Here is a 57,671-nt window from a genome sequence, read left to right as displayed (position 1 = left end):
CACAACACCAACCTTCTGGAACTCGGCAAGGTGCTGATCGAAAAATACGGCAGCCGCTACCCGGTGCCGCGCAAGTCGCTGCCGAAATGGGTGGTCTGGCTAGCCGGACCGGTCATGACCGGCATTTCGCGCAAGTTCGTCACAAACAATGTCGACGTGACATGGCGCGCGGACAATTCCAGAAGCAAACGCGCGCTCGGGGTGACCTACCGGCCGATGAAGGCCTCCATGGAGGACATGTTCCAGCAGATGATCGATGCGGGCGCATTCGGGAAATAGGCGCAGCGTGACAGCTGTGCTTGTCCATTGATCCAAACGCTGCCGGACAAACGTTTAAAGCGCGGTGCGCACGTGCCACAGCTCCGGGAACAGCTCGACCTCAAGCATGCGTTTGAGGTAGGAAACGCCGCCCGTGCCGCCGGTGCCGCGCTTGAACCCGATCACCCGTTCGACCGTGGTCACGTGATTGAAGCGCCATCGGCGGAAATAGTCTTCCAGATCAACCAGTTTTTCACCGACTTCGTAAAGCGCCCAATGGGCGGACGGGTCGCGGTAGACGGTCTGCCACAGGGCCATGATTTCAGGCACCTCTCCATGGGGTGCGGCGGACGGCGTGGCGGTGACGGCGTCCGGAACAGACAGGCCCTGCCGGCGGGCGAAGTCGAGCACCACCTGATAGAGGCTCTGTCTTGAAAGCTCCGCGTTCAGGAGCGCGACGGCTCCAGCATCGTGGGCATGCGGCTTGACCATGGCCGGATTGCGGTTGCCGAGCGTATATTCGATCAGGCGGTATTGCAGCGACTGGAAACCGGAGGACATGCCCAGCGCGTCGCGGAACTGCGTGTAGTCGCTCGGTGTCATCGTCCTGAGCACATCCCAGGCTGAATTCAGTTGCTCCATGATGCGGCTGACGCGGGCAAGCAACTTCATCGCCTGAGGCATGTGGTCCTGCCCGATCGCGTCACGGGCGCCATTCAGTTCATGAAGCATGAGCTTCATCCAAAGTTCCGAAGTCTGGTGCTGGATGATGAAGAGCAGTTCGTCCGGAGCACCGGACAGCGGCGCCTGCGCCGTCAATATCCTGTCCAGACCCAGATAGTCGCCATAGGACATCCGCTCCGAAAACTGCATTTCCGCACCTTCGGTTTCCGGATTGTAGGCACCGTCCCGACCGGACGCATCATCGCCGCTCATTGCGCGCTCCCTTAAGACCAATCGATGTTGACAGGGCACAAGCCCTGTCCGGGCTTCGCCGCGATCTATAGCGCCTTGGCACCGGATTCGGACAGGAGAGAATTCACGCCGTCAAACCGTCGTCCACTCGTTACCGGCATGCGCTGCCGGCATTACCTGCCGGCGGCACGCAGAATGGCACGGGCGGAAAAATCGTAGTGACTGCTGCCGGATTCGGACTTGCAGAAACTGCGATAGTCGATTTTGTCCCAGTTTCCGTCGCCCAGACGGCTGCGATAGATCCCGACATTCGCCGGCGTGATCGGTGACATCTTGAACAGGACATCGACGGTCACCTCGCCTTCGGCGTGCCGGAAATAATGGTCCCGCAGCATGACCATCGACCAGGCACCGGCAAAATAGTGCCCGCCGTGGGACATGGTCATTGCCGATTTCCCGACGGCGCTCATGCCGCGGCGCGACCAGTTCAGGCCCGCGAAGTAGATATCCTCACCGGCTGTCAGGTCCGCTTCGGCCGCGGCCCGGCTCGCGCCGATCGCAATGTCGTCATTCGCGGCCCAGACGGCATCGATCCGGGTTCGCGCAAGCACATTTCCAGTTTGCGCGTAAGCGATGTCCTCGCTCCAGGACACCGGGATCGCATGCAGCAGCCTCACGTCGGGATTGTCCGCGACCGCCCGCTGCATGCCCAGTTCCCGCTCCAGCCCCGCCGGCGTGCTGGCGTCACCGGTCAGAGCCAGCAGCCGGATGTCGCCGCCACCGGACCTGGACCGCCTGGCCTGATCGAACAGGCTGCTGGCCATTTCGTAGCCTGCGCTCTCGTTGTCCGGCACGATCGTGGCGATGACATTATGCAGGTCGATGTTCCGGCGTTCCAGAATGACCTTCTGCTTCGGTGTCAGCTTGTTCAGAAGAAACAGCACCTTGCTCGGTCGGCCTTCCAGCAGTTGCATCAGCCTGGCACCGGACTGGTTCTCGTTCACGAGAATAAAATAGTCCGGCAGATCCCCCTTCTCGAGGCGAAGGCTCAGGAGCTCCGCCATGGCGTAGGGTTCGCGATTCGCATAGAGGATTTCCAGATCGGCATTCAGGTCCCCGGCCGCCGCGGTCATCGTTTTAGAGACCTCGCCCCAGAAACCGGTGTCACTGCCCGGATTGATGAAAGTGACGCGAAAATCTGCTGCGTGAACCGCGTGAGAGGCAACGCAGAGCCATACCAGACAAACAATTCTGAAGATCATCGCGTTCCTTCGCCGCCAGGCCTCGTTACACCGGAACAAACCGCGGTTCCAGTTGCAGGCTCCAATGCCGGTGATCATAGCCGTTCCAAGGTATACAGTCTGTTGCCGCTGGAGGTTCATTAGTATTTTTAACGATACGAATTCGAGCCACCGACCCATTGGCGTGAATGACTTCCGCCGGCGGCGTGGTGGTCCGGGCCTTGAATCCAGCTCCTCGGCTGCTTCAGCCGGGGAGCACGTCAGCCCGCGCGAGACCAAGCCAGGTTGCATCGCCGCCTAACCCTGAAATACCAGAAATCCGTCTTTCTCCCTACCGAATGAACAAATAGATGGCAGGGTGCTTAACCGACCTCCACCGGGATCGGGAGGCTTTGTTTCTTTTTTTAGTTTGTGGCCGCGCCCGGAAGGACAAATTGCGGGCGCCTGTTGAGGCAAGGCTGCCTATAGAAAGACGTGGTGCAGCCCAGCATTTTATGAAAGCCTGATCCCGCGTTCAGGAACGGCAGTCGATCAGGATCCAGAAATGTCCATTCAGGCAAGCATTTACCACCTCACACACTACCGCTACGACCGGCCGGTAACCCTGAGCCCACAGATCATTCGCCTTCGACCGGCGCCCCACAGCCGCACACGGGTGCTGTCGCACTCGCTGAAGGTTTCGCCGTCCGGCCACTTCGTCAACCATCAGCAGGACCCTTACGGCAATTGGCTGGCCCGCTTTGTCTTCCACGAGCCGGTCCGCGAGTTCAAGATCGAGGTGGATCTGGTCGCCGACATGACCGTCTACAATCCCTTCGATTTCTTCGTCGAGGAAAGCGCCGAGGAATGGCCCTTCGACTATCCCGACGAACTGCGCGAGGACCTGCAGATCTACCGGCGCCTTGACCCGACCGGGCCGCGCATGAAGGCTTTCCTGGAGACCGTTCCGAAAGACAGAAAGCGGACCATCGACTTCATCGTCGAACTGAATGCTCTCGTGTCGCGGGCGGTCGGCTATGTCATCCGCATGGAACCGGGTGTCCAGACCCCCGAGGAGACATTCGAGAAGGGCACCGGCTCGTGCCGCGATTCAAGCTGGTTGCTGGTCCAGGCACTGCGGCACCTGGGCTTTGCCTCCCGGTTCGTCTCCGGGTATCTCATTCAGTTGAAACCGGACCTGGAGGCGCTCGACGGTCCGTCCGGCACCGACCACGACTTCACCGACCTGCACGCCTGGGCGGAGGTCTATCTTCCCGGTGCGGGCTGGATCGGACTGGACCCGACCTCCGGCCTTCTCACCGGGGAAAGCCACATTCCGCTGGCCGCAACACCCCATTACATGAACGCCGCGCCGATTGCGGGCATGGCCAGCCACGCCGAAGTCGAATTCTCTTTCGACATGAAGATCGACCGCGTCGCCGAACACCCGCGCATCACCAAGCCGTTTTCCGACGAGGCCTGGACAGCGCTCAACCAGATGGGCGCGAAGGTGGACAGGATCCTGGCCCAGGAGGATGTCCGCCTGACTATGGGCGGCGAACCGACGTTCGTCTCCATCGATGACTTCGAGGCAGAGGAATGGAACACGGATGCCGTCGGCCCGACCAAGCGCGACAAGGCGGACGCCCTCATCCGCCGGCTGCGCAAGCGCTTTGCGCCGGGCGGTTTTCTCCACTATGGCCAGGGCAAATGGTATCCCGGAGAAACCCTGCCGCGCTGGACCTTCTCGCTGTTCTGGCGGCGGGATGAAAAGCCGATCTGGAATGACCCGGACCTGATCGCCGAGGAAGGCGGGGACACGGGGGCGGACGCGGCAAAGTCGGAAGCGTTGCTGCAGCAGATCGCCCGGAAGCTGGATGTCGACCCGCAATATGTGGTTCCGGCCTTCGAGGATCCGGCCGTCTGGTTGGTCAAGGAGGCCAGCCTGCCGGAGAATGTCACCCCGGACAATTCCGAACTGGAAGATGCCGAGGCCCGTCACAGGATCGCGCGGGTGTTCGATCGCGGGCTGACCAAACCATCGGGCCACGTCCTGCCTATTCAGCGCTGGCAGGCCAGGGCCTCCGGCCCGAACTGGCGCTCCGAAAACTGGAAACTGCGGCGCGAGGCGCTGTTTCTGGTTCCCGGCGACAGTCCCGTCGGATACCGCATCCCGCTGGAATCGCTGCCGCATGTGCCTCCGGCGCAATATCCCTACACGAATATCGCCGACCCGACGGTTCCCAGGCAGCCGCTGCCGGAGTTCCCCGCAGGGCAGCCCACCGAACGCCCCGCACCCGAACACCCAGGACCCGGGCGCCCCCAGGGCGTTGCCAGCTTCACCGCGAGCGGGCCTCAGCAGGACCGGCGCGAACAGACGCTGCCGGACGGGGAAATCGGTGACGCCACCGTGCGCACCGCCCTGTCCGTGGAACCCCGGGACGGGCGCCTGTGCATTTTCATGCCGCCGGTGGAGGCAATCGAGGACTACCTGGAACTCATCGCCGCAGCGGAGGCCGCCGCCGCCGACCTCGGGCTTCCGGTGCATATCGAGGGCTACCCGCCCCCGCCCGACCCGCGCATGAATGTCATCCGGGTGGCGCCTGATCCCGGTGTCATCGAGGTCAACATCCACCCTGCGGCGAGCTGGAAGGAGTGTGCGGCGATCACCGAAGGCGTCTATGAGGACGCCCGCAACACCCGCCTCGGCGCCGAAAAATTCATGATCGACGGCAAGCACACCGGCACCGGCGGCGGCAACCACGTGGTCGTCGGCGGCGCAACCCCGCTCGACAGCCCGTTCCTGCGCCGCCCGGATCTGCTCCGCAGCCTGGTTCTGCAATGGCAGCGGCATCCCAGCCTGTCCTATCTGTTCTCGGGCCTGTTCATCGGCCCGACCTCCCAGGCCCCGCGCGTCGACGAGGCGCGGCATGACGGGCTTTATGAGCTTGAGGTCGCCCTGTCGCAGATCCCGCGGCCGGACGAGGGACCGCCCCCCTTTCCCTGGCTGGTCGACAGGCTGCTCCGCAACCTTCTGGTCAACGTCACCGGCAACACCCACCGCGCCGAGATCTGCATCGACAAGCTCTATTCGCCGGACGGGCCGACCGGCCGGCTGGGCCTCGTGGAATTCCGCGGCTTCGAGATGCCGCCCGACCCGCGCATGAGCCTTGCCCAGCAACTGCTGCTGCGCACGCTGGTCGCCCGGTTGTGGCAGCAGCCCCTGTCCGGCAACCTGACCCGCTGGGGCACTGCGCTGCATGACCGGTTCATGCTGCCCCATTATGTCTGGGCCGATTTTCTCGATGTCCTGCGCGATCTGGACCATCACGGTTTTTCCATGCGTCCGGACTGGTTCGAGGCCCAGGCTGAATTCCGCTTTCCGTTCTGCGGCGAAATCGAGGTCGAAGGCATTCACCTGGAATTGCGGCAGGCGCTGGAACCCTGGCATGTGCTGGGCGAAACCGGCGCCATCGGCGGCACGGTCCGTTACACCGACAGCTCCACCGAACGCCTGCAGGTCAAGCTCACCACCAGCGACCCGGAGCGATATGCCGTCACCTGCAACCGGCGGATGATGCCCTTGCAGAAGACCGAGACCAATGGCGTTGCCGTTGCCGGCGTCCGCTACAAGGCCTGGCAGCCCTCCATGGCCCTGCATCCGGTGCACCCGGTTGACGCCCCGTTGACTTTCGACATATTCGACCGCTGGAGCAATCGCGCCATCGGCGGCTGCGTCTATCATGTCGCCCATCCGGGCGGACGCAACTACGATACGTTCCCGGTCAACGGCAACGAAGCCGAGGCACGGCGCCTGTCGCGGTTCGAGCCGCACGGACACACGCCTGGTCTCTATGTGCCCGCACAAGAGCGGCCGCACCCGGAGTTCCCGTTGACCTTGGACCTGCGAAGGCCGCACAATGTCTGACGGTCCTCCGGGGACCTGTCATTTGAAAGCGGACGCATGAGTTTGAACGAAGACGCAGGCAAGGGATCGCGGGGCTACAGCCTGCTCAGGGACTATCGCCCCTTTCCCGGTGTTTCGGACGAACTTCTGGATCCCGCCCACCGGGTGCGGCCGGTCTGGCGGCCGTTTCTCGAGCACCTGTCCCGTCTGGCTCCGGACGAGATCACCGAACGTTTTTCCCGGGGCAACCAGTATCTGAATGATGCCGGTGTCTATTTTCGCCAATACGGCCAGGACGGCGCCAATGAGCGCGAATGGCCTCTCAGCCACATTCCGGTGATCATCGGCCAGGACGACTGGCAGGTGATTTCGGACGGACTGATCCAGCGCGCGGAGCTTCTGGAACAGGTGGTCGCGGATCTTTACGGCGGCAACCGGCTGGTCGCGGACGGGTATCTGCCCGCAAGCCTGATCGCGCGCAGCCCGGAATGGCAACGGCCATTGGTCGGGGTCACGCCGAAGAACGAGCGCTTCCTGCATTTTCTGGCTTTTGAGATCGGCCGCGGTCCGGACGGAACCTGGTGGGTCCTGTCGGATCGCGCTCAGGCGCCGTCCGGCGCGGGGTTCGCGCTGGAGAACCGGGTCGCCACCGGCCGTGTCTTCAACGAATTCTTCGCCAGGGCCAATGTCCACCGCCTGGCCGGCTTCTTCCGCCGGTTTCGCGACCATCTGGTGGATCTGCGCGGCGAAACCGACAGCCGGGTCTCGATCCTGACCCCCGGCCCCATGAACGACACCTATTTCGAACATGCCTATATCGCCCGCTATCTGGGCTTCATGCTGCTTGAAGGCGAGGACCTGACGGTGGAAGGCGGCAAGCTGATGGTCCGCACCGTTTCGGGGCTGAAACCGGTCAGCGTTCTGTGGCGGCGCCTGGACTCCGCCTGGTCCGACCCCGTCGAACTGGAAGAAACCTCGCGAATCGGCACGCCCGGCCTCGTACAGGCGGTCCGCCATGGCGCCGTCACCATGATCAACGCGCTTGGCACCGGCATCCTGGAAACACGGGCCCTGCTCGCTTTCCTGCCGCGCATCAGCGAGCATCTGCTTGGCGAACGCCTGAAATTGCCGAATGTCGCCACCTGGTGGTGCGGCGAGGCCGCCGCGAGAAGCTACGTCAAGGACCACGCCGAGGCCATGATGTTCAGCCCGGCGCTGAGCACCGCGCTGCCGTTCTCTTCCGGCCAGCCGGACTTCATCGGCAAGGATTTTCACAAACAGAAGCAGGGGCCCCTGCCATCCTGGATCGACAGCGAGGCTGCCGGCCTCGTCGGGCAGGAAGCGATCACCCTGTCCACGACGCCCGCCTATCATGACGGCCTGCTGCGGCCCCGGCCGATGAGCCTGCGGGTCTTTCTGGCACGCACCGGCAAAGGCTGGGAGGTCATGTCGGGCGGTTTCGCCCGTATCGGCCGGACGGATGATGCCAGCGCCATCGCCATGCAGGAAGGCGGCTCGGCGGCGGACGTTCTGGGTCGTCGGCGGCCCCAGACACGCCAGGGAATCCCTGCTGCATCAGACGGAATCGCCGTTTTACAAATCCCAGTCGGGCGTGCTGCCGTCGCGGGCCGCCGACAATCTTTTCTGGCTGGGCCGCTATGTGGAGCGGGTGGAGGGCGCCGTCCGGCTCCTGCGCGCCTATCATGCGCGCCTCATGGAAACAGCCGATCCGGATAGCGCCCTGGTCGCGCAGACGAGCGCATTCCTCGACAAGGTCGGCGTCGCACCGGTGGAACCGATCCCCGAGGGTCTGTGCGACACGCTTCAGTTCGCGGTCGCCAGCGCGGGCAAGGTGCGGGACCGCTTTTCCGTCGACGGATGGCTTGCGCTGAACGAACTTGCGCGGGCGGCGATCCACGCCAGGCGGACCCTGCGCGCGAATGCGGATGTCACCCCTGCCATGAGTCTGCTCCTGCGCAAGATCACCGGGTTTTCCGGTCTTGTGCATGAGAACATGTACCGCTTCACCGGTTGGCGGTTCCTGAGCATCGGACGGGCCCTGGAGCGCGCGCACCGCATGAGCGACCTTCTGGCGGAGTTCACTGAGCCGGATGCGCCCGAGGGCGCGCTGGAACTGCTGCTGGAAGTCGGCGACAGCGCGATGTCCATGAGCCGGCGCTACGCGGTGTCGCTCAGCCATGAAACGGTGCTGGACCTGCTGGCAATGGACACGCAGAACCCGCGGTCCGTCCTTTACCAGCTCACCGACATGAAGCAGCATGTCAGTGTCCTGCCGGGCGCGACGGAACACGGCCATCTGTCCGAGCTTGCCCGCTCCGTCCTGCAGGTTCACACCAGTCTGGCAATTGCGACCCCGGACACCCTGACACCGAAGATGCTCGGCGGGCTCAGAGACCGGATCGCCCGCCTGTCCCTGGAGCTGACCGATGCCTATATCCGCTGACACCGCGGGATCCCGCAGCTGTCCACCAGAAATCGACGCCCCCGCATGAGGCGACCGTGCTTTACGACCTGAACCTGGAAATCACATATGAATACGCCAGTCCGGCCAATGCCGGGCTTCACGCCCTGCGCCTTATGCCCGGCACCCTTCCCGGCCAACAGAAGCTGTTGAGCGGACAGATCAGGCTCGTGCCCGACCCCTCGGAGCTTTACGAGCGGATCGATTTTTTCGGCAATGCGGTCACCGATGTGGCTTACCGCAAGCCCCACAGCGAGCTCTGTTTCAAGCTGACCGCCAGGGTCGACAGGGTGGCGGCTGCCGAAGAGTTCGACATCTCTCCGCCCCTGACGGCCCTGCCGAGAGAACTCGGCAGCATTCAGTCGCTCGGGCCCCTGGCACCGGTGCATTTTCTGGGACCGTCACCGCGCCTTCCCATCGACCCGGCCTTCGCGGTCTATGCACGCGAACAGGTCACGCCGGACAGGAGTGCGGTATCGGCGGTCGAGGCACTCGGCAGGGCCCTGAACGGCGACATGCGCTTCGATGCCGACGCGACCACGGTCGACACCCCGGTGCTGGAAGCCTTCGAGCGCCGGCACGGGGTCTGCCAGGACTTTTCCCACATCATGATCGCCTGTCTCAGAAGCATCGGAATTCCGGCAGGCTATGTCAGCGGCTTCCTGCGCACGCTGCCCCCCGAAGGGCAGCCGAGACTGGAGGGCGCGGATGCGATGCATGCCTGGGTGCGGGCCTGGTGCGGCATTGAGGTCGGCTGGATCGAATACGACCCCACCAACGCCGTGCGCGCCGGTCAGGACCACATCGTGGTTGCGAGAGGCCGCGACTATGGCGACGTGGCGCCGGTCAAGGGGACCCTGCGCACCGCCGGCGGCCAGACCACCAGCCACAGGGTGGACGTCGTGCCGCACTGATCTGGCCGATTGATCCTGCGGCCCCGCCCGGGAGACGGCCGCCCGGGCTCATTGCAAGATATCCCCCGCTGGCCGGCTGCTCCCTGTTTTCAACTGCGCGTATTTGCTAAAGTGTCGGGAGCGACTACAGTTTTGGGAGCTGGTGATGCGTTCGGTGCTGATTGCAGTCCTTGTTTTTCTCGTCACGGCCGGATCATGCCTGGCCGATTACGACCGGTCCAAGGACTGGTTCAACGGCATGACCTACCGGGAACGCATCCGGACCCAGTTTCTGCTGGTCTTCACCGGCGACTACACCGCGCTTGTCGACGGCGCCTTCGGCCGGCTCACCTACGCTGGCCTGACATCGTTTCAAAAACATCGGGACTTCTTTCCCGACGGGGTTCTGAAACCCGGGCAGAAGCTGGTCCTGCAACGCGACGGTCTTGATCTGGTCAAGCGGGTCGGCTTCGAAACATCGCACGAGACCGCAAGCGGGCTGACGCTCGGCGTCCCGGTCAAGCTTTTCGAGACATCCTCCCCGACAGAGCGGGGCCACCTCCGGCGAACCCATGACGGCAGTATCGAGCTGGAAACCTGGCGCGTGGCCCGGCACGAATCCGGTTATGAAACGTTATACAGGCGCCTGACCGGGCCGCAGAGCGGACGTGTCATCAGGTACAGGACGTTTCGCAATGATTTTTTCGTGGTCTCGGGGCGGCAGGACGGTCGTGATTTTTACCTGAGGGTGATGAAGACACTGCGGGACAGCCGGGGATTCTCGCTTTTCTGGGAACCGAAACACACCGTTTTCATGAAGCGGCTGGCGCTCGCCATGTCGAGCAGCATGTCCGCAAGCAGGGCCGGCGGCAACGGCGGTCCGGACAACGCCGGTGAACCGGCGCCGGCACCACGGCAGAACAGCCTGAACAGGACAATCCCGCTGCCCGGAACCGCACCATCGCGGTCCGCCGGCAGCGGGACAGGTTCCTGAGACAGGGCGCCCCCTGAGGGAGCGGACCGCCGGTTCCGGGACCCGATCACACGGCTGCGGAACCGGACTTTCAGGCCTTGGCCTTATGCGGCTTCCAGCTTGGCCAGGAAGCTGTCGACCTCGATCTTGAGCTTCGACGCCTGACCGGAGAGTTCGCTGGCCGCCATGGTCACCTGGCTCGCCGCCGCACCCGTTTCCTGAGAGGACTGGGTGACGCTGACGATGTTTTCGGAGACGGCCTGAGTGCCGTTGGCAGCTTCGGTCACGTTCTGCGCAATCTCTCTTGTGGCGGTATCCTGCTGGTCCATGGCTGCCGCGATATCGGTCGTGGTCTCGTTGATCCGGGCGATGATACCCCCGATCTCGCCGATCGACGTGACCGATGTCTGGGTCTGCTCCTGGATCTCCTTGATCAAAGTGGAAATATTATCCGTCGCCTTCGCCGTTTCACTGGCCAGCGCCTTGACCTCGCTGGCAACAACCGCGAAGCCCTTGCCCGCCTCACCGGCTCTGGCGGATTCGATGGTGGCGTTCAGGGCCAGCAGGTTCGTCTGTTCAGCGATGTCGGAAATCATCGAGATCACTTCGCCGATCTTTTCAGCGGTCTGGGAGAGCTGGTCCATCTGGCCCTCCGTCTTGGCAACCTCGTCAACCGCTTGCCTGGAAATCGTCGAGGCCTGCGAGACACGTGAGTTGATCTCGCCGATGGAACTGGAGAGTTCCTCTGTGGCGGAGGAAACCGTCGCGACATTCGTGGTGGCTTCTTCCGTTGCCGCCGCGACGGAGGTCGCCTGATTGCTGGTTTCTTCCGCAATCCCGGACATGGACTGCGCTGTCGACTGCAGTTCGGTGGACGCTGAGGAGACCGTCTCGACGATCGCGCCGATGCTGGACACGAACTCTCTCGAGGCTTCGGCCATCATTTGTGCGCGTTCCTCTTCGATCCGGTTTTTCTCCCGCTGCTCTTCCTCAAGCTGCCTGGAGCGGATCATGGAGTCCCGGAAGGTCTGGTAAGCCGTCGCCACCGCACCGATTTCATCGCGGGCGTGAACCTTCACGTCGGTGCTGAAGTCCCCGGAGGTCAGAGCATTGATGCCCGTGACCACTTCGCTCAAGGGGCGCGTGATGGCCTTGCGGATGAGGATCCCGGCGAACGTGAGAGACGTTGCGAACACGATCACCGAAATCACCAGGATGCTCAACAGGGCGAATTGTTCGGCACTCAGCGCAGTCCGCGCCGCATCGAGTGTGAAGGCTTCGAGCTCATCCACGAGAACCTCGAGTTCGTGATTGAGCTTTTCCTCTTCCGCCTTGATCCCCGGCTGCATTTCGAACGCTTCGTTCAAGTCGCCTGCTTCGACCAGGTCGAAGGCTTCGATGGCGTGTTCGTCAAAGCTCTTGTGCTCGGCAGCGATCGACTTGAAAGCATCGTAGACCTTCTGGAACTCCGCTTTCATTTCCTCGGAAGTGGATCCGGCGGCGGCCTTCTTGGCAAGATCTCTCGCGTCAACGATTTCCTGGTCGACTTCCTTGGCGTATTTTTCAAAAATATGGCGCGCCTCGACAAATTCGTCACGCGCCTCGCTGTGGTCCGACATCATGACGCCGGCCTTGAAGGCTCTCTCGAGATTGATGGATTGTTCGAGCTGGTGGACCGTGATCTGGCTGACCGCATTGGTCAGCGGAATGTCCTTGTTGGCGATGCCGTCGATCAGGACACCAATCTTGTTCAACTGAAACAGACCGATCACGGCCACGACCACCAGACCCAGAAGACAGGTCCCGACGACAGCCATGATCTTGACACCAATACTGCCCGACCGCATGGCCTTGGCTTTACCGGGAGCTTCGTTTTGTTCCGTCACTTGCATCATTATTCCCCCAACAATGCTCTCAACTAAAAGACGCAACCCGGCACCAATGACTTGGCAGAATCTGGCAGACAGGAGCAGCGCATCTCTGGCCGATGCGGAGGGAAAGATTTCCCCGACGTCATGACCCTGCGGTAGAGCGAGAAAACTCCCTCCGCGTAAACTAAAGATTAAAAGCAAACGCACGTAATGATTGAGAAAATCAGGTCTTCGGAGGCAATGAAACCGGTGAGTGCAATTTGCAATCTGTGAGCCCCTAAAAACAACCCCAGAGAACAGGAGCAGCCGCAAAACAAGGCAGTTTCAGTGAAATTTATTTCAGTTTTTTTAGAACCGATCGGTACGACGCTCTTGCTTACTAGGTAAAAAACACAAGGTAAATTCACCTAGGGTTAATTCGAACGAATCAGGAAATACCGACCGAGGCACCTCTTCGGGAAAGATTTCGTCCGGACCAATTCGATCTTTCCGTGAGACCGTGTGCTCATACCAACCGCAACAAACAAGACCCTGTCGGTTGGCTTGTCCACAATCGTCGGCAAGGCGCGGCACACGGACCGGCCCGGTTGGCCGGCAACGGGACACAACGCAGTTCGGCGGTCCTGAACAAGCCACCGCAGGCCATGACAAAAAACCGCTCCGCAGCGTCGCACGGAACGGTCTCATGTCATGGTCAAACAGGTTCCTGTTTGTTGCGGCTGGATTAACGCACGGCCTTGTCGCCGGCATCGAAGAAGTGCATGCGCGCTTCGTCGAACCGCAATCCGATCCGCGCGCCCTCCTCGACCGTCTCGGCGCCACTGATGCGCACGAGCACGGTGTCCAGCCCGTCCAGGGCGACATAGACAAATGTGTCCGCACCGAGATATTCGGCCACCTCGATCGTACCGGTGCAATGGCCTTCATCGATGCCGACGATGCTCATGTGTTCCGGCCGGATGCCGAGCCTGACCGGCTTCTGCGCGGATCCCGCGTGCGGGTAGTGTCCCTCGCCGTGTCCGTCCAGGGAAAACCTGTCACCGGCCACCGAGCAGGGCAGCACGTTCATCTTGGGCGACCCTATGAACTGGGCGACGAACAGATTGTCCGGATGTTCGTAAAGCTCACGCGGGGAGCCGACCTGCTCGATCACGCCGCCCTGCAGCACCACGATCTTGTCGGCAAGCGTCATCGCCTCCACCTGATCGTGGGTGACATAGACCATGGTCGTGCCGAGGCTCTTGTGCAGACGGGCGATCTCGAAACGCATTTCGACGCGCAGCGCCGCATCCAGGTTGGACAGCGGCTCGTCGAACAGGAAAGCGCCTGGCTCCCGCACGATGGCCCGGCCGATGGCGACCCGCTGGCGTTGCCCTCCCGACAGGGCCTTCGGACGCCGGTCGAGATAGTCGTCCAGCTTGAGCACGTCGGCAGCGGCGTTGACCTTGCTGTCGATCTCCGCCTTGGCGATGCCCGCCGTCTTGAGGCCGAAGCCGACGTTTTCACGCACCGTCATGTGCGGATAGAGCGCATAGGACTGGAACACCATCGACAGACCACGGCCCGACGGCGGCAACGCGGTGACATCCTTGCCGTCGATCTCGATCGCGCCCCGGCTGGTCTCCTCCAGACCCGATATCAATCGCAGCAATGTCGACTTGCCGCAGCCGGAGGGGCCGACGAAAATCACGAACTCGCCGTCCTTGATATCCAGGTCGATGCCCTTGATGACCTGCAGGTCCCCGAACCACTTTTCAACCTTGTTGAGCCGGATCGCTCCCATGACCTGTTCCCCTTTCAGGCTGCCTGTTCGACGTGCGAGGGCGAAGCCCATGTGAGCCAGATGGCGGCGGTCCACGAAAACGTCCCGCCGCCGGCACCCACCCCCGATTCCGGACTGAAATATTCGGCAAAGCCGCTTGTCTCGATCAGCGCCGCCGTATCGTTTCGCAGCCGTTCGGCCCGGGCGGGATCTCCCGCCTCGGCAAACCCTCTTGCGATCATGTAGTTGATCATGGCCCAGACCGGTCCGCGCCAGTAGCGCAGCGCCTCGTAACAGCCATGCTCCGGATCGTAGGACGGCATCATGTATCGAACCTTCGAGGCCATCCGGTCGAAATGCGCCCGTTGCGCCGCCATCGTTGCCGTGTCCGTCAATCCGGCATAGGGCGCCAGGAATGACGCGCAGGAAATGCCGTCGGTCTGTTTGCCCGTCCTCAGGTCCAGCGCCACATGCGCCTGGATGTCCGGGTTCCACAGCGCCTTCGCCCCACTTTCCATCCGGGCGATCCAGCCGCGGATCTCGTCTGCCTCTTTGCCCATCCCGAGTTGCTGGGCCAGGACCAGCAGATCCCGGTTGGCGCGCAGGAAGATGAAGGTCACGCCCGGATCGGCGACGAAGAACGGACAGGTTTCGGCGACCTTCGCCGGGTCCCAGCCAACTTTCCGGCAGGCGGCCACGATGCTCAGGTAGCGGTCGTAATCCTCCTTGTGCGGCCGCATCGCCGGATCGACATGGGAGGTGTCCTTGCGCTCATAGGGTTCGATGTCCCTGACCTCGACGGCGCGCAGCGCATCGTCCCAGTCCGGCAGATTGTCGCGGCCCGATTCCCAGGGATGGATGACGGCGATCACCCCCAGCCCGTCCGGATCCCTGTAGGTCATGTACCAGCGGTGCCAGGCCATCAGCTTCGGGAACAAGGCGGCCGCACGCTCAAGAGCCTGTCCCGTGCGGTCGCCCCTGACCAGATCGAGAACGACGGAGGCGGCCACCGGCGGCTGCGAATGACCGGAACTCGGGATCGGTCCGCCGTTCGTGCCCCAGACACTCGGACCCGGAAAATAGCTCGGGTCGTCCTTGCGGAACAGGATGTGCGGCACCATGCCGTCGCGCCACTGGCCTTCGAACAGCATTTCGATTTCCCGCCAGGCCCGGTCCTGGTCGAAGGTGGCGAACCCCAGCGCGACGAAGACGGAATCCCAGTTCCACTGATAGGGATAGAGCCCCATGGTCGGAATGGTATAGCCGCCCTGATCGTTGTCCGTCAGGATGGACTTGGCGGTTTGATCCAGATCTGCGTGTGACACAGGTAACTCCCCGGGCCTCTCTAAAAGGGCCCTTTTCATAGATTGCTCAACCCTTGACACTGCCGGCCGTCAGGCCCTGCACAAGGAAGCGTTCGAACCACAGGAAAATGAACAGGACAGGCACGGTCGCAATCACCGCCCCCGCCATGAGGTGCTGACGCGGCACCTCGGAGGAATTCAGGGACACCACGCCGCGCGACAGCGTGAAGATGTCCGGATCGTCCAGGAACATGAAGGCGAACAGGAACTCGTTCCAGGCGATCATGAACACGTAGAGCGAGACCGACGCCAGCGCCGGCAGCGACAGCGGCAGTGTGATCTTCAGGATGACGCCGATCCGGCTGAGCCCATCCATCAGGCCCGCTTCCTCAAGCTCCGCCGGCAGCCCGCGGAAATAGCCCTGCAGCATGTAGAGCGCGACCGGAATGGTGGTCGCCGGATAGACGATCAGGAGCCCGGTCAGACTGTTGCGCAAGCCAAGCTGCGAGAACACCGCGTAAAGGGGGATCACCAGGACGATCGCCGGCACCATGTAGATCAGCAGTACCGACCGCGCCAGCAGCGCCTGCCCAGGAAAGCGCAGACGCGAGACCGCGTAGGCTCCGGGCACGGACAAAAGCAGCGTCAGCACGACGGTCGCCACCGAGACAAAGGCGGACACCATCAGGTAGCGGCCGAAATTGAACTGGGTGAACAGTTCCACGTAGGAGCGAAACAGGGACGTGACGCCCTGGCTGAGGTCGATCGACAGGTCCAGCGGATTGGCGAGCAAGGCCTGCTGGCTCTTCAGCGAGGTCATCACCATCACGTAGAACGGCAGCGCCACCATGATGGTGAAGACGACAAAGCCGACCCCCTTGGCAATCCGGATATAGACGACCTCGCGCTCGTAGCGGGACATGGCCCCGAGCCGACTCCCCGACAGCGTGATGCGGTTCGCGGCGGTCACGGAGGCGACAAACGTGATCAGGGCCAGAGCCTGCCAGACCGGGACCGTGCCCAGCGAAAGACCGAACGGCGCGGCAAAGGTCATCACCATCAGCACCAGGAACAGGATCGCCGCGGACAAGACCCACGCAGGCAGTGCGCCGGTGCCGTCGGCGGGCTGGCGCCAGACCAGCACCAGCGCGCTCAGCACGCCGGCGAGCGCCGCGCTGGAAACCTGCGGCAGGGCGAGCTCGCCCGTGATCAGGGTGAGCGTGACGCCGAGGACCACCATGGCGGTAACACCCCAGATCAGCCCGGCAAAAGCGGTCAGAAGGACACTGCCCGGTTTCATAGCCCCTCCTCCTTCGGTGAGAAGCGGATGAACAGGGTGGCGAATGTGACCAGCACGACGAAGACCACCACGGCAACGGCCGCGCCGGCGCCCAGGTTGGACAGGGCAAAGCCCTGTTCATAGACGTCGACGGTGAGCGTGCGCGTGCCCGCATTGCCGCCGGTCAACAGGAAGATGTCGTCGAACTTGTTGAAGGTCCAGATGAAGCGCAGCAGGAACAGCACCGACAGGATGCCCATGAGCTGCGGCAGGGACAGGTACCAGAACTGCTGCAACGGCGTCGCCCCGTCCATTTCCGCGGCCTCGTACATGTCTGTGTTGATCGACTGCATCCGGGCCAGGATGAACAGGAACGACAGGGGAAAATAGCGCCAGGCCTCGAACGCGATCACCGTGGTCAGCGCCAGCGGAAACTCCATTGGAATGCCCAGGAAGGAAAACTCGATCGCGCGCTGGCCGAAGAAATTGATCGGGTCCGTGACGACACCCATCTTGGTCAGGAGCGCATTCAGGGTTCCGGAGAACGGATCGAACAGCACCACCCATGTGAAGGCGACCGCGATCACCGGAGAGACATAGGGAAACAGGAACAGGCCGCGCAGGAACCCGCGCCCGCGGAAGGACGTGTGCAGCAACTGCGCCGCGAACAGTCCGAGCACGAGCGCGCCGCCGGTTCCGAAGATCGTGTAGTAGAATGTCACCCGCAGCACGGACCAGAATTCGTCGGCGTTGAAGATCCTGCGGAAATTGTCGAGCGAAAAGTCGAAATTGGTCAGGACGTTGTTGGCTTCACCGGAAATCCGGGGCTCGCTTGCCCGCTCCGGACGGTTGGCGTCCAGAAACGCCTGTGTGACGGTGCCTTCAAGCCGAAGCCGGTCTTTCCAGCCCGGCTCGACCGTACCGATGGCACAGGTCAGCGCGGCTCCCTCCAGCGCACAGGGCGCCGGAAGTTCGGTGACCTCGAAGCCGTCCGGCACCACGTCGCTCAGAACGACATTGCGGATCTCCTCGTCCCGGGAGGAATTGCGCAGCCGGTATTCCAGGGTGGCACTGTCGCCGGCAGCTTCAGGTCCGCCGCGCACTCTTTCGTTGACGAGCACGGTCGGCGGCCGCAGATCGGCGAGCTGTACCGGTTTCACACTGATCCAGAAATTGGCCAGCAGCGGACCGGCGACGATCAGCAGGATGATGGCGAAGGTCGGCGCCAGCATCATGTAGGCCAGCCACATTTCGCGCCGCTGCATCGGGCCGATGCCTTTCGGCGGGCCTGAAGTGTTTTCCTGGGATGTCGTGTTCATGTGTCCGGCTCTGTTTCATTGCCTTCAGCGTCGGATGGGGCCACGGCTGTCGGGCGATATCGACCCTGCCGCCCGCTTGTATCGCAGGTCTGGGAGGGTGTCGGACCGGGCACCCGAATGGCGGGGTGCCCGGTCTGTTCGTCGCAGGTCAGGTCCTTTGCGCCCCGCTCGCGGAGGCTGAAGGGCCGGATCCTGTTACTGGATCTTTGCCAGTTCCTCGTTGAGTTTCGCCACCGTGGCGGATGCGTCCCGCTCACCGTCGATGTACTCGCGCACATACCTGTTGATGACCTGGCTGTTGATCATCTTGGAGGCGAGCGAAAGCTGGCCGTCCGTAACGCCCCAGCGGCTGGCCGTATCCAGGCCGGCAACGATCGTGTTGACGGTGTCCGCGTCGTAGAGATCCGTGAGCGGCGCCTTGCGGTCGACACCGACCGGCAGCTTGGCCCAGCCGTCGACGAACATGGTCGCGTTGTCCTTGTTGCCGCGGCGGATCGGAAACTTGCCTTCCGGCGCGATCGACAGCGTCGACATGTAGCCCTCATCCATGGAGAACTCGACGAATTGCATCGCGGCCTCCGTGTCCGCATCGTTGGTGATGCCGAAATAGCGGATATCTGCCCAGGCCGCGCCATCCGGGTTGGACGGACCGCTCAGCGTGGTGACGACGCCGGTCCGGGATGCAAGTTCCTTGGAGGTCGGATCGTCGGTGAGGGTCGGCGGTGCGCTGTCCCTGAGACCGGCTAGTTCGTCCAGGATGAACGGCGACCAGATGATCATCGCCGCCTTGCCGGCGAAATAAAGCTCGCGGGACTGTTTCCAGTAGAGGTCGCCGGGAGGCGACGCCTTCGAGATGGCCTTGTAGAAGTCGAGCGCCTCGATGGTCTTCTTCTCGTCCAGCGCCTTGAAGCCGTTTGCGTCCACCGGGCTGACCCCGTTGGCCAGAAGCACATGCTCCAGGACCTGGCTCATGAAGTTCTCGTCGATCTTGGTCGCGGCGACGAAACCGAACATTTCCGGCGGATTGTGCAGCTTTTCAACCGCCGCCAGAATGTTCTCGTAGCTGTTCGGCGCGGCAAGACCGTTCTCCTCGAACAGGTCCTTGCGGTAGACCACCATCTGGGTCCAGCCGTCGACCGGAACCGAGGCGACGCCGCCGTCAACGGCGGCCATGGCGGCAGCTCCCGGCGCGAAGGTGCCGGCACCCAGGCTTTCGAAAACCTCGGTTGCCGCTTCGGTGTCGAGAATGCCGGCTTCCGCCCAGGGCAGCGCGAACTGGAGGGTGTGATAGATGACATCCGGCAGATCGCCCGCGGCGTAGGCCGCAGTCGTCCGGGTTCCCAGATCGGATTCGCTTACCGGAATGACATCGACCTCGATACCGGTCTTGTCCTTGAATGCAGCGGCCAATTCCTCCTGCTTGGCCAGGCGCTCGGGCTGTTCTTCCGTTGTCCACAGTCGCAGCGTGTCAGCGTGCGCGGCGGTCAGACCAAACGCAAGCGCGCCTGCGATGGTCGTTGCAAGGAACGTCGTCCTCCCAATCATTCTATTCTCCCTTGGTGCCAGAATGTGGCTGGTTGTTCAGCCGGGTCCGAATCAGCTTTGAAAGGCTGTCCGGTGTCATGGATGGCGCCCCATCGGATGAGCGCCGGATCAGGACCGCTTTGACAAGCGCCTGCAAACTCTTCGGATCCTTGCCGTCCAGAACGTCGATCAGCTTGCGGGCGACCCGCCCGCCTGCTTCCTGCGCGCTCTGGGAAAAAGTCGTCAGCGGCGGGTCGAGATATTCGCCGACGGGCAGGCCGTCATAGCCGATGACCGTGACGTTGGAGCCGACCTTCAGACCGAACTTGCGGCAGAACTGGACCGCGCCGATGGCAAGCGCGTCGGTCGCGCACAAAAGCGCGGTCGGCGGCCGGGGCAGGCTGAGCAGCGCCTCGGCTGCCTCGAAACCGCCCTTTCCGCTCAGGTCGCGCAGGCATTCCAGATCCGGATCGTGGGTCACGCCCAGATCCTCAAGTCCCTGGCGGTAGCCGTCCCGGCGCTGCAGGGCGAAATTGAGATCCAGCTTCGCGCCGATAAATCCGATCCGCTCATGGCCGAGACTGTAGATATGCCGGACCCCTTCGGCGAAGGCCGCCACGTTGTCGATGTCGAACCAGGCGAAGTCGGACGGATCGCGCGTGCGGCCGTGAGCGACGAAGGGAAAGTTGTGCTCCCGCAGGCAGGCGATCCGGGGATCGTCGACCTCGGTCCGGGTGACAATGAAACCGTCGACCTTCCGCCGTGCGATCAGGCGCTGAAGCGTCTCTATCATGTGACCGGGCGAATGGGCCGTGGTCACCAGCAGGTCCAGGCCCAATTCGTCCAGAGCCCGGGCGATCCCGTCGATGAATTCGGACAGGAACGGATCCGCGCCGCTGCCGTGGCCGACCGGGATCACGATCCCGAGCGTGTCCTGGCGCCCCCGTTTGAGATTTCGGGCATTGGCTGAAGGCTGGTACCCCAGTTCCTTGACGGCCTTGAGGATACGATTGCGGGTTGGTTCGGAAATGTCGGTATAGTTGTTGAGGACGCGCGAAACGGTTCCCTTGGCCACACCGACATGGCGGGCGACGTTGTCAATCGTGACGGAACCGCGTGCGCGCGACATTGAACCTCCCGGTATGTTTCCAACCTGTGTGCCCAGCTCTGACCCTGTCCGTTCTGCCAACGGACCAGGCGGCTGATGCTTGCAAAAAGTTTCACAAAACCGATTTCGGAAGTCAACAAAATCGGTTTCGGTGCTTTGAGATAATTCTTTCGCAAAGCGGGAAGTCGCTGTCTCTGCAACGAAACCTGCCGCATCTTGTTTCGGAACAGCCAGGCGCGGCGCGCCGGTTTTCCATCAGGAAGTTTCAAGAAGAGGGTGCCGGCGCAGCCACGGCGTCTCGACGCGGTGGCAGTTGCAGGGGGCACTTATTGGGGCACTTGCAGGGGCCTGCCGATCAGAACGGCACTCCGGACACGAGAATGAGATTGGCGTAAGGGGTGCATTCGCCGGTCCGGATGACCGCACGGGCACGGGCCGTCCGTTCCTTGAACGCTTCATGCGGCAGGCGTTCGTCCTCGATGGGCTTGCCTGTTTCGGCCGCCCAATGGGCCAGCCTCACCTCGATCTCCGTGGCGAGTTCCGGCGAGGCCTCGTCGGCGAACACGGCCTGCTCGATGATCATCTCGTCGGCCAGAGCGTCGAGGACATCGAACAGCCCCGGCACGCCGGGGCTGACCGCCAGGTCGATGACGCCGACATTCTGCGGCACCGGCAGCCCGGCGTCGGCCAGGACGATTTCATCGAGATGGCCGAGCGAGGCCACAAGCTTGCTCAGATGGCGATTCAAAAGCTTCGTACGTTTCATGGCCTGTTCCTTCCTGAAACAGCCGTCCTCACGTCAGCGACACAAGCGCTTCGCAGAGCGGCTCCGGATCATAATAGGGTGCGGACGTTCTGCTGACGAGATCCAGTCTCAGAACTGCGATCCCCCGCGCCGTGATGGCCTCGGTTTCGCTCACCGGAACGCAGCGGTCGACAACCACGAAATTGAGCAACCTGTGCACCGGGCAGTCGGCACCGGCATCACGGTGCAGATAGGCGAGCAGCGTGTGGACCCTGTCCGCCAGGCTCAGGTCACCGGCTTCCGGGTCCTGCCCCAGGCTCGGAACGTAGACCTTCGGCACCGTGCGGTTCGCAATCGCCCGGCCGACGCCCTCCGGCAGCAGATTGGCGATCAGGCTGGTATAGAAACTGCCCGGCGCATAGCAGATCAGATCGGCCGTTTGCATCAGCGAGCTGTTCCGGCCCGCGAACACCGCTCCCGCCGGGTTCCGCCCCTTCAAGCTGCGATTGAAAAAGAGATCCTTGATCGGAGAGGACAGCGGCGCATGTTCCTTGCCGGTCAGAAGATGTTGCCCGATGACGACCTCGCCGCTGGCGAGTTCCGCGCCCAGATGCAGATTGTCATCGGTGACCGCCCGCACCGTGCCCTGGACACCGACCAGCTTGGACACCAGAAAGATAATCGGTTCGAGTTCCTGGTTCTGGTTGAGATAACCGCCGGCAAGGATCAGGTTGCCGATGCTGGCCCCGCGCAGATCGAAACTCTTCGGGCAGACCGCCCGGAACGCGGCGAGCTGATTCTGGATAAGTGCGCGCATCGGCTGCTCGATGGCGCCGGTCAACGGATGGCTGCCGGCGATCATGGCATTGAGTTCGCGAGCAAGATCCGCCTGCGCCGCTTTTTTGGCGAACCGGTGGGTGAACAGGCGAAAGACATCCGGATGCCCCAGCACGGTTTCGTCCGCGAGTGCCATCAGCCGGCTGCGCAGGTCTCCGATCGCCGGCATGTTGAAGGCCAGCCTCAGGCCCTGCGAGCTGCCGCCACTGTCGAACGGCGTCACCAGGTGGATGGAATTATGCGTATAGCGCTTCAGTTTTTGCGCGACACCATTGAGCGCCGATCCGCCGCTGAAGAACAGCAGGCGCGGTCCCAGCTTGGGATTGGAGACGAAACGCTCGATGCGGAACGGATCCGGCATGCGCACGGCACGGGTGATGGTGAGTTCTGTCACGTCCAGTTCCCAAAAAGCGGTCCGTTCACGCGACCGTCCCGAAGCACTTACCAGAAAACACCCTACGCGATCCAGATAGCCCGGAAATCATTGACATTCGTCAGTGTCGGCCCTGTGACGACCTGGTTGCCGATCGTCTCGAAAAACCGGTGGGCATCATTGTTGAGAAGCGCTTCCTCCGCATCGGCGCCGGCCTTGTCGGCCCGCATCAACGTGTCCGGGCCGATCACGGCCCCGGCCACCTCCGCCGCGCCGTCGACCCCGTCGGTGTCGCAGGCAATCGCGTGAATGCCCGGCGCGCCTTTCAGCGCGAAGGCCAGCGCGAGCGCGTATTCGGCGTTGGGCCCACCGACGCCGTCGCCGCGGCGGGTGACAGTGAGTTCGCCGCCGGACAGAAGCAGCAGCGGACGGCTGCCTTCAGGGCGTTCGCGCTGGCGGGAAAGCGCCAGCGTGGCATGGGCCCGGGCCGTGTCCCGGGCTTCGCCTTCCAGCGCATCGCCGAGAACCTCGACGTCGCAGCCCTCGGCCTCGGCCAGACTGGCCGCCGCCTCGAGACTTTGTGAGGGCGCGGCGAACACGACATTGCTCACCCGGGCCAACCGCTCGCTGGCCGGCGCCAGAACCCGCGTCGCGCCATCGAGCACCTCCGCAACCGTCTCCGGCACCTCGACCTTCCAGGACTTGAGAATGGCTTTCGCGTCTTCCGTCGTGCTGGCATCGCCGACCGTCGGCCCGGACCCTATTTCCGCCGGGCGGTCTCCGGGAACATCGGACAACAGCAGGGCAAGCATCCTGGCCGGATAGGCGGCCGCGGCGAGTTGTCCGCCCTTGACCCGGCTCAAATGCTTGCGAACGGTGTTCATCTGGCCGATGGGCGCTCCCGAAGCGAGCAGCTTCTGGTTCACCTCCTGTTTCTCGGCCAGGGAAATATCGCCGGCAGGCGCGCTCAGCAGCGCCGACGCGCCACCGGAAATCAGTGCCAGCACGTAGTCGTCCTCGCCGAGACCGGACAGCAGATCGAGCATGCGCCGGGTCGTCGCGAATCCCGCCTCGTCGGGGACCGGATGGGCCGCCTCGACGATTTCAATGCCCTGGCAGGGCCGGCCATAGCCGTAACGCGTGATCACCAGACCCTCGCAAGGCCCCCAGACCGTCTCGACCGCCTCGGCCATCCGGGCCGACGCCTTGCCGGCACCGACCACCACGACCCGCCCGGACGGTTTTTCGGGAAGATGAGCCGCAAGGCTCTTCATCGGATCCGCCACCTCGACAGCCCGATCGAACAGCACTTTCAAAAAATCCTCGACCGTCTCAGCCATCGCAATTTGTCCCGTGTTTCTCCGTTGTCATGGTTTGAGCCCGGATCCGGCAGGTTTTTCAAGTGCCAATCGGTAGCTTTCGGTTCCGGTTTCCTGGAAACCAGCGGCACACACGGCAACAGATGGCCTCAAGTCCGGTTTGCCATTGGCGGCGGACGACCACACATAAGTCACTGCCAATGGAGATCCAAATGACCGTACCGCCGTCTTCCGCGTTTGACACCGCCATCCGCAATCCGGACAATCCCGCCCATCTCATGGTGATCAAGGACGTTCCGCGCCGGGTCCGCATCTTCAGCGGGGACATGCTCCTGGCCGACAGCAGAAACGCCCTCCGGGTTCTTGAAATCGGCAAATCCTTCTATGACCCGGTGATCTATGTGCCGGAGAGCGATCTGAAAGCCCGGTTCGGCACTATCGACAAGGCAACCCATTGTCCGATCAAGGGCAATGCCGGCTATGTCGCTCTGGAGGGTGTGGAAATCGGCTGGGTCTACCGGACACCGATCGTCATGGCAGAACGGCTGGAAGGCCATTATGCCTTCTGGCCGGAAAAGGTCCGGGTGGTGGAAGGCGACTAGAGCACTCTGTCAGTCCTTGCCGACATCCTCGACATACACCAGCGCCCGACCCTGGCAAATGCGCCTGCCGTCGGCGGTCTCGCACACGGTCTCCAGGTCGACCAGGTGTTTTTCAGGCCGCAACCGGGTGACGGTGACCGACGCGGTCAGCGGCTCGCCAACCGGCGCCGGCGCCAGGAATTCCAGGCTCTGCTTGAGGTAATTGGTGCCGCGGCCCGGCAGCTTCACACCGAGCAGATAGGAAAACAGACCGCCGATCAACGGCCCCGGCACCGTGTCCGAGACCCGGGCATTTTCTCCGGCCAGAACCGCGAACTCCTGCATGTCCCGGACCGTGTAGCTGCGCGTCAATGCAGCGCGCCTGCCGATTTCCAGCGTCATTCGCCCACCTCCAGCGTGCAAGTCGCCGACAGCGTCACCGCGTCGTCCGCACTGCGCTTGACCTCGATGTCGATGACCTCAGGCCGGTCCGCATTGCGCAAGAACGTCAAGGTCAGCTCCTCATCCGCATAGGCCGGATTTGGAAACATCAGGCTTTGCATCACGTGCCGCCGGCCCGGATACAACGCGTCCAGATGACCGAAGACCCGCGTATATAACAGCATGCCGTGCGATACGGTCCGCCCGAAACGGGTGCGGGCGGAAAACGCCGGATCGACATGGATCGGATTGTCGTCGCCCGACAAGTCTGCGAAGGCATCGAAATCGGCCTGGTCCGGGGTCCAGTTGAAGACAGCGCCGGGCGGCGTCTCGGGGCTGTGGTTCATGGGTCACGCATCCTCAGGTGTTTTTTCGGCCATATACCGGTCTTTCAGAACATTCTTGCGGACCTTGCCGGCGGCGGTCCGCGGCAGATCGGCAACGACAACGAAGTTTTTCGGGATCTTGTAGGCCGCAAGTGAGGTCCGGCACCAGTCCGCGAGCGAACCGATATCGATTGACCTGCCGGGCCGCGCGATCACGAAGGCTGCGCCCACCTCGCCCCATTTGGCATTGGCCACTCCGATCACCACTGCTTCCAGGACCGCCGGATGGCCCAGCAGTGCATTTTCGACCTCGGCCGGATAGACGTTCTCGCCGCCGGAGATGTACATGTCCTTGATGCGGTCGATGATGAAATAGTATCCGTCCTCGTCGCGCTGGCCGATATCGCCGGATTTCAGCCAGCCGTCGGACGTGAAGGCGGCGGCCGTCGCCTCGGGGTCGTCCATGTAGCCGGGGGTCACGTTCGGACCCCGGAACTGGATCTCCCCGTCTCCCGGGCCTTCGACGATCCCGCCGTCGGCGTCCACGAGCCGGACATCCGTCAGCATCTGCGGCTTGCCGACCGATCCGACCTTGTCCCAGGCATGGGCTGTGTCCATCAGGAACACCGTCGGGCCGGTTTCCGTCATGCCCATGCCGTTGCAGATGGTCGCGCCCCGCCCCTGAAACTCCTTCAGAAGATGCCTGGAAACCGGTGCTCCACCGCATCCCAGGGACCGGACCCGGGAGAAATCCGTCGAACCGATCCGGGAAGACAGGCTCATCGCCTGGTAGACCGCCGGGACCCCGAAGAAACAGGTCACCTGCCCGGCGGCGACAAGCTTCAGCACCGCATCGGCATCGAACTTGCGCAGCACGGTGGACGATCCGCCGTTCAGAAAGATCGGCAGGGTCGGCAGGTTGATACCGGCCGTGTGGAACAACGGCAGGAAGTTGACCCCCCTTTCGCCCGTGGACAGGCCGGTGGCCTGGCAGTAGTTGACCATGTTGGCGTAAGCCATGCCCGCGGTCTGGATAACCGCTTTGGGCAGGCCCGTGGTGCCGGAGGTGTAGAGCAGATACCAGGGAGCCGTTGCGCCGATGCAGCCGCAGCCGATCGCCGCCGGACTGGTGCGTTCCAGGAGCGGGTCCAGCGCGCTGCCGCCCCCCGCCGTTGCCCCCAGTGACAGCAGGCAGGTTCCCGTCTGTTCGGCCAAAAGCCGCGCCGTCCCCGCGAAGGCTTCGTCGTGGAAAAGCAGTTTTGCGCCCGAAGCCTCGAGGATCGGTTTCAACTCCGGGGCCGGCTGGCGCCAGTTGAGCGGCACCAGCACGACACCGGTCTTTTGTGCCGCGAACAGAAGAACGAAGAAATCCGGGTGGTTCAGGCAGAGCGCCGCGACGCGGTCGCCTTTGCTGAGCCCCTTTCCCAGCAACAGGTTGCCGAGCCGGCTGGCCCGGTCGTTCACCTCGCCGAAACTGTATCGTCTGCCGGTCTCGTGATCGACAAAGGCAACCGCTTCAGGCATCAGCTCGGCCCGTTTCGCGGCCATGTCGGTCAAGAATTCCATGGCTCCTCCCAATCCCCCTGACAGCCTACCTCGCAGACGCGCCTCAGGCGCGTCTTCTTGTAAAATCCTTCATGCCTTCCAAAGCCCCCTGCCGGCCGATCAGATCCAGAAACCGGTTCTTTTCCTGGTCGAGCCGCTGACGGACATCTGTGCGCCGCCGCGCATCCCATATGCTCTGCCGCGTCGCCTGATGGGTCTGCGCGTAGCCCTTGCCGAGATCGCCGACCCAGTCGTCGATCAGGCCCGCAAGCCCGGACGCCGGACCGCCTCCCGATACCAGTCCCAGCTCCTGTGCCTCGATGGCGCCGATGCGCGTGTTCCGATACTGGATCGCCAGCGCACGCGCCGTGCCGATCCGGTCCGGCAGCAGCGCCGTCCAGCCGCCGTCCGGGCCGAAGCCGACCATGCTGTAATAGGGCTGCACGAAGGCGTCTTGCGCCATGGCCACAAGATCCGCGGCCAGCATCAGCCCGGTCGACCCGCCCGTGACAGGGCCATTGACCGCTGCCATGACAGGCGCCGGAAAGGCAAGCAGGTCCAGAATGGCCTCGTGCAGACCGCCAACCAGGAGATCCGCGTACGACCTGAGCTGATCCCGCGATCCCGCATGGTCCAGAAATCCGTCCAGGTCGCCGCCGGTCGAAAAGCTGTCACCGCGCCCGGACAGGACCAGGGCCGCGGGGTCCCTCTCGGCTGCCGCGGCGATGGCGGCCCGCAGATCGTCCACCAGCGCCGGCACCAGAGCATTGTGCCGCTCGGGCCGGTTCAGCCAGAGCCAGATGGCTCCGTGCCGCATTTCGGTCTCCACCAGGCTCATCTTACGCGCCTCACGGGTTCCGGCTTCACGGCTTGATGCCGTTGGCAATCAGGTCGTAGGCGCTGTCGACCAGCGCTTCGATGGGCTTGTCGGATTTGAAGACCACAAGCTGTTCGCCGAGCGAGCGGGCGATCCCCATGAGCGCCCAGGCACGGGTCTCCGGATCGCCGACGGAGATCTGCCCGGCAGCCTCGGCGTCTTCAAGCCCGGTCCGGTATCCCGCCGCGAAGGTCACGTAATAGGCTTCATAGGCGTCCGGATCCACGAACAGGGCCTCCTGAACGATCCGGTAGAGATCGGGGTGCGCACGAACGAATTCCAGGAATGCACGGAGGCCGGCCTTTTCCGCTTCGAGCCTGTTGCCGATGCCCTGGGTCGCCTCTGCGATCGTGTGGCGGACCAGCCGCCCCATTTCCAGAACCAGCTCCGAAAACACCTGCTCTTTCGTGGTGAAATAGATATAGAATGTGCCTTGGGCGACACCGGCTTCGCTGGTAATATGGCCGATGGAGGCGTCGTTGTAGCCCTTCTCGCCAATGACCCGCTCGGCAGCGGCGAGAATTCCGCGGCGCGTGGCTTCCCCGCGCGCGGTCTTGGGCTGTCCCGTTTTTGGATGTCCCGTCTTTGGATGGCCGGATTTGGGGGTTTTACCCGCCGCCCTGATCGGCATGTCTGCCTCGTCGGCCGGTTTGCGCACGTCCTGTATCCTCCCGAAACCATCGAAACATGAACCAGTATTCATGTTTGCGGATTGAAAGCAAGAAACTTCTTCAAATTCGACCGGACCAGACGAAAAAGTGATTCCCCGGACAACCGGAACGAGCGCGCGATCGAACCGGTTCCTGACTACCCTGAATGCATGTTTTTTGTGAGCTTATGACCTAGGGCGTTTGGCCGCAGCGTGTGATTTGACCTTGATCAAGGCACAAACATTGATATGCAGTTTTGAATGGCTATAAATTAGCTGCTACTCTGGTTGCGGACGAAGAGACGGGCTCCGGAGATGAATATACCGCGCGGAACGTAAAGTCGCGCGGGCCTGGGGAGAGGCGCTTGCGGCGAACGCCGGCGAAGAGAGGATCCTGAGTATGGACGTGAACGCGTATCTGGAAGAACGCCTTGGCAAATTGCATGACAACGGGAATTACCGCGTCTTCGCGGATCTCGAACGTCAGGCCGGCGACTTTCCGCGCGCGACACGCTACCGCGAGGACGGCTCCGTTCAGGATGTGACCGTGTGGTGCTCCAACGATTATCTCGGCATGGGCCAGAACGACAAGGTCGTTTCGGCCATGCAGGATGTCATTTCCAAATGCGGCGCCGGGGCCGGAGGCACCCGCAACATTTCCGGCACCAACCACTATCACGTTCTCCTGGAAAACGAGCTCGCCGACCTGCACGCCAAGGAAGCGGCCCTGATCTTCACCTCGGGTTACGTGTCCAACTGGGCGGCACTCGGAACGCTTGCCTCCCAGGTTCCGGGCATGATCGTCTATTCCGACGCGCTGAACCATGCCTCCATGATCGAGGGCATTCGTCACGCCCGCTGCGAAAAGCGTGTCTTCAAGCACAATGATGTCGCCGATCTGGAACGCCTGATGGCCGCCGATGACCCGGACGCGCCGAAACTGGTCGCTTTCGAAAGCGTCTATTCCATGGACGGCGACATCGCGCCGATCCGGGAACTCTGCGATGTTGCCGACAAATACGGCGCACTGACCTATCTGGACGAAGTTCACGCCGTCGGCATGTACGGATCGCGTGGCGGCGGGGTCGCCGAGCGCGAGGGCCTGATGGACAGGCTCACCATCATCGAGGGCACGCTCGGCAAGGCCTTCGGCGTCATGGGCGGATACATCACCGGCACCAGGACGGTGATCGACTTCATCCGCTCCTTTGCTTCGGGCTTCATCTTCACCACCGCCCTGCCGCCGGCACTTGCCGCCGGCGCGACGGCCTCGATCCGGCACCTGAAGGAAAGCCCGTTCGAGCGCAAGGCGCACAAGGACCGTGTCGCCCAGGTGCGCGCGGCGCTCGACAAGCGCGGCATTCCGCACATGGAAAACCCGAGCCACATCGTTCCGGTGATGGTCGGCGACGCCAAGAAGTGCAAGTGGATCTCCGACATCCTGCTGGAGACCTACGGCATCTATGTCCAGCCAATCAACTATCCGACGGTTCCTGTCGGCACCGAGCGTCTGCGCTTCACGCCGACCCCGCTGCACACGGCCGCGGACATCGAACACCTCGCAGATGCCATCAACGACCTCTGGTCGCAATGCGCGCTCGCCCGGGCCGTGGCGTAAACCCGTCCTGACTGCTGATTGTAAAACCCGCTCTCCTCCGGAGCGCGGGTTTTTTTCGCCTCCGCCGTCCAGGGCGAGTGTGCCCCAAGCCGAACCCCTATCCGCAATGACGTCCGGGTTTTTGCTGTCACCTCTTCTCCAGATCCCGCCCCTGCCCTAGCTACCCCTTGAGAGCCAGTTCACGGGGAGCATCGCCGATGCGGATACTTTTTGCCTTTCTTGCCTGCTGGCTTCTGGCCACATCGGCGTCTCGGTCAGAAGACGTAGACCTGGAACTCGTCCTGCTCGCCGATGCGACCGGGTCGATTGACGAGGCGGAAATCCGGTTCCAGCGGCGCGGCTATGCCGAGGCGATCACCGACCCGTCGGTGCTGAACGCGATTTCCAGCAACATCTACGGCAAGATCGCCGTCACCTATGTCGAATGGGCGGACATGCTCTCCCAGGATGTCGTGGTCGACTGGACGGTGATCGACGGTCCGGTCCCGGCGGAAGCCTTCGCCGAAAAGCTCATGGCCGCGCCGCGGCGCGCCTATGGGCGCAACGCCATCGGCGCCGCGTTGCTGAAAGGCAAGGACCTGATCGACGGCAACGGCCACAGAGGGCTTCGCCGCGTCATCGATCTCTCCGCCGACAGCGCCAACAACTGGAACGGGCCGACCATTGCGGAGGCAAGGGAGGCCGTCGTGTCCTCCGGGATCGTCATCAACGGCCTGGCCGTCCTGTGCCGGCACTGCTCCGGGCGTCCGGTCTCCTACGATCTCGAAGAACGTTTCTTCCAGGAGATCATCGGCGGCCCGGCCTCGTTCGTGGTCACTGCCGACAGCGCCGGGACCTTTGCCGAGGCCGTGCGCAAGAAACTGATCCTTGAAATCGCCGCCAGGCCCGAGGATTCCCGGCGCATCCTCAAGCGGACGGCGCGGCTACGCATGGAGGAAAAAACAGTCGATACGGTCCCGGTTCGCCGATAGTGAACTTAAAAACCCTCCGGGAAATTCACGGTTGCCACACGGGAGTATGATCTGCTTGTGATTTGAGTTGGCGGGGCCGTCTTGCCCTAATGCCGCCGAAGGCTTTGGGAGAGAGATATTTTTTATGGCCACCGGTCTTTTGATGCTGGCGATGTTTACCGTCTGCTACACCTTGCTGGCAAAAACCCTGTCCAACGGCATTCTCACTGCGCCAATCCTGTTCATCGGGTTCGGCTATGTGATGGCTCAGACCGGAATGTTTCCCTTTGAGGATGCCGAACATCTCCTGCACATCGTTGCAGAAGTCGCCCTCATTATCCTGCTGTTTCTGGATGCCGCGCAGATCAACCTGAAATCCTTGCGACAGCGCCATCAGTGGCCGCTGCGCATGCTGGTGATCGGCCTGCCGCTGGCAGTTGTGATCGGCACGGCGGTCGCCGCGCCGCTGCTCTCGCCCATGCCGATCCTTGTTGCGGCGCTCGCTGCGGCCCTTCTAGCCCCCACCGACGCGGCGCTCGGCCAAGCGGTCGTCACCAACAAGGCCGTGCCGGAACGCGTCCGCCGGGCGTTGACCCTGGAAAGCGGCCTGAATGACGGGATGGCCCTGCCGGTCATCCTGCTGTTTGCGAGCCTCGTTGGCGAAATGATGCAACCCGAGGCAACGAACTGGCTGCTGTTCGGTGCCAAACAGCTCCTTTTCGGACCGCTCGTCGGCGGCCTCATCGGGGCCGTCGGCGGCGTCATGTTCCTGGCGGCCAAGCGGCGCAAGATGACCTCGGCAACCATCGAGGGCATCGGCGCCCTCGCCATGGCCAGCGGTGCCTATCTGGCGGCCGCAATGGTCGACGGCAACGGCTTCATCGCCGCCTTTGTCGCCGGGCTTTTCTTCGGCAATGTCATCAAGGGCCAATGTGCCTTCATTTTCGAGTTCACGGAAAGCGAAGGCCAGATGCTGGCTTGGGGCGCTTTTTTCCTGATCGGACTTGCGCTGGTACCGAACGCAGTCGCCCATCTCGATGGAAGGATGCTCACCATCATCCTGACCAGCCTCTTCATCGTCCGGCCGCTGGCGATCTGGCTGTCGCTGACAGGCACCGATGCGGCACCGCTGACCAAGCTCTTTTTCGGTTGGTTCGGCCCGCGCGGGCTGGCAACCGCCTTGTTTGCCCTGCTGGTCGTCGATCAGCTCGATCACGAGATCGGCGAGTATTTGTTGAACCTTGCCGTCAACGCTGTGTGGATCAGTGCCGTCCTGCACGGTGTCACAGCCGTGCCGCTCTCCAGGTGGTACGGCGCGCGCATGTCGGAAAATGAAGGCGCCGCCGAAATGAAAACCGTGCCGCCGATGCGGCCTAAGCCTACAGCCGAACAACGATAACTGGAACAATCAACTGCCAGGGCGGAAACGCCGTTAGCCGGAGGAATCATGAAAAGACAAGTAGTTGCCTCTTTAAGCGCTTTACCCGACAGAGAGCCGCAATATGCGTTCGTGGCCGATGTCGACCTTGTGGTCGTCCGCTTTGACGACGAGGTCTCGGTTTTCTACGGCCGCTGCCTGCACCGCGGTGCACTGATGTCCGACGGCTATGTCGACGGCAAGAACCTGATCTGCGGTCTGCATTATTGGGACTACCGCCTCGACAGCGGCGTTTCCGAATACAACAATTCAGAGGCCCTGCCGAAATTTGCGTGCTGGGTCGAGAACGACGACATCTTCGTCGACGAGGATGAAATTACCGCCTGGGCGGAGGAAAACCCGCAGCCTTTCCAGCGAGACCAGTATCTCGGCCTTTACGCCGATCCCAGCCACGGCGCTGAGGAAGAGCCTTACAACGGCCTGATCCAGCAATATGCCCGGGACGGCCTTTCCAAGACCGGGCATCATGGCAAGGTCGACGCCATGGGTGTACCGCGCGCCGAATTGCCCGACTGGGACGACATCCAGATCCTCACCGCCCAGTTGCAGCGGTTTCCGATGCTGGACAACGACCCTGTCGGCACCGATGTCGTCATCGGCCCGAACGCGCAAAAACCACTGCATCTGAAAATTCCGCTGTTCGTCTCCGACATGAGCTTCGGTGCCCTGTCGGAACCGGCCAAGGTCGCGCTGGCACGTGGTGCGGAACTCGCCGGCACAGGCATCTGTTCCGGCGAAGGCGGCATGCTGCCGGAAGAACAGGAAGCCAATTCCCGCTACTTCTATGAACTGGCATCCGCCCGCTTCGGCTTCGACTGGCCGAAGCTTGCAAAGGTGCAGGCCTTTCATTTCAAGGGTGGCCAGGGCGCCAAGACCGGCACCGGCGGCCACTTGCCCGGCGCCAAGGTGAAAGGCAAGATCGCCGAAGTGCGGGGCCTGAAAGAAGGCGAGGATGCGATCTCGCCTCCGCGCTTTCCGGACTGGACCGAGTGCTCGGAGGTAAAGGACTTCGCCGATGAAGTGCGCAGCCGCACCGGCGGCATCCCGATCGGTTACAAGCTCTCCGCGCAGCATGTCGAAAAGGACATCGACGCCGCGCTCGAGGTCGGAGTCGACTACATTATCCTCGACGGCCGTGGCGGCGGCACCGGTGCCGCTCCGATCATCTTCCGCGACAACATTTCGGTGCCGACCATCCCGGCACTTGCCCGCGCGCGCCGTCACCTGGACAAGCTCGGACGGAGCGATGTATCGCTCGTGATCACAGGCGGCCTCAGAAAACCGGCGGACTTCGTCAAGGCGCTCGCGCTCGGCGCCGACGCCATCGCCGTGTCAAATGCCGCCATGCAGGCGATCGGCTGCATTGCCATGCGTGCCTGCCACACCAACAATTGCCCCGTCGGCATCGCCACCCAGAAACCGCATCTGGTGAACCGGCTGCAGATCGAAAAATCCGCGCGCCAGCTCACCAATTTCTTCGATGCCTCGGTTGAGCTGATGCAGGTGATGGCCCGCGCCTGCGGCTATTCCCATCTCAACCGGTTCTGCCCGGAGGATCTGACCACCTGGAAACGGGAAATGGCGGATCTTTCCGGTGTTGCCTATGGCGGTGTCACTCGGCCATGATGGCCACTCGAGGAGGAAAGACGATGGACACGCACGACCTCGACTGGATCAGGGTTGGTCACATCAATGATCTGCCAGAGGGCCGGGTCAAGACGGTCACCGCCCGCACCACATCCGTTTGCCTGTCCCATTTCGACGGCCGGTGGGCTGCGATGGACAATCATTGCCCGCACCAGCGCGGACCGCTCGGCGAAGGTTCGATCGAAAAGGGCAGCGATGGCAAATGCTGGATCCGTTGTCCCTGGCACGGCTGGGATTTCGACCCGCTGACAGGCGCGCCTCCTGGCGGCCATGAAGACAGTGGCCAGAAACTCTACCCGTTGAAAATCGAGGACGGCGAGATCTTTGTCGGCCTGGAAGCTGAACCGGCGCACGAACGCACGGTCACCGATGTCATGACCGAAACCATGGTCAACTGGGGTGTCAAACGCGTGTTCGGCATGGTCGGCCATTCCAATCTGGGTCTGGCCGACGCAATCCGCAGACAGGTGAACCAGGGCAAACTCGGCTATGTCGGCATCCGCCACGAGGGTGCGGCCGCCTTTGCCGCCTCTGCCTATGGCAAGCTGACCGGCAAACCCGCCGCCTGCCTGACCATAGCCGGCCCCGGTGCGACCAATCTTCTGACCGGACTGTGGGACGCCAAGGTCGACCGTGCGCCGGTGCTGGCGCTGACCGGCCAAGTGCAGACCCAGGTCTTCGGCCCGGGCGCCTTCCAGGACATCGACCTCAAATCCGCCTTCGACGCCGTGTCGCGCTTCTCGCAGCCGGTGCTGGCAACGTCCAATCACGCCGAACTCATGTCGCTTGCGCTGAAAACCGCATTGGTCGAACGCGATGTCGCCCACCTGATCTTCCCGGACAACGTCCAGACCTTGCCCAGCGCCAAGGAGGCCACCGGTCCGCACGGACGCCTCGGCGGCACGCAGATAACACCTTCCTCCGACGACCTTGCCAGGGCTGCAGATCTCATCAATGGCGCCAGGCGCCCTGCCATCGTGCTCGGCTATGGCGCCAGAACCGTCCGCGACAAGGTGATTGCGCTGGCTGAACGGATCGGCGCGCCGGTCCTGACCACTTTCAAGGGCAAGGGGCTCATCCCCGACAGCCACCCGCTCGCAGCCGGTGTCCTCGGCCGGTCCGGCACCCCGATCGCGAGCTGGTTCATGAACGAGGCGGACCTTATCGTCTCTCTCGGCTCCTCTTTTGCCAACCATACCGGGATTGCGCCCTACAAGCCGATCATCCAGGTGGATTTCGAGCGCATGCAGCTCGGCAAGTTCCATCCCGTCACGCTGCCGGTCTGGGGCGAGATCGGCAGGTTCTGCGAGGCCATCGCGGACCGGGTTGCCAAGCCCGCCGACGCGCCGGACCAGATCGCGGAGCTTTCCGGGCGGTGGGCGATCTGGCGCGAGGAAAAGGAGCGGCGGCTGACGGAAGATCAGGGCCGGGGCATTCACTCGGCCGCGATCTTCAAGGCCCTGGGCGAACTCTGCCCGGAAGATGCGATCATTCCCGTCAACGTCGGCAACAACACCTATTCCTTCGGCCGCTATTTCGAACCGCGCGGCCAGCGCATCCTGATGTCCGGATATCTCGGGTCCATCGGCTTCGGCCTGCCGGCCGCGATCGGCGCCTGGTGCGCGACCCAGGATTTCGCCGACTACAAGGGCCGCAAGGTGATCTCGATCTCCGGCGACGGCGGTTTCGGCCAATACGCCATGGAGTTCACCACCGCCGTGAAATATGGCATGAACATCACGCATATTCTGCTGAACAACTCCGAACTCGGCAAGATCTCCAAGGAGCAGCGCTCCGGCGAGTGGCCGGTCTGGGAGACCGGCCTGGCCAACCCGTCCTTCGCCGCCTTCGCACGGCTCTGCGGTGGACAGGGGCACCGGGTGACGGATGCCGCCGAGTTGAACGGCGCCATCGCCGACGCGATCGCTCACGACGGCCCGTCGCTCGTGGAGATCATCACCGACGCTGACCTGGTTTGAGCCGGGGACACGAGGAAACGCGTCCTTGCGAGGTCAAGGATTACAATTGAACAAGTGTTTGAGGAGGCCTTGGGACACATATGCAGACCGCAGCTGTTCTGATCGACATCGCCCGCTATTACCTGATGGCCGGGGGCGTGGTCGCCGCCCTGTTTCTGGTCGTCGGCATCGACCGGGTGGAGCCCTCCGCGCGCGGGTCCCATGCCTTCCGGCCGCTACTCATCCCCGGCATCTGCCTGATCTGGCCGCTGGTGCTCTATCGCTGGGTTGCGCTTGAAAGAGCCGGGCCGGGAAACAACGGAAAGGACGCAGGATGAAACGCGCCCACCGCACCGCCCATGCCCGGATCTGGACGGCCCTCGGCATCCTTCTGCCCTTGGCGTTTTTCGCGGTTCTTGCCCTGCGCCAGACGCCGCCCGCCGACCGGCCGGCAGTCCTGATCGAGGCGCCGGCCGGTCCCGCCGCCCCGGAGACCGCCCAGGAGACCCCTCAGTGAGTGTTCAATACACACCAGTCATCTGGAACCGCAACAAGATCGTGTATGACGCCGTCCTGCTGATTGCCGTGGCGCTGTATCTGTATCTCTTCATCCGCGTCGGCCCGTCCTTCGAGGACGTCACAAGGCCCATCGACGGGGCCATCCTCAGGATGCGCGCCTTCGGCAGCTGCGCCTTCCTGATGCTGACCGTGATCCTGTGCATCGGCCCGCTGGCCCGGCTCGACCGGCGCTTCCTGCCGCTGCTCTACAACCGCCGCCACTTCGGCGTCATGACCGCAGGCATCGCGGCCGTCCACGCCAACTACGTGCTCGGCTGGTATTTCAATTTCTCTCCGACAGACCAGTATGTCGCCCTGCTTTCCTCCAACACCAGCTACGGCCAGATCCTCGGCTTTCCGTTCGAGGCTTTCGGCATCGCGGCGCTGATCATCCTGCTGGTGCTGGCGGCCACCAGCCACGATTTCTGGCTGAGCTTTCTGGGCGCCCCGGTCTGGAAGACGCTGCACATGGCGGTCTATGCCGCCTATGCCTTCGTGGTCCTGCATGTGGCGCTCGGCGCCTTGCAGGGGCCGGGCGACCCGGTCTTCACCGCGATCGTCGCGGCCGGCGTGGTCGTGGTCTCCGGCCTGCATTTCGCAACCGGGCGCACGGAGGCGAACCGGGACCGCGGCGAGGCGGCCGCGAAAGCCTCACTGGAACAGCAGGGCTGGGTCGTCGCCGGCGAGCTGGACGACATCGACACCGACTGCGCCAGGGTTGTGTCCCTGTCCGGCGACGAACGGGTGGCGATCTTCAAGTATGACGGCAAACTGTCGGCGATCACCAATGTCTGTGCCCACCAGAACGGACCGCTCGGCGAAGGCAAGGTGCTGTGGGGCTGCATCACCTGCCCCTGGCACGGCTACCAGTACAATCTCGCCGACGGCCGCGCCCCGGCCCCTTTCACCGAGAAGATTTCGACCTACCGTCTGAAGCTGATCGGCACGACCATCCTGCTCGACCCGAACGCCCTGCCACCCGGAACCCATGTCGACCCGGTCACATACGGAGACACCCCATGAGCTGGAAACAAACCAGGGACGCGCCGTTTTTCGTCGGCTACCTCAATGCGGTGCCAAGACCACTGGTGGTTTTTCTGTCCATCTTCACAGTGTGCTTCACCTGCGGCCTGGGGCTCGCGGCCCTTGCGCTGTCGTCGACCCAGAACGATCCGGGCAACGGCGGTTTCCTGTGGGGCGCCCGGTTTGAAAAAACCGGCATGCTGGAACTCAGACCCTACCCGGTCTTCCGGGTGCCCGCGGACGGCGAGAGCCCCGCGCGCAGCTACATGCTCGCCGGCCAGGGAAAGCGCGGCGTGTTCGATCAGGCGGAAAGTTTCGCAGACCAGACCGTGACCCTGCGCGGCGTGCCGGTCAGCCGGGGCGACCTCACCATGATCCAGGTCGGCAAGGTGGAAGCCTCTGCCGGGGACGCTTCCGGGGACACTTCCGGGAACACTGGCGAACTCACCCTGTCCGAACCTGTCCCGCTCGGCCGCTGGAAACTGACCGGCGAGATCTGCGACGGCAAGTGTTATGCCGGTGCGATGCGGCCGGGTCGCGGCCTTGCCCACAAGGCCTGCGCCGATCTCTGCCTCACCGGCGGCATTCCTCCGGTCTTCGTGTCTTCCGGTCCGGTCGCGGGCCGCAACTTCTTCCTGCTGGCGGACAGCAACGGCAATCTGCTCGGCGACGACCTCGATCCCCTGCTCGCGCTCTACATCGAAGTGGAGGGCGACATCGAGCAACTGGACGACCTGATGATCTTCAAGGTGGATCCGGCAACCGCGAGAGTGCTGAAATGAGCGCATCCGAACAGCCCCGCTGGCGAACCATGCTCACGTCTCTGGTCATGACCCTGGGTCTGGTCGCCGCCGTCTATTATGTCTGGACCTATGCCAACACGGGCGCCCGGGAGTTCGCGCGCGGCACGCTTTTGACCGATATGAGGTTTTTCGTCGGTCTGCTCGCCGTTTTCCTGGCGCTCACATTCCTCGACCGGATCATCGGGTTCGTGAAATCGAGGCTCAATGGCCGGCAGCCGTGATCCCGGATTATCTCTGCAGCAGGTCCAGCAGCAGGCGGTTGAACGCTTGCGGCTCTTCCAGATGGGGCGAGTGGCCGGATTGTGCGAATTCATGCACATGGATCTCCGGCACGTTGTCCTGATGCCAGCGGATCATGGCCGGATTGTAAAGCTGGCTGCCGGCCCCGGCTGCCAGATGCAGCGGCACGGGCAAGGCGCGCAGCAGCGTGCGAAAATCCTGCTCCGTGAGCGACGCCCACATCCGCCTGAGCAGAACCGGATCCCCGCCGGCGATCTCGTTCCGGGCAAAGGCCATCAGAGCCGGGTCCACCGGACGGCCGGCGGCAAACAGCCGGCGGGCGATCCGGGCCGGCAGGCCGGGCCACTCGGCAACCATGGTTTCCAGGACAACCGCGTTGATCTCGCGGGTGAGACCATTGCTGGTTCCATGCGGCCAGTCCGCGTCGTTCAGGACTTTCGGAGACATGTCGATGGTGACCACGCTGGAGATCCGCTCCGCGCCATGCCGCTCGATCAGGGCATAGGCGACCAGGGCCCCCATCGACCATCCGCACAGGACAACGTCCTTCAGATCGTGAGCAAGCAGATGGTCCTGGAGCGCATCCGCCGAAGCTTCAATCGTCAGGGGAAGCCGGTCGCCGGTTTTGCCATGTCCCGGCAGGTCCGGAACGATGCAGCGTGCATCGGCCTTGAGCCCCTCGACCTGAGGATCGAAAAACCGTCCCGGACAGGACCAGCCGTGGAGCAGGACCAGGGGCCGGCCCCTGCCCTCCTCGCGGATATACAGCGGATTTTCGCTCACACACGCCCTGCCCGTAGTCGCCCGACAATGCCTGTCGGGAAGAAATAGACCGACAGGATAAACAGCACGCCCAGCCACAACAGCCAGCGCTCGGGCGCCACCAGCACGGACACGAACGGCACCGCGCCGGTCGCCTCCGCCGCCACGCCCATCAGGGTCTGCAGATAGGTCTGCGCCAGGATGAACAGGGTTGCTCCGAGCACAGCTCCGTAAAGCGTGCCCATGCCCCCTATCACAACCATGAGCAGAATGTCGATCATGATTTCCATCGACAGTGTCGTCGCCGGTCCCGTGTAGCGCAGCCAGATCGCCAGCAGCGATCCGGCAAGCGCGGCCATGACAGCGGACAATACGGTCGCGGTGGTCCGGTACCAGACCACCCGGTAACCGATGGCTTCCGCCCGGAACGCATTGTCGCGCACCGCCTTCAAAGTGCGCCCGAACGGTGAATTGACGATCCTGAGCATCACCAGAAACAGGATCGTTGAGGCAAAAAACACCAGATAGTAAGCCAGCAGCTTGCCGTTGATCCTGACCCCGAGGACCTTCTCCTTGACCAGCTTGAAGGCAGGCGTCAGCTCGCGCGGGATCTTGTAGTTGAGCCCGTCCTCGCCGCCGGTCAGCCACGACATCTGCGAGACAAACACCGCGAAGGCGCTTGCCACCGCCAGCGTGACCATGGCAAAGAAGATCGCCTTCACGCGCAGCGAAAACAGACCGATGGCCAGCGCGAAGACGGCCGCCACCACGGCCCCCGCCACTGTGCCCCAGATCAGCGAGCCGTAACTCGGCCCGGTGGTGGCGAGCGCCAGCGCGGTGCCATAGGCGCCGATGCCGAAGAACATGGTATGGGCGAATGAGACGATGCCGGCATAACCGAGCAGCAGATCGTAGCTCGCCACGAGCACGATGAAGATGCAGATCCGCGCCGCCGTCTCCAGCGACCTGGTGCCGGGAAACAGGAACGGCGCGAAGGCAAGGGAAACGAGCACGATCAAGAGCAGCACGGTCAGCAGCCCGCTGCGCGGCGTGTCGCCTGAGAGAAGTCTGGTCAGCATGATCCGGTTTTCCCTACTTCGCCTTCACGACAGGATAAAGCCCCTGGGGCCGCCACATCAGGATCACCACCATCAGCGCGATGGTCGAAATCAGCGCCACCTTGGGTGCCAGAAAGGCCGTGTAATTGGCCAGCAGGCCGACCAGCAGCGCGCCGATGAAACAGCCCTCCACGGAGCCGAGACCGCCGATGATCACCACGATGAACACCAGCACCATGACGTCGGATCCCATATGCGCGGTGATCGTCTCCTGGTAGAGGCCCCACATGACGCCGCCGAGACCGGCCAGCGCGGAGCCGGTCATGAACACGATCAGGAACAGGCGGCGGACCCGGTAGCCGAGCGCCTCGACCATCTCGCCATTCTCGACCCCTGCTCGCACGAGCAACCCGATACGCGTGTGCCTCAGGATGTGGCGCATGCCGACGAACAGCGCCAGGCCGATGCCGACCGCCACCAGCCGGTATTTCTCGATGGCCGCCTCGCCGATCACCCAGGAGCCCTGCAGCGCCTCGGGCCGCGACAGGTGCATCTCGTCCGGTCCCCAGACCACGTAGATCATCTGCTGGGTAACGATCAGCCCGCCCATGGTCACCAGGATCTGCTTCAGATGCTCGCCATAGACCGGCTTCACGATCACCCGCTCGAAGGCGAGGCCCAGAAGCCCGGTGACCAGCATCGCCGCCAGGATGGCGATCAGCACGGCGGCAAGGTTCATGATCACGCTGGGCGAGGCCGTCCAGCCCGCCAGCCAGGCCAGCACGGTGAAGCCCACGAAAGCACCGACGGCGACAAAAGCGCCATGGCCGAAATTGATCACGTCCATCAGGCCGAAAACGACGGTCAGACCCGAAGCCATGATGAAGATCATCATGCCCATGGCGAGGCCCGCCACCGTCAGGGTCAGCCAGCTCGCCGGATTGCCGATGGCGACAAGACCGGCCACCGCCAGCAGCGGCACCAGCAGGACCGGCAATCTTTGAAAGACCCGCTCGCCGAGGGGGATCTGCTCGAGCCGGGGTTTGATCGACGTTTCACTCATTGATGTGCCTCCAGGCTCAGTCCCATCAGTTTTTCCTGCAGGGCGGCGTCACCCGCCAGCGCCTGCATGGAGCCTGAATGGATGATGCGCCCGTCATCCATCACGGCAACCGTGTCGCCGATGCTGGAGGCCATGGCGAAATTCTGTTCCACCAGCAGGATGGTGGTGTCGGTGTCCTTGAGCACTTTCAGCGCATCGGTCATCGCCTTGATGATGGCCGGTGCCAGCCCCTTGGTCGGCTCGTCGATCAGGATCAGCCGGCGCGGCTCGATGATCGCCCGGGCAACCGCCAGCATCTGCTTCTGCCCGCCGGACAGTGTCCCGGCGGAGGAATTCCAGAAGGTGCCGATCGGCGGAAACAGCTCCTTGATCCACGCGAGACGCTTGCCGTCTATCGGCCCGGATGCCGCCGCCAGAACCATGTTTTCGGCCACGGTCAGATCCGTGAAGATGCCCATGTCCTCGGGCACGAAGGCAATGCCGCGCCGGGAGATCTCCGGCGTCGCCAGCCGGGTGATCTCCCGGTCCGCAAAATGAATGTCGCCCTGGCTCGCGGTCCAAAGCCCCATGATGGTGCGCAAGGTGGTGGTCTTGCCGGCGCCATTGCGCCCCAGCAGAACGGTGACCCCGCCTTCGGGCACCTGAAGATCCACGCCCTGCAGGATGTGATAGGGGCCGATATGGGTGTGAACGCCCGCCAGCGACAGCAGGATATCCGCGCTCATGCCGCTTCCCCCGGCGTTGCGGTGGGGTCGGGCGCCTTGCCGAGATACGCTTCCTGCACGATCGGCAGCGCGATCACCTCGGCCGGGTCGCCGTCGGCGACCAGTTCGCCGTTGTGCAGCACGATGATGCGGTCGGCGAGCGTGCGGATCACGTCCATCTTGTGTTCGACCAGCAGGATCGTCCGGTCCATGTCGCTTTTAAGTTTCTGGATCAGTTCCAGGATCACTGGCACCTCGTCGACGCTCATGCCGGCGGTCGGCTCGTCGAACATCAGCACCTGCGCCCCGAGCGCGATCAGGATCGCCACTTCCAGCTTGCGCTGGTCGCCATGGGAGAGCGCGGCGACGGTCTGCTCCGCCTTGTCGATCAGCCGCACTTCGCTGAGCACATGATCGGCCCGTTCCAGCAGCTCCACATGGCTTTCGGCGATGGAGAACAGATCGAATCCCTTGCGCGCCTTCGCCTGCGCCACCAGGCGCACGTTCTCGCGCACGCTCAAACTGGGAAACAGATTGGTCAGCTGAAACGCCCGGCCGATGCCCCGGTCCGTGCGCTCGGGCACGGACATCCGCGTGATCGCCTCGCCGTTCAGAAGCACCCCGCCGGAAGTCGCGCTCAACTGCCCGGAAATCAGGTTGAAATAGGTGGTCTTGCCGGCCCCGTTCGGCCCGACAATCGCCGTCAGCGTGCCCCGCTCGAACGCGCAGGACACACGGTCGACCGCCACATGCCCGCCGAAGCGGATGCTCAGGTCCTTCGTTTCCAGAATGGGATGTTCGTTGGCCAAGACAAGGAATTCCAGGTTCGTTTCAGGGGGACGGGCACGGCCCGTCGATTTCAACATTGCGAGCGGCATCGATCAAGCGATGGATGCCAGGCTGACTGCATGCGCCCGTGCGGGGACCCAAGCCACGTTGCCGAAGCCCAAGCCTCCAAAGCTCTGGAAGCCAATGGATCCCCGGTCGGCGCTGCGCTTGCCGGGGAAGGCGCCCGGACTGGGGCAAGGACTGGGCAAGGACTGGGGCACGACGCTCACCCCCCTTGAGACCCTCCCCGCCCTCCGAGCAGTCACCAATCCACGTCGCCGCGCGCCGCAAATACGGATGTCACCCCGGGCGAGCGGAGCGAGACCCGGGGCCCACTCATTTCCAGAGAGCAGGCGCAATGGAGAAACCCGGCCGAAAACGTCAGACTTTAAACGTCGCACTTTTTCAACAAGATGCACTGCGAGCAGGCCCCGGATCTGCGCTTCGCTTGTCCGGGGTGACACCAGAAGAGAGCCGCCCCGGACAAGCCAGATGCACCGGCGCATCCGGGAGACAGCCCCACCCGCCCCCTAGTTGCGAACCGGGATATCCATGTCGCTGATCTTCAATTCACGCACCAGCTCCGGAATGCCCCACTCCACCTCCGGATCGACCCGGATCTTGAAGTGATACATGGACTGCAGCGCCTGGTGATCCTCTGGCCGGAACATCATCGTGCCCTTCGGCGTTTCGAATTCCATGCCTTCCATCGCGGTGATCAGCTCTTCGGTGTCGGTGGAGCCGGCCTTGCGGATAGCCTCGACAATGGCGATCCCGGCGGACATGCCGCCCGCCGTGAAGAAGTCCGGCGGCGCGTCGAAGCGCTTCTGATGCTCGCTCACCAGCCAGTCGTTCACCGGGTTGTCGGGGATTTCGTGATAATAATAGGTCGCCCCTTCCATGCCGGGCAGCTCCTTGTAGGCCTTCATGGCCGCCAGGATGTTGCCGCCGGTCGCGATCTCGACCCCGAAGCGCTCCGGCTCCATCGCCTTGATCTTGCTGATCGGGTTGCCGCCGCCGGCCCAGATCACGAACAGGAACTTGCGCCCCGGCGCGTCCTTCAGCGCGTCAAAAATCCGCTGTGCGTTGGCGGTGAAGTCCTTGGTGTCGGTTGGCGCGTATTCCTCGAACACCAGCTCGGCGCCGGTGCCGGCAAGTGCTTCCCGGAACGCGGCGACCCCGTCCCGGCCGAAGGCGTAATCCTGCGCCAGCGTCGCGATGGAAACACCCTCGCCGCCCAGCGCCACCGCATTGGCAATCGCGTCCTGCGAGGAATTGCGCGAGGTGCGGAAGATGTAGCGGTTCCAGTTGGCGCCAGTGATCGAGTCGGCCACGGCCGGCTCGACGATCAGCAGCTTTTCGTATTCCTCGGCCACCGGCAGCATGGCCAGCGCCACGCCGGAGGACACCGGCCCGACGGCGATGTCGACCTCGTCGTCGCCATAGGCCTCGGCCAGCGCCGCCTTGCCGATATCCGGCTTCAGCTGGCTGTCCTTCTCGATCACCACGATCTTGCGGCCGCCGATTTCCATGGTGCCGTCGGTGGCATATTCCAGCCCCATCATCAGCCCGGTATGCGACTGTTTCGCATAGGCTTCATACGGCCCGGTCTTGCCATAGACATGGGCGATTTTGATATCTTCAGCCAGCGCACCCGCAGCGCCGGCGGCAGCCAGGCCCAGCCCCAGACCCAGTCCGGCGAGCACCGGCAGCACCCGGCGTGTAACGCATTTCCTCATGAATTTTCCTCCCGTTGCACCTCAGGCCAACCCTACCACAGACCGCTCCCACAGCCCGCGCAAAGCCTTGATGGCGCCTGACGCAGATTTATATGACACATGAATCAGTATTCATGTCAAGGGAGGAGGTGCGCAGCCACGCCGAGTTTTCCGTTTGCATCGGCCGGTACACGCAATTCGTATATGTGCTGGAATGTCGACCTTGGCCGCGCCTGTATGAAACCGCTTCCCAAATTAAAAAATTCACGGTCGCTTATCGACGGACATAATAGTATCCACAATTAATGGCTAAATAGTGCAACCTTAGAGAACACAATTGTCAAAACAAGTTCGAAAGCCGGCTCTCATGAGCAATAGAGACAATCGATCAACCACGGACCTCTTCGAATTAGGCGCTGATCCCGAAAAAGTTGACCGGCAAAAAGCACCCTATGTGTTTTCGCGGCTTTTTCCTGCAAAAATCACACCTGTATACGACACCTATTGGCGGTTCGCTGCCGAAAGACAAAAAATATTTTTTAAACGCAAAGAATCAAATTTAAGACCATGGACATTTGACCCTATTTTAAGCGCCCATAAATTCACCAATGCCTACCGAGCATCAGACCGCACAAGCCAATACCTTATCAAAAATGTGATTTATCGAGATGATCTCCCAAAGTCTCCCAACGAGATATTTTTTCGGATCATGCTTTTTAAGATATTCAATAAAATTGAAACTTGGGAAACAATTGAACGACAACTAGGAAAAATAATATTGTCAGAGTATTCATTCAAAATATATGATAAAATACTATCTGACGCGCGCAAAAAAGGAAAAATCATATATTCAGCAGCTTATATTATGCCTCCCGGAAGCAAATCTTTCGGACACTCTCTGAAACACCAGAACCACCTTCTACTTTTAGAACTTATGATTGAGAAACATCTTCCCGACCGCTTGGTGCAAGCACCGACGATGCATACCGGTTTCGAATGCCTGAAATCATATCCAACAATAGGTAATTTTCTTGCCTATCAATTCATTACTGACGTCAACTACAGTGAATTAACCGACTTTAGCGAGCTTGACTTCGTTGTTCCTGGCCCAGGCGCACTGGACGGCATTCGAAAATGTTTCTCCGATCTAGGAGACTTATCCGAACCCGATATAGTCCGAATGATGGCAGATCAACAAGAACGAGAGTTCGAGCGACTCGGGCTTAATTTCTTATCTCTTTGGGGTCGCCGTCTGCAGCTTATTGATTGCCAGAACCTTTTTTGTGAAGTGGACAAGTACGCACGTGTCGCTCATCCAGAAATAAAGGGCATCTCCGGTCGAACTCGCATCAAACAAAAATTTTCACCCAAACATGAGGCAATAAATTACTACTTTCCTCCCAAATGGGGACTTAATAAACTAATATAATTTAGTTTCTGCGACCGCTTGATTTTCCAGTGGGTTATGCTCAGTTCTGTCTCAATTGACGTCCAGATATGTTCAACTAACCCAATTTAGATGTTAGCATTGGTTCTGACCCTTTTGCGACGACAACTTAAGCCAACTGCAGAAACTCGATTCAGTCGGAAAACAGAAATGCTCAATAAGGAACAAAATATTCTTCTGAAGTGGCAAAGCGTACAGCATCGCCACGACCAAAGGAATCATACAGACATAGCATGCCTACACAAAAACGATCGACTGAAACACTATGGTCTTCATTTTGCTAAGTACGTGGGACGTCTTGCTCGCGGTGAAACTGAAACCATTTCAGTCGAGCGAACGGTTGTTGACACGGCTCTGGTATGCCTAAGTGCAGCGAACACTCTTCATCAAAGACTTGACTACCCTAGCGACAATCAGCTTTATGCTGACTTCGAAAATGAGTGCTTGAAGCCCTTAGCGGATGCTGCAGGACGATTTGCCGACGCCTGCGAGAAAATTGATCACATGGAAGAGTTCGTTTCCATTGCTCGAGCATCCAATCAAGACATCATGAATTGGGTATTCTCTGCGGTTAAAACAAACAATCTAGACATCGAAACCGCGTTGAGCTCCCGAAGAGCAGAACTTGCGGCTCGCCAATTTTATATTGCTGAATAAGATGACATTCTGGTCTGGCGAAAAAATTCTTGAAAATCGATCTGTCGTAGAAAAATTCGACTCCGCACAGGTCGATGCTAATGCTTATAATCTTAAAATGGGAAATTGTTATTTCGTAACCGGCTCTGGAGAAGATCGAACCAAGATATATCTTCAACCTGGACAGCCCTTCATTATACCTCCTGGGCAATTCTCTTATTTAATGTCTAGTGAAGAATTAAATATTCCCGAAAATGCTATGGCATTCATTTCAATGCGTACTGGAATCAAATTCAATGGGCTAATCAACGTTTCAGGTTTTCACGTCGACCCCGGTTACAAAGGTAAGCTTATCTATGCTGTATTTAATGCCAGCCCTTCCCCACTACAAATCTGCGAAGGGGACGAAATATTCAAAATTTGGTTTGCAGATTTAGATCAAAAGTCCGGTAAGGAGAACCTTTTTAAAGGAAGCGGAAAGGTAGACATTGGTAACGAACTAATACGTGGTATGAGTAAGGAGATTTACTCCCTACAATCCATCAACGATAAACTTAGAGCCCTAGATGCGAAAGTGAACACAAACTTCGCGCAGCAAAAATCTACCACTGATTTTCTTTCAACCGTTTGGAATGCAATATTGACAGCTCTTACGGTTGGTATGGCCATTACTGTATTTACGATAGTTTTTCCTTTGCTTGCAGGAATTGGAACTGAAATAAAGGAGTATTTTCTTAATCCAGCCGAAGAGATAGTAAATATCGCTACAGATAAAGAAAAATCAGAAACAAACAATTAGACCAACAATGATTTTATAGGAAAATTATGAAATTAAACATATTTATTGCGAATTATCTGAATTTATTTATGGCAAATCATTCACTTTTTTGAAGATTAAATACAAATACTACATTTTGTAGCCGAAATTTACCCAGATAGAACTGCAAATTCGCAAAACTCTGCACTCTTATTCTAAAAATTTATTGAGAATGACCCCACTAAACGCCACTGTAGCGATCATAGTTCTGGTCTTAAGATACAGGATGAGAACATTTCATCTTGATACAACTATAGAAGTCACTCATATTATCAGAGGTTGCATAATGTGGCATGGAGGAGATCATGCCGTCAAAAAATGTTTTTATCAGTCATCATCATCGGGATGACGCAAGTGTCGACACCTTCACACAAATGTTGGGGCGTGGGGATTACCAAGTCCGAAATTCATCCGTTCGTATGAAACCGGCCAATGAACGCCGTGTCGAGCAAGGAAGAGTAAAGGACGCAACAATAAAACGCTTATTGCGGATGAAGATGCGATGGGCATCGACGGTTGTGGTCTTGATTGGGGCTCAGACTCACACGCGACGCTGGGTCAACTGGGAAATAGAGCAGGCTCACCGACTAGGGAAACGAATCGTTGGCGTCTATCTAAAAGGCGGGAAAGAAGCGGATATGCCTCAAGCACTAAACGACTTCGGGCACGCTATCGTCAATTGGGACACTGAGAGCGTCGTCAACGCGATTGAGGGACGGAATAACCGGTTCGAAGAGCCGGGAGGCGGGTTGCGGCAAGCTGCAATTACCGGTTTAAATTCTCGTTGTTAAGTTAATGACCACTCGACATCCCAGAGTTTACGTTTATGTCGTCGATCGTGATTTTGGATTTGCCCCCAATCCATTTCACGGAGTCTGCACACTCGCATGCTGTAAATACCGGATAAGATCAACTTCGCGAGTTGGAGACTGGGTGTTCGGCGTTGGTGGTTCACGCCTGAAAGCAACCGGTCGGTGTATATTCGGCATGCGGGTCACAGAGACGCTGTCGTTCGAAGAATACTGGTCTGATCCTCGCTATTTAGCGAAACGACCGGTTCGGAATGGCAGCAGAGTGATGATGCTTGGTGACAATATTTATCATCGCGCGGGTCCAGATGAACCCTGGGACCAAGAAAATTCGCACCACAGTCATCCTGACGGATCGCCGGACAAGTCAAACATCGAAACCGATACCAAAACCAATAAGGTTTTGATTTCCAGCCATTTCGTTTATTTCGGTGCAGCCGCTCCAGAAGTTCCAGAGCCGATCTTTGACGCAATGGGCTATAGAAACGCTATCGGCCACAGAGTTTTCTCCAAAACGAATACAAAAGAATTGCTTGCCTGGTTCGATAAAAAAATTCAAGGATTAGTCGGCACAACCCTCGGTGAACCTTTTCAATTTCGAGACAGTACAGCTAGATACTCGGCAGGTACCAATAAGATCATCAATGAGATTGTAGAACCACAAAAGCTTTAGATGGTACAATTACAGACGCATTCTCTTGACGACAATTTTTTTCATCAGCCAAGCTTAGAAGTGGTAATTGTAATCGAGATCAAAAAAGTGAAAGTCCGATCAGAGGTACAAGCTGTACTCGTCGCCCGAAACAGTGACGAACGCAAGTTGTCATGAAATGACAGAAATTCATCAACAATCTGAAAGCATTAGAATTGCACATCTAACCATGCTGCAAGGCGTGATCACAAGGATGGGTGCCAATTCATTCACTTTGAAAGCTCTTTCGGCCGCATTTGGAAGTGCTGCCGTAGCAGCTATGGCCTCCGCGAACCAGCCATCTCTTTACTACGCAGTTGCAGCTATCGTTCCAATTGTGATCTTTTGGTTGATGGACGCTCAGTATCTCCGCCTTGAACGAGCCTATCGACAACTCTATGATCACGTTCGACGAGGTGAAGAGATTGAAGCGTATAGTCTCGAGGCAGCCCCATTTTTGAACGACTCAAAGTCAGTGGTAGTGGTAGCGTTGTCGTGGTCAGTTAGCTGGTTCTATGTGGCGATTATATCATCCTTCGGAGCAATCGCTGTTCTTATTTCCAAAGGCGTTTAACAGTAAGGAATTGTTGAAATAGCTACCGCCTAAAATTTAAGAAATTCCAGACGATTGAATCCACTTTGAATTAAAGTGTGCATCATGGACATTTCTTCTATCAAAGAAAATCGCGACCCGATTACTTTTTTTCGGCGCTTTCGTGTTCATATGTAGACAGTTCTGTGAGACCAGTTAGACAGATTTCAATTTAAAGTCTAAGGGCCGGTGCGCGGATTACGCCCATCTTCGAAACGGCACACGCCCCACACCGCATTGTCCGTTGGGAATTCCACTGCCTGCCCCCTCACCGCAATCTCCCCTCCGTCTCCGCATCGAAAAACAGCGCCGCCCCGGGCTCAAAACGCACCGCAACCGTGCCTTCCGACACCGGCGCCTCCTCCCCCTTCGTTTCCACGATTACCCGCTCCCCTGTCGGGCACACGAGATAGGAATAGGCCACGCCGCCGAGCTGTTCGCACAGGTCGACGCGGGCGCCGTCGGCGGCCGGGGTGACATGGAGGTGCTGGGGGCGGAGGCCGACGAGGACTTTTTCGCCGGCCGGCGGCAGGGCGACGGAAGTCGGCACAGTGGTGCCGCCGAAGGCGGCGATGGTCACGGTGCCCTCACCCGCGATGCCTTCCACGAAATTCATGGCCGGGGAGCCGATGAAGCCGGCGACGAATTTGTTGTCCGGGTCGGAATAAAGCTGCATCGGCGAGCCGACCTGCTCGATGACGCCGCCGCGCAGCACTACGATCTTGTCGGCCAGGGTCATCGCCTCGACCTGGTCGTGGGTGACATAGATCATCGTCGCGCCGATGTCCTTGTGGAGACGGGCGATCTCCACGCGCATGTCGACGCGCAGTTCCGCGTCCAGGTTCGACAGCGGCTCGTCGAACAGGAACACTTCCGGCCCGCGCACGATGGCGCGGCCGATGGCGACGCGCTGGCGCTGGCCGCCGGACAGCGCCTTGGGCTTGCGCTTGAGGTATGGGTCGAGCTTGAGGATGCGGCTGGCCTCAGTGACCTTGGCCTCAATGTCGGCCTTCGGATGGCAGTTCATCTTCAGTCCGAAGCCCATGTTTTCCTCAACGCTCATATGCGGATAGAGCGCGTAGGTCTGGAACACCATGGCAATGCCGCGCTCGGCCGGGTCCATGCGGGTCACGTCGCGGCCGCCGATGCCGATCGCGCCCGAGGTCGTCTCTTCCAGCCCGGCGATCATACGCAGCAGCGTGGACTTGCCGCAGCCACTTGGCCCGACAAAAACGCAGAACTCGCCGTCCTCGATTGCAAGGTCGACCCCGTGGATGACCTGCATATCGCCGTATTTCTTGACGGCCTTCGTCAGTGTGACACCGGACATGAAACGTTAACTCCCTGGAATATGGCTCAGGCGGGGAACTGCCAGTCCTCGACTGCCGCGGCAATGTCGGAAGCGGCCTGAAGAAGTGCCGGACGCACCTCGCTCAGCTCTTCCAGGCTCTTGCGCTGTGTGGATGTGGTCACCGACAGGGCGCCGACCGGCCGGCCCTTCGAATTCAGGATCGGCGCGGCGATGCAGATGATGCCGGGTTCGTGTTCCTCCCGGTCGAAAGCGACGCCGTCGCGGCGGATGGTATCCAGCTCAGTGCGCAGGGCGGCCTCGCTGGCGAGGGTTGCGGGCGTATAGGCATAGAACGACTGCTTGCGGATGACATGATCGAGCTCGCCCGGATCGATGAAGGCCATCAGCGCCTTGCCGACGCCCGTGCAATAGGCGGGGCCGACCTTGCCGGCCTGGGAAAACATGTCGACGGCGTTGGAGGGGTTCTGCTTGTCGACATAAAGCACCTGGCCGCTGTCGAGCTGCGCCAGATGTACCGTCTCGCCGGCCGTTTCCGACAGTGCGGTCAGAAAGGGCCGCGCGATCGGCGCGATCGAGCTTTGCCGCCAAGCCGCATGGGCAAGGCGCACCAGCCGGATGCCGAGGGTATAGGTCTGCTGATCAACGTCATAGGCCAGCATTCCCTGGCTCACCAGCGTCTGCAGCAGACGGTAAAGCGTTGCCTTGGGAAGCGGGCTTTCGCCAAGAAGTTCGGAAAACCGCACCGGCCGTTCGACAGCCGCCACCTGGTCCAGAACCTCAAGAGCCTTGCCGACCGTTCCGTCGCCGCCAGCTCCGCCCACCTGCTTGTTCATGCTCTCCTCCGGCGGTCCGTTTCTTTGTGCCGGACCTGTTGACAACGTAACCCGGCCGGATCAAAGTATCAATATACAAAACTAAGTTTCACATAATGGAACAACTAGGGAGGACACCATGCGTTCCATGCTGAAAACGTCCGGAGCGGTACTTGCCGTTCTGGCGGCGACCCTTGGCGGGGCATCCGCCGACGGCCTGACCGGCGATCTCAAGATTTTCCTGGACACATCGAACCCGGCGCCGCGCGCGACCATGGAAGAGATGATTGCCCAGTTCGGCGAGAAGAACCCGGAGCTGACCATCGAGACCACGGTGATCGACCGGGAAGCCTACAAGACCCAGATCCGCAACTTCCTGACCGCCAACGCGCCGGATGTCGCCACCTGGTACGCGGCCAACCGCATGCGTCCCTACGTGGAAGCAGGTCTGTTCGAGGATGTCTCCGACTTGTGGGACGGCACGGAACTCGGCGAGAACCTGGCCTCCACCAAGGGCGCGATGACCATCGACGGCAAGCAGTGGGGCGTGCCCTACACCTACTATCAGTGGGGCGTCTACTACCGGAAGGACATCTTCGACGAGCTGGGCCTCACCGAGCCGGCGACCTGGGAAGAGGAAAAGGCCAACTGCCAGAAGATCCTCGACGCCGGCAAGAAGTGCTACACCATCGGCACCAAGTTCCTTTGGACCGCCGGCGGCTGGTTCGACTACATGAACATGCGCACCAACGGCTTCGACTTCCACATGGACCTGCTCACCGGCAAGGCCTCCTGGCAGTCGGATGAAGTCCGCAAGACCTTCGCCAACTGGCGTGAGCTCATCGACATGGGCGCCTTCATCGACAACCACCAGACCTACTCCTGGCAGGAAGCCCTGCCGTTCATGGTCAAGGGCGATGCGGCCGCTTACCTTATGGGCAACTTCGCCGTCGCGCCGCTGCGCGATGCGGGCCTCACCGACGACCAGATCGATTTCTACCAGTTCGTGGAAATCACGCCCGGCGTCGAAAAGGCGGAAGACGCGCCGACCGACACGTTCCACATTCCGGCCAACGCGACCAACAAGGAAAACGCCCGCGAGTTCCTGAAATTCATGGCCTCGGCGGACGTGCAGACCTGGATCAACGACGGCAAGCATCTCGGCCAGCTGCCGGTCAATGCCAAGTCGTCCGTGGACAACGACAAGTTCCTCGAGCAGGGCTTCGAAATGCTGTCCACGAATTCTCCGGGCGGCGTTGCCCAGTTCTTCGATCGTGACGCCCCGGCCGAAATGGCCAAGGTTGCCATGGAAGGCCTGCAGGAGTTCATGGTCAAGCCGGACAATCTGGACAAGATCCTGGCCCGCCTCGACCGCACCCGCGAGCGCATCAACAAATAGGCCCAGTCGGCCGGAACGGGACAGGGAGCCTCCGCGCCCTGTCCCTGCCCTTTTGTCCTCCGGTGCCCGAACGAGGCCTCCCGACCCAACACGAGTTCCAAAATGGCCCAAGCGTCCGTCAGCGACGACCCCCGGAATTTCGGGCAAAGACCCCGGCACAGTTCCTGGTGGCATCGCAATCAGCAGCAGTTGACACCCTGGCTGTTCCTGGCGCCCGGGATCCTGTTCTTCCTGTTCTACGTGATCTTTCCGATCTTCCAGTCGTTCAACCTGTCGCTCTACCAATGGGACGGGCTGGGCACGGCCGAATTTGTCGGTCTCACCAACTACGAGGAACTCTACTGGGACGACGCGTTCTACACCTCGCTCAAGAACAACGTCATCTGGCTGCTGCTCTACCTGCTTGCCGTGCCCGCCGGACTGTTCATCGCCCTGTTCCTGAATCAGACGGTGACCGGCATCCGGCTGTACAAGTCGCTGTTCTTCTTCCCCTTCGTGATTTCGCAGGTGGTTGTCGGCCTCGTGTTCACCTGGTTCTACGATCCCACCTTCGGCATCCTCAACGTTCTGCTCGGCGCGCTCGGCCTGCCGGCGATCAGCGTCCTGGGCGACGAGAACTGGGTCACTGTCGGCATCATCGTCGCCGGCCTGTGGCCGCAGACCGCCTATTGCATGATCCTGTATCTGACGGGCCTCAATGCCGTCGATCCCGAGCAGATCGAGGCCGGACGCCTCGACGGCGCCAAGAGCTGGCGCATGCTCTGGTACATCATCGTGCCGCAGCTTCGCCCCGCCACCTTCATCGCCTTCGTCGTGACCATCATTGGTGCGCTGCGCTCCTTCGACCTGATCTCCATCATGACCAACGGCGGCCCCTATGGCGCCAGCCGGGTGCTCAGTTTCTACATGTTCGAGGTGGCGCTTTCCGAATACGGCTTCCGCATGGGCTATGGCGCCGCCATCGCCGTGGTGCTGTTCCTGATCATGCTGGCCTTCATCGCCTACTTCCTGTGGTCGATGTTCAAGGAAGAGCGCGCTCGATGACAGGCCGGGACCTCGTTAACGACATATGTGCCCGGTTTCCCGGTGCGGAGCTCTCCGACCCCTGGGGAGGCGGACACGACGCCTGGAAGATCGGCGGAAAGATGTTCGCCTGCATCGGCTCCCTCGGCGATGGCGTCTCCGTGAAGTGCCGCGACGTCGAGACAGCGGCCATGCTGATCGACGCGGGCATTGCCCGGCGCGCGCCTTACTTTCACAAGAGCTGGGTCAGGCTGGACTGGGACACTCCGGAGGACGAGATGCGCCATCGTCTCGAAATGTCCTACGACCTCATTCGATCCTCATTGACAAAAAAGCTGCAGGCCAGCCTCACAGCGAGACAGGAGGCTTAAGATGTTTCCGACACCCATCGAACGCACATCGCGTGCCTGGCAGATCAGCTACCAGACCCTGCTGCCGCTGGCGCTGATCCTGTGGCTGCTGCCCTTGATCGCGGTTGCAATCTTCTCCATCAAGCCGGATTCCGATTTCGCCAACGCCAACTACTGGGGCTGGCCGTCCTCCTTCCAGGGCTTCGCCAACTACGCGCTGGTCTTCACCGGCTCGGACATGCCGTACTACCTGCTGAACTCGTTCAAGATCACCATCCCGACGGTGATCGGCGCTGTCGCCCTGTCCTGCATGACCGGCTTCGCCCTCGGCATCTACAAGTTCAGGGCCAATATCTGGATCTTCTTCATGTTCGTGGCCGGCAACTTCGTGCCGTTCCAGATCCTGATGGTGCCGGTCCGTGATCTGACCTTGCAGATGGGCCTCTACAACACCATCACCGGACTGGTGCTGTTCCACATCGCCTTCCAGACCGGGTTCTGCACCCTGTTCATGCGCAATTTCATCCGTGCGCTGCCCTTCGAGCTGATCGAGGCGGCGCGGGTCGAGGGCATCGCCGAATGGCGGATCTTCTGGTTTGTCGTGCTGCCGCTGATGAAACCGGCCATCGCCGCCCTGTCCGTGCTGATCTTCACCTTCATCTGGAACGACTATTTCTGGGCCGTGGTGCTGACCCAGGGTGTCGAGAGCCAGCCGGTGACCGCCGGCATCACCTCCTTCAACGCCCAGTACCGCGCCGCCTATCACCTGATGAGCGCCGGCTCCCTCGTCGCGGCGCTGCCCCCGGTCGCCATGTTCTTCCTGATGCAGAAACACTTCATCGCCGGCCTGACACTCGGGGCGGTGAAGTGATCAGGACCTGGTGCCTCAACGACGCTCACCAGAGCCTGGTCCTCGCCAGCTTCGGCGGCGGCCTGCCCGAAGTCGTCTACTGGGGCGCCGCACTGCCAGCGGGCGAGAATCTGGAGACCCTCACCAAAGCCTCCGTCGCGGACGTGACCGGAGGCATGATCGACCGGAACGCCCCGCTCAGCCTCTGCCCGGAAGCCTCGAACACCTTTCCGGGACAGACCGGCCTGAGCGCGAAAACGCGGGACGGCCAGGTCCTGTCGCCCTCCTTCCGCTTCGCCAGTGAAGCCGCTCCCAAGCACGGTCTGATGCTGGAATTCGCCGACAAGGCTCTCGGTCTGACCCTGATCTTCGACCTGACGCTGACGCCGGACACCTCCCTGTTCAAATTGCAGACCTGCCTTGAGAGCTCCGATGTCATCCAGGTCGACTGGCTGGCCGCGCCGGTTCTGCTGGTTCCCGCGCACACCGATGAAATGATCGAATTTTCCGGCCGCTGGTGCGCGGAGTTCCTGACACAGCGGCTGGCTTTCGCCCCCGGAGCGCGGCTGCGCGACAACCGCACCGGCCGCACCGACCATGCCCATTTTCCCGGACTGATCGCCTGCAACGGCCGAACATCCAACACGCAAGGCGAGGCCTTCGCCTTTCACTATGGCTGGTCGGGCGGGCATCGCTCGGTGGCCGAGGAACTGGCCGACGGCCGCCGCCAGGTCCAGTTCGGCCATGCGTCCGGATCGCTCGCGGCGGGACGTCATTTTGCCAGCGCGCCGCTCTATGCCACCTGGTCGGGCTCGGGCCTCAACGGCGCGGCGGTCCGTTTCCAGCGGCACCTGCGCGAGCACATCGTCACGGGTTCCAGGTCGCCGCGTCCGGTGCACTACAATTGCTGGGAAGCCGTCTATTTCGATCACAAGCTCGACGACCTCAAGGCCATCGCCACCCGGGCAGCGGACCTGGGCGCGGAACGCTTCGTTCTGGACGACGGCTGGTTCGGACGCCGCGACGACGATACCACTTCTCTGGGCGACTGGATCGTCGATGCCCGCAAATACCCCGACGGCCTGAGCCCGCTGATCGACCATGTCAGGGCGCTCGGCCTGGAATTCGGTATCTGGTTCGAGCCGGAAATGGTCAACGAGGACAGCGATCTTTACCGGGCGCATCCGGACTGGGTGCTCGGCCCGGCCGACCAGATCCGCGGCCGCCAGCAACTCGTGCTCGACATGGCACGCGAGGATGTGCGCGACTACCTCTTCGACCACATCGCCGCGCTCCTGCGGGACAACGCCATCGGCTACATCAAGTGGGACCACAATAGGGTGCTGCCCGTTGTCGAGGCGGCCCAGACCGAGGGGCTCTACGCGCTGCTGGACAGGCTCCGCGAAGCATTTCCGGACGTGGAGATCGAAAGCTGCTCGTCCGGTGGCGGGCGCATCGACTTCGGCATTCTGGAGCGCACCCAGCGGGTCTGGCTTTCCGACAGCAACGACGCCCTGGAACGCCAGCGTATCCAGCATGACGCCGCCCTGTTCCTGCCGTCTTCCGTCACCGGCTCCCATGTCGGGCCTCGCCATTGTCACACCTCCGGGCGCACACTGGACATCGCCTTGCGCGCCTGGACCGCCGCCCAGCGGCACATGGGCTTCGAGATGGATCCGCGCGAACTTGGCGACGACGAAGCGGCAACGCTGCGCAAGGTGACGGACTGGTGGAAGAACAACCGCGACTGGATGATGCACGCCGACATCCTGCGCCTCGACAGCCCGGATCCGGCGGTCATCGCGGAACAGCAGCTTGCCGAAGACGGCAGCCGGTTCGCGGTCTTCGCCGCCCAGACCCGGACGTTCCGATCAGATCCTGCCCCGCGCCCTGCGATTGACGGGACTGGATCCGTCTGCAACCTACCGGATTGCACTTGCAAACCGGGATGACGCGCCACGCCTGTCGCGCGGGGCGCCGCTCCTGAAAGACGGCCCTCTCGAGGCCAGCGGGCAATATCTCATGTCCCACGGTCTCACCCTTCCCTGGCGGTTCCC

At 61.4% G+C, this 57,671-nt stretch carries 52 protein-coding genes and 1 pseudogene (2 of these 53 running past the window's edge); 28 read left to right on the top strand and 25 right to left on the bottom strand.

Annotation, left to right across the window (positions count from 1 at the left end; translation table 11 throughout):
* On the top strand, positions 1–279 hold the final stretch of the coding sequence (locus tag AC0VX3_RS07215) for an NAD-dependent epimerase/dehydratase family protein (RefSeq protein WP_475524136.1). It extends 777 nt beyond the left edge of the window; only the last 279 of its 1,056 coding nucleotides appear in the window; its start codon lies off the left edge, out of view; the stop codon is at positions 277–279.
* Positions 280–333: 54 nt separating this feature from the next.
* On the opposite strand, the gene AC0VX3_RS07210 is transcribed toward AC0VX3_RS07215, so the two are convergent.
* Together AC0VX3_RS07210 and AC0VX3_RS07205 are read right to left on the bottom strand one after the other, a co-directional pair.
* Complete coding sequence (locus AC0VX3_RS07210; RefSeq protein WP_475524135.1) at positions 334–1,194, bottom strand: tryptophan 2,3-dioxygenase; 861 nt, start codon at positions 1,192–1,194, stop codon at positions 334–336.
* 152 nt (positions 1,195–1,346) lie between these two features.
* Positions 1,347–2,435, bottom strand: a complete 1,089-nt coding sequence (locus AC0VX3_RS07205; RefSeq protein WP_475524134.1) for an ABC transporter substrate-binding protein — start codon at positions 2,433–2,435, stop codon at positions 1,347–1,349.
* A gap of 523 nt (positions 2,436–2,958) precedes the next feature.
* Here AC0VX3_RS07205 and AC0VX3_RS07200 point away from each other — a divergent pair.
* The 4 genes and pseudogenes from AC0VX3_RS07200 to AC0VX3_RS07185 all read left to right on the top strand — a co-directional run bounded on the left by AC0VX3_RS07200 (position 2,959) and on the right by AC0VX3_RS07185 (position 10,669).
* Positions 2,959–6,321, top strand: coding sequence for a transglutaminase family protein (locus AC0VX3_RS07200; protein ID WP_475524133.1), 3,363 nt, complete (start codon positions 2,959–2,961; stop codon positions 6,319–6,321).
* A 36-nt stretch (positions 6,322–6,357) separates the two neighbouring features.
* Positions 6,358–8,764 (top strand): annotated as a pseudogene (locus AC0VX3_RS07195) (circularly permuted type 2 ATP-grasp protein).
* A gap of 56 nt (positions 8,765–8,820) precedes the next feature.
* Positions 8,821–9,696 (top strand): transglutaminase family protein, encoded by an 876-nt coding sequence (locus tag AC0VX3_RS07190; protein ID WP_475524132.1) that lies wholly within the window; start codon positions 8,821–8,823, stop codon positions 9,694–9,696.
* A gap of 145 nt (positions 9,697–9,841) precedes the next feature.
* On the top strand, positions 9,842–10,669 hold the full coding sequence (locus AC0VX3_RS07185; protein ID WP_475524131.1) for a peptidoglycan-binding domain-containing protein: 828 nt from the start codon (positions 9,842–9,844) through the stop codon (positions 10,667–10,669).
* 83 nt (positions 10,670–10,752) lie between these two features.
* Here the strand turns inward: AC0VX3_RS07185 and AC0VX3_RS07180 are convergent, their stop codons facing one another.
* The 10 genes from AC0VX3_RS07180 to AC0VX3_RS07135 form a co-directional block, all read right to left on the bottom strand.
* Positions 10,753–12,534 carry a methyl-accepting chemotaxis protein gene (locus tag AC0VX3_RS07180; protein ID WP_475524130.1) on the bottom strand — a complete coding sequence of 594 codons (1,782 nt, stop codon included), beginning with the start codon at positions 12,532–12,534 and terminating at the stop codon, positions 10,753–10,755.
* Between the two features lie 709 nt (positions 12,535–13,243).
* On the bottom strand, positions 13,244–14,302 hold the full coding sequence (locus tag AC0VX3_RS07175) for an ABC transporter ATP-binding protein (RefSeq protein WP_475525154.1): 1,059 nt from the start codon (positions 14,300–14,302) through the stop codon (positions 13,244–13,246).
* Positions 14,303–14,316: 14 nt separating this feature from the next.
* A complete protein-coding gene (locus AC0VX3_RS07170; RefSeq protein ID WP_475524129.1) occupies positions 14,317–15,606 on the bottom strand; it encodes an MGH1-like glycoside hydrolase domain-containing protein in 1,290 nt (429 codons plus the stop codon).
* Positions 15,607–15,652: 46 nt separating this feature from the next.
* Complete coding sequence (locus AC0VX3_RS07165) at positions 15,653–16,885, bottom strand: carbohydrate ABC transporter permease (protein ID WP_475524128.1); 1,233 nt, start codon at positions 16,883–16,885, stop codon at positions 15,653–15,655.
* Positions 16,882–18,183, bottom strand: a complete 1,302-nt coding sequence (locus AC0VX3_RS07160; protein WP_475524127.1) for a carbohydrate ABC transporter permease — start codon at positions 18,181–18,183, stop codon at positions 16,882–16,884. Before AC0VX3_RS07160 ends, AC0VX3_RS07165 begins: the two co-directional genes overlap by 4 nt.
* A 195-nt stretch (positions 18,184–18,378) precedes the next feature.
* A complete protein-coding gene (locus AC0VX3_RS07155) occupies positions 18,379–19,728 on the bottom strand; it encodes an ABC transporter substrate-binding protein (RefSeq protein WP_475524126.1) in 1,350 nt (449 codons plus the stop codon).
* Between the two features lies 1 nt (position 19,729).
* The gene (locus AC0VX3_RS07150) at positions 19,730–20,836 is read right to left on the bottom strand and encodes a LacI family DNA-binding transcriptional regulator (protein WP_475524125.1); all 1,107 of its coding nucleotides are present in this window, start codon (positions 20,834–20,836) and stop codon (positions 19,730–19,732) included.
* Positions 20,837–21,170: 334 nt separating this feature from the next.
* Positions 21,171–21,581, bottom strand: a complete 411-nt coding sequence (rbsD, locus tag AC0VX3_RS07145) for a D-ribose pyranase (protein ID WP_342892838.1) — start codon at positions 21,579–21,581, stop codon at positions 21,171–21,173.
* A 28-nt stretch (positions 21,582–21,609) separates the two neighbouring features.
* On the bottom strand, positions 21,610–22,791 hold the full coding sequence (locus tag AC0VX3_RS07140) for a GAK system CofD-like protein (RefSeq protein ID WP_475524124.1): 1,182 nt from the start codon (positions 22,789–22,791) through the stop codon (positions 21,610–21,612).
* A gap of 62 nt (positions 22,792–22,853) precedes the next feature.
* Complete coding sequence (locus AC0VX3_RS07135; protein WP_475524123.1) at positions 22,854–24,110, bottom strand: glycerate kinase type-2 family protein; 1,257 nt, start codon at positions 24,108–24,110, stop codon at positions 22,854–22,856.
* Between the two features lie 191 nt (positions 24,111–24,301).
* Here AC0VX3_RS07135 and AC0VX3_RS07130 point away from each other — a divergent pair, with 191 nt between their 5' ends.
* Entirely contained in the window at positions 24,302–24,691 is a 390-nt protein-coding gene (locus AC0VX3_RS07130) for a DUF427 domain-containing protein (protein WP_475524122.1), read from the top strand.
* Positions 24,692–24,700: 9 nt separating this feature from the next.
* Here AC0VX3_RS07130 and AC0VX3_RS07125 read toward each other — a convergent pair whose 3' ends face one another.
* From AC0VX3_RS07125 to AC0VX3_RS07105, 5 genes are read right to left on the bottom strand one after another with little or no spacing between them, the layout of a single operon-like run.
* Complete coding sequence (locus AC0VX3_RS07125) at positions 24,701–25,072, bottom strand: hotdog family protein (RefSeq protein WP_475524121.1); 372 nt, start codon at positions 25,070–25,072, stop codon at positions 24,701–24,703.
* Positions 25,069–25,458, bottom strand: coding sequence for a MaoC family dehydratase (locus tag AC0VX3_RS07120; protein WP_475524120.1), 390 nt, complete (start codon positions 25,456–25,458; stop codon positions 25,069–25,071). Before AC0VX3_RS07120 ends, AC0VX3_RS07125 begins: the two co-directional genes overlap by 4 nt.
* Before the next feature lie 3 nt (positions 25,459–25,461).
* The gene (locus tag AC0VX3_RS07115) at positions 25,462–27,003 is read right to left on the bottom strand and encodes an AMP-binding protein (protein WP_475524119.1); all 1,542 of its coding nucleotides are present in this window, start codon (positions 27,001–27,003) and stop codon (positions 25,462–25,464) included.
* Between the two features lie 43 nt (positions 27,004–27,046).
* The gene (locus tag AC0VX3_RS07110; protein ID WP_475524118.1) at positions 27,047–27,820 is read right to left on the bottom strand and encodes an enoyl-CoA hydratase/isomerase family protein; all 774 of its coding nucleotides are present in this window, start codon (positions 27,818–27,820) and stop codon (positions 27,047–27,049) included.
* Positions 27,821–27,845: 25 nt separating this feature from the next.
* Positions 27,846–28,517, bottom strand: a complete 672-nt coding sequence (locus AC0VX3_RS07105; RefSeq protein WP_475524117.1) for a TetR/AcrR family transcriptional regulator — start codon at positions 28,515–28,517, stop codon at positions 27,846–27,848.
* 391 nt (positions 28,518–28,908) lie between these two features.
* Here AC0VX3_RS07105 and hemA point away from each other — a divergent pair, with 391 nt between their 5' ends.
* From hemA to AC0VX3_RS07055, 10 genes are all read left to right on the top strand, one after another.
* Complete coding sequence (gene hemA / locus AC0VX3_RS07100) at positions 28,909–30,126, top strand: 5-aminolevulinate synthase (protein ID WP_348151537.1); 1,218 nt, start codon at positions 28,909–28,911, stop codon at positions 30,124–30,126.
* A 197-nt stretch (positions 30,127–30,323) separates the two neighbouring features.
* Complete coding sequence (locus AC0VX3_RS07095) at positions 30,324–31,097, top strand: DUF1194 domain-containing protein (protein WP_475524116.1); 774 nt, start codon at positions 30,324–30,326, stop codon at positions 31,095–31,097.
* 124 nt (positions 31,098–31,221) lie between these two features.
* On the top strand, positions 31,222–32,475 hold the full coding sequence (locus AC0VX3_RS07090) for a cation:proton antiporter (protein ID WP_475524115.1): 1,254 nt from the start codon (positions 31,222–31,224) through the stop codon (positions 32,473–32,475).
* A 48-nt stretch (positions 32,476–32,523) separates the two neighbouring features.
* Complete coding sequence (locus tag AC0VX3_RS07085; RefSeq protein ID WP_475524114.1) at positions 32,524–34,140, top strand: glutamate synthase-related protein; 1,617 nt, start codon at positions 32,524–32,526, stop codon at positions 34,138–34,140.
* A 23-nt stretch (positions 34,141–34,163) separates the two neighbouring features.
* A complete protein-coding gene (locus AC0VX3_RS07080; RefSeq protein ID WP_475524113.1) occupies positions 34,164–36,140 on the top strand; it encodes a thiamine pyrophosphate-binding protein in 1,977 nt (658 codons plus the stop codon).
* Positions 36,141–36,220: 80 nt separating this feature from the next.
* Complete coding sequence (locus AC0VX3_RS07075) at positions 36,221–36,457, top strand: hypothetical protein (protein WP_475524112.1); 237 nt, start codon at positions 36,221–36,223, stop codon at positions 36,455–36,457.
* A complete protein-coding gene (locus AC0VX3_RS07070; RefSeq protein ID WP_475524111.1) occupies positions 36,454–36,636 on the top strand; it encodes a hypothetical protein in 183 nt (60 codons plus the stop codon). Before AC0VX3_RS07075 ends, AC0VX3_RS07070 begins: the two co-directional genes overlap by 4 nt.
* Positions 36,633–37,700: a Rieske 2Fe-2S domain-containing protein gene (locus tag AC0VX3_RS07065; RefSeq protein WP_475524110.1), complete on the top strand. Its 1,068-nt coding sequence runs from the start codon at positions 36,633–36,635 to the stop codon at positions 37,698–37,700. Before AC0VX3_RS07070 ends, AC0VX3_RS07065 begins: the two co-directional genes overlap by 4 nt.
* The gene (locus tag AC0VX3_RS07060) at positions 37,697–38,482 is read left to right on the top strand and encodes a hypothetical protein (protein WP_475524109.1); all 786 of its coding nucleotides are present in this window, start codon (positions 37,697–37,699) and stop codon (positions 38,480–38,482) included. Before AC0VX3_RS07065 ends, AC0VX3_RS07060 begins: the two co-directional genes overlap by 4 nt.
* Positions 38,479–38,724 carry a hypothetical protein gene (locus AC0VX3_RS07055; RefSeq protein ID WP_475524108.1) on the top strand — a complete coding sequence of 82 codons (246 nt, stop codon included), beginning with the start codon at positions 38,479–38,481 and terminating at the stop codon, positions 38,722–38,724. Before AC0VX3_RS07060 ends, AC0VX3_RS07055 begins: the two co-directional genes overlap by 4 nt.
* 7 nt (positions 38,725–38,731) lie before the next feature.
* Here the strand turns inward: AC0VX3_RS07055 and AC0VX3_RS07050 are convergent, their stop codons facing one another.
* The 6 genes from AC0VX3_RS07050 to AC0VX3_RS07025 all read right to left on the bottom strand — a co-directional run bounded on the left by AC0VX3_RS07050 (position 38,732) and on the right by AC0VX3_RS07025 (position 44,897).
* Positions 38,732–39,526 carry an alpha/beta fold hydrolase gene (locus AC0VX3_RS07050; protein ID WP_475524107.1) on the bottom strand — a complete coding sequence of 265 codons (795 nt, stop codon included), beginning with the start codon at positions 39,524–39,526 and terminating at the stop codon, positions 38,732–38,734.
* A complete protein-coding gene (locus AC0VX3_RS07045; RefSeq protein WP_475524106.1) occupies positions 39,523–40,584 on the bottom strand; it encodes a branched-chain amino acid ABC transporter permease in 1,062 nt (353 codons plus the stop codon). The genes AC0VX3_RS07050 and AC0VX3_RS07045 overlap by 4 nt, the downstream gene beginning before the upstream one ends.
* 13 nt (positions 40,585–40,597) lie before the next feature.
* Complete coding sequence (locus tag AC0VX3_RS07040) at positions 40,598–41,626, bottom strand: branched-chain amino acid ABC transporter permease (RefSeq protein WP_475524105.1); 1,029 nt, start codon at positions 41,624–41,626, stop codon at positions 40,598–40,600.
* The gene (locus tag AC0VX3_RS07035; protein ID WP_475524104.1) at positions 41,623–42,351 is read right to left on the bottom strand and encodes an ABC transporter ATP-binding protein; all 729 of its coding nucleotides are present in this window, start codon (positions 42,349–42,351) and stop codon (positions 41,623–41,625) included. The genes AC0VX3_RS07040 and AC0VX3_RS07035 overlap by 4 nt, the downstream gene beginning before the upstream one ends.
* Positions 42,348–43,139 (bottom strand): ABC transporter ATP-binding protein, encoded by a 792-nt coding sequence (locus AC0VX3_RS07030; RefSeq protein WP_475524103.1) that lies wholly within the window; start codon positions 43,137–43,139, stop codon positions 42,348–42,350. The genes AC0VX3_RS07035 and AC0VX3_RS07030 overlap by 4 nt, the downstream gene beginning before the upstream one ends.
* Before the next feature lie 549 nt (positions 43,140–43,688).
* Positions 43,689–44,897, bottom strand: coding sequence for a substrate-binding domain-containing protein (locus tag AC0VX3_RS07025; RefSeq protein ID WP_475524102.1), 1,209 nt, complete (start codon positions 44,895–44,897; stop codon positions 43,689–43,691).
* A 346-nt stretch (positions 44,898–45,243) separates the two neighbouring features.
* Here AC0VX3_RS07025 and AC0VX3_RS07020 point away from each other — a divergent pair, with 346 nt between their 5' ends.
* From AC0VX3_RS07020 to AC0VX3_RS06995, 6 genes are all read left to right on the top strand, one after another.
* Complete coding sequence (locus tag AC0VX3_RS07020; protein ID WP_475524101.1) at positions 45,244–46,305, top strand: nucleotide kinase domain-containing protein; 1,062 nt, start codon at positions 45,244–45,246, stop codon at positions 46,303–46,305.
* Between the two features lie 168 nt (positions 46,306–46,473).
* Complete coding sequence (locus tag AC0VX3_RS07015; protein ID WP_475524100.1) at positions 46,474–46,980, top strand: hypothetical protein; 507 nt, start codon at positions 46,474–46,476, stop codon at positions 46,978–46,980.
* A 1-nt stretch (position 46,981) separates the two neighbouring features.
* Entirely contained in the window at positions 46,982–47,758 is a 777-nt protein-coding gene (locus AC0VX3_RS07010; RefSeq protein WP_475524099.1) for a dCTP deaminase domain-containing protein, read from the top strand.
* A gap of 311 nt (positions 47,759–48,069) precedes the next feature.
* Positions 48,070–48,567 carry a TIR domain-containing protein gene (locus AC0VX3_RS07005; protein WP_475524098.1) on the top strand — a complete coding sequence of 166 codons (498 nt, stop codon included), beginning with the start codon at positions 48,070–48,072 and terminating at the stop codon, positions 48,565–48,567.
* Between the two features lie 4 nt (positions 48,568–48,571).
* Positions 48,572–49,258, top strand: a complete 687-nt coding sequence (locus AC0VX3_RS07000; protein WP_475524097.1) for an Nmad2 family putative nucleotide modification protein — start codon at positions 48,572–48,574, stop codon at positions 49,256–49,258.
* 157 nt (positions 49,259–49,415) lie between these two features.
* The gene (locus AC0VX3_RS06995) at positions 49,416–49,850 is read left to right on the top strand and encodes a hypothetical protein (RefSeq protein WP_475524096.1); all 435 of its coding nucleotides are present in this window, start codon (positions 49,416–49,418) and stop codon (positions 49,848–49,850) included.
* A gap of 286 nt (positions 49,851–50,136) precedes the next feature.
* Here AC0VX3_RS06995 and AC0VX3_RS06990 read toward each other — a convergent pair whose 3' ends face one another.
* Both AC0VX3_RS06990 and AC0VX3_RS06985 read right to left on the bottom strand, forming a co-directional pair.
* The gene (locus tag AC0VX3_RS06990; protein WP_475524095.1) at positions 50,137–51,198 is read right to left on the bottom strand and encodes an ABC transporter ATP-binding protein; all 1,062 of its coding nucleotides are present in this window, start codon (positions 51,196–51,198) and stop codon (positions 50,137–50,139) included.
* Positions 51,199–51,224: 26 nt separating this feature from the next.
* Entirely contained in the window at positions 51,225–52,013 is a 789-nt protein-coding gene (locus tag AC0VX3_RS06985; RefSeq protein ID WP_475524094.1) for an IclR family transcriptional regulator, read from the bottom strand.
* Between the two features lie 118 nt (positions 52,014–52,131).
* Here AC0VX3_RS06985 and AC0VX3_RS06980 point away from each other — a divergent pair, with 118 nt between their 5' ends.
* From AC0VX3_RS06980 to AC0VX3_RS06955, 6 genes are all read left to right on the top strand, one after another.
* A complete protein-coding gene (locus AC0VX3_RS06980; RefSeq protein ID WP_475524093.1) occupies positions 52,132–53,391 on the top strand; it encodes an ABC transporter substrate-binding protein in 1,260 nt (419 codons plus the stop codon).
* 102 nt (positions 53,392–53,493) lie between these two features.
* Complete coding sequence (locus AC0VX3_RS06975; RefSeq protein ID WP_475524092.1) at positions 53,494–54,435, top strand: carbohydrate ABC transporter permease; 942 nt, start codon at positions 53,494–53,496, stop codon at positions 54,433–54,435.
* Positions 54,432–54,785 (top strand): MmcQ/YjbR family DNA-binding protein, encoded by a 354-nt coding sequence (locus AC0VX3_RS06970; protein WP_342892868.1) that lies wholly within the window; start codon positions 54,432–54,434, stop codon positions 54,783–54,785. The genes AC0VX3_RS06975 and AC0VX3_RS06970 overlap by 4 nt, the downstream gene beginning before the upstream one ends.
* Before the next feature lies 1 nt (position 54,786).
* Positions 54,787–55,635 (top strand): carbohydrate ABC transporter permease, encoded by an 849-nt coding sequence (locus AC0VX3_RS06965; protein WP_475524091.1) that lies wholly within the window; start codon positions 54,787–54,789, stop codon positions 55,633–55,635.
* Positions 55,632–57,566, top strand: coding sequence for an alpha-galactosidase (locus tag AC0VX3_RS06960; RefSeq protein ID WP_475524090.1), 1,935 nt, complete (start codon positions 55,632–55,634; stop codon positions 57,564–57,566). Before AC0VX3_RS06965 ends, AC0VX3_RS06960 begins: the two co-directional genes overlap by 4 nt.
* Positions 57,511–57,671 carry the 5' portion of a GH36 C-terminal domain-containing protein gene (locus AC0VX3_RS06955; RefSeq protein WP_475524089.1) on the top strand. It continues 37 nt past the right edge of the window, so only the first 161 of its 198 coding nucleotides appear in the window; the start codon lies at positions 57,511–57,513; its stop codon lies off the right edge, out of view. Before AC0VX3_RS06960 ends, AC0VX3_RS06955 begins: the two co-directional genes overlap by 56 nt.

The organism is Roseibium sp. QJM3NY_11 (assembly GCF_056173175.1).
Note: the sequence above shows the minus strand (reverse complement) of the source record. Positions and strands in the feature narration are given on the sequence as shown.

Excerpts from the sequence above, each read along its gene's own strand:
- AC0VX3_RS07040 (WP_475524105.1), bottom strand. The coding sequence starts at position 41,626 with ATGAGTGAAACGTCGATCAAACCCCGGCTCGAGCAGATCCCCCTCGGC.
- AC0VX3_RS07185 (WP_475524131.1), top strand. The coding sequence starts at position 9,842 with ATGCGTTCGGTGCTGATTGCAGTCCTTGTTTTTCTCGTCACGGCCGGA.
- AC0VX3_RS07135 (WP_475524123.1), bottom strand. The coding sequence starts at position 24,110 with ATGGCTGAGACGGTCGAGGATTTTTTGAAAGTGCTGTTCGATCGGGCT.
- AC0VX3_RS07175 (WP_475525154.1), bottom strand. The coding sequence starts at position 14,302 with ATGGGAGCGATCCGGCTCAACAAGGTTGAAAAGTGGTTCGGGGACCTG.
- AC0VX3_RS07090 (WP_475524115.1), top strand. The coding sequence starts at position 31,222 with ATGGCCACCGGTCTTTTGATGCTGGCGATGTTTACCGTCTGCTACACC.
- AC0VX3_RS06965 (WP_475524091.1), top strand. The coding sequence starts at position 54,787 with ATGTTTCCGACACCCATCGAACGCACATCGCGTGCCTGGCAGATCAGC.
- AC0VX3_RS07130 (WP_475524122.1), top strand. The coding sequence starts at position 24,302 with ATGACCGTACCGCCGTCTTCCGCGTTTGACACCGCCATCCGCAATCCG.
- AC0VX3_RS07055 (WP_475524108.1), top strand. The coding sequence starts at position 38,479 with ATGAGCGCATCCGAACAGCCCCGCTGGCGAACCATGCTCACGTCTCTG.
- AC0VX3_RS07035 (WP_475524104.1), bottom strand. The coding sequence starts at position 42,351 with ATGAGCGCGGATATCCTGCTGTCGCTGGCGGGCGTTCACACCCATATC.
- AC0VX3_RS07060 (WP_475524109.1), top strand. The coding sequence starts at position 37,697 with ATGAGCTGGAAACAAACCAGGGACGCGCCGTTTTTCGTCGGCTACCTC.
- AC0VX3_RS07210 (WP_475524135.1), bottom strand. The coding sequence starts at position 1,194 with ATGAGCGGCGATGATGCGTCCGGTCGGGACGGTGCCTACAATCCGGAA.
- AC0VX3_RS07125 (WP_475524121.1), bottom strand. The coding sequence starts at position 25,072 with ATGACGCTGGAAATCGGCAGGCGCGCTGCATTGACGCGCAGCTACACG.
- AC0VX3_RS07095 (WP_475524116.1), top strand. The coding sequence starts at position 30,324 with ATGCGGATACTTTTTGCCTTTCTTGCCTGCTGGCTTCTGGCCACATCG.
- AC0VX3_RS07025 (WP_475524102.1), bottom strand. The coding sequence starts at position 44,897 with ATGAGGAAATGCGTTACACGCCGGGTGCTGCCGGTGCTCGCCGGACTG.
- AC0VX3_RS07120 (WP_475524120.1), bottom strand. The coding sequence starts at position 25,458 with ATGAACCACAGCCCCGAGACGCCGCCCGGCGCTGTCTTCAACTGGACC.
- AC0VX3_RS07200 (WP_475524133.1), top strand. The coding sequence starts at position 2,959 with ATGTCCATTCAGGCAAGCATTTACCACCTCACACACTACCGCTACGAC.
- AC0VX3_RS07085 (WP_475524114.1), top strand. The coding sequence starts at position 32,524 with ATGAAAAGACAAGTAGTTGCCTCTTTAAGCGCTTTACCCGACAGAGAG.
- AC0VX3_RS07155 (WP_475524126.1), bottom strand. The coding sequence starts at position 19,728 with ATGATTGGGAGGACGACGTTCCTTGCAACGACCATCGCAGGCGCGCTT.
- AC0VX3_RS07070 (WP_475524111.1), top strand. The coding sequence starts at position 36,454 with ATGAAACGCGCCCACCGCACCGCCCATGCCCGGATCTGGACGGCCCTC.
- hemA (WP_348151537.1), top strand. The coding sequence starts at position 28,909 with ATGGACGTGAACGCGTATCTGGAAGAACGCCTTGGCAAATTGCATGAC.
- AC0VX3_RS06970 (WP_342892868.1), top strand. The coding sequence starts at position 54,432 with ATGACAGGCCGGGACCTCGTTAACGACATATGTGCCCGGTTTCCCGGT.
- AC0VX3_RS07110 (WP_475524118.1), bottom strand. The coding sequence starts at position 27,820 with ATGAGCCTGGTGGAGACCGAAATGCGGCACGGAGCCATCTGGCTCTGG.
- AC0VX3_RS07045 (WP_475524106.1), bottom strand. The coding sequence starts at position 40,584 with ATGCTGACCAGACTTCTCTCAGGCGACACGCCGCGCAGCGGGCTGCTG.
- AC0VX3_RS06995 (WP_475524096.1), top strand. The coding sequence starts at position 49,416 with ATGACAGAAATTCATCAACAATCTGAAAGCATTAGAATTGCACATCTA.
- AC0VX3_RS07075 (WP_475524112.1), top strand. The coding sequence starts at position 36,221 with ATGCAGACCGCAGCTGTTCTGATCGACATCGCCCGCTATTACCTGATG.
- AC0VX3_RS06990 (WP_475524095.1), bottom strand. The coding sequence starts at position 51,198 with ATGTCCGGTGTCACACTGACGAAGGCCGTCAAGAAATACGGCGATATG.
- AC0VX3_RS07015 (WP_475524100.1), top strand. The coding sequence starts at position 46,474 with ATGCTCAATAAGGAACAAAATATTCTTCTGAAGTGGCAAAGCGTACAG.
- AC0VX3_RS07010 (WP_475524099.1), top strand. The coding sequence starts at position 46,982 with ATGACATTCTGGTCTGGCGAAAAAATTCTTGAAAATCGATCTGTCGTA.
- AC0VX3_RS07205 (WP_475524134.1), bottom strand. The coding sequence starts at position 2,435 with ATGATCTTCAGAATTGTTTGTCTGGTATGGCTCTGCGTTGCCTCTCAC.
- AC0VX3_RS07080 (WP_475524113.1), top strand. The coding sequence starts at position 34,164 with ATGGACACGCACGACCTCGACTGGATCAGGGTTGGTCACATCAATGAT.
- AC0VX3_RS07150 (WP_475524125.1), bottom strand. The coding sequence starts at position 20,836 with ATGTCGCGCGCACGCGGTTCCGTCACGATTGACAACGTCGCCCGCCAT.
- rbsD (WP_342892838.1), bottom strand. The coding sequence starts at position 21,581 with ATGAAACGTACGAAGCTTTTGAATCGCCATCTGAGCAAGCTTGTGGCC.
- AC0VX3_RS07020 (WP_475524101.1), top strand. The coding sequence starts at position 45,244 with ATGAGCAATAGAGACAATCGATCAACCACGGACCTCTTCGAATTAGGC.
- AC0VX3_RS06980 (WP_475524093.1), top strand. The coding sequence starts at position 52,132 with ATGCGTTCCATGCTGAAAACGTCCGGAGCGGTACTTGCCGTTCTGGCG.
- AC0VX3_RS07115 (WP_475524119.1), bottom strand. The coding sequence starts at position 27,003 with ATGGAATTCTTGACCGACATGGCCGCGAAACGGGCCGAGCTGATGCCT.
- AC0VX3_RS07000 (WP_475524097.1), top strand. The coding sequence starts at position 48,572 with ATGACCACTCGACATCCCAGAGTTTACGTTTATGTCGTCGATCGTGAT.
- AC0VX3_RS07165 (WP_475524128.1), bottom strand. The coding sequence starts at position 16,885 with ATGAAACCGGGCAGTGTCCTTCTGACCGCTTTTGCCGGGCTGATCTGG.
- AC0VX3_RS06985 (WP_475524094.1), bottom strand. The coding sequence starts at position 52,013 with ATGAACAAGCAGGTGGGCGGAGCTGGCGGCGACGGAACGGTCGGCAAG.
- AC0VX3_RS07160 (WP_475524127.1), bottom strand. The coding sequence starts at position 18,183 with ATGAACACGACATCCCAGGAAAACACTTCAGGCCCGCCGAAAGGCATC.
- AC0VX3_RS06975 (WP_475524092.1), top strand. The coding sequence starts at position 53,494 with ATGGCCCAAGCGTCCGTCAGCGACGACCCCCGGAATTTCGGGCAAAGA.
- AC0VX3_RS07005 (WP_475524098.1), top strand. The coding sequence starts at position 48,070 with ATGGAGGAGATCATGCCGTCAAAAAATGTTTTTATCAGTCATCATCAT.